Source organism: Aeromonas sp. S12(2024) (assembly GCF_041402305.1).
GTDB lineage: Bacteria > Pseudomonadota > Gammaproteobacteria > Enterobacterales > Aeromonadaceae > Aeromonas > Aeromonas veronii.
Genome location: NZ_JBGLRB010000003.1, coordinates 229,602 through 286,273, shown reverse-complemented (window position 1 = coordinate 286,273; position 56,672 = coordinate 229,602). Strand labels below are relative to the sequence as shown.

Sequence of the window (56,672 nt, the reverse complement as noted above, 5' to 3'; positions counted from 1 at the left end):
GGCCAGGGTTACTTCGTTGCCAACACAGTAGACACCGGCAGTGGTCATCAACAGCTGTTCGAGGGCGGTGAAGGTCTCGTCAATCCAGTGGCGATACCAGCGGGTCTCCTGCTCGTTGTTAGCCCTGAAGTGCTCTTCCAGATAGTTGAGTACCCGCAGATTGTTGAGCGGGTGAATATCACAGGCGATCATGTTGACGATCTGGCGCACCCGGGCCCGCGCGTCGGGGGAAGAGGGCATCAGAGAATAGGCGGGATAGGTCTCGTCAAGGTACTCCATGATGGCGACCGACTGACCAATCTGCACATCGCCATCCACCAGAAACGGCACCAGCCCTTGCGGGTTGATCCGGCGATAGGCCTTCTCGCTCTGCTCGCCTTGCCGCAAATTGATGGGATGCTGCTCGTAGGCGAGCCCCTTGAGCTGCAACACGATCCGCACCCGAAAACTTGCCGACGAACGCCAATAGCCAAACAACTGCAACATAATCTGTCCCTGCATCTTATCTGGGCCCAAAGCCCGGCAGGTGCTCACCACCTGCCTCCTTGTGTATCCGGCACCGGTTGAGGGCTCGTCGTGATCCGGACATATCCCGAATATCCTTGCCGCCAACCGGCGCTGGCCATCAACCTCCCTGACCGCTCGCTGGCACCACCAGTTGAGAGATGGTGCCAAACAGGTTTTGGCCAGAGCGATCTTCCATCGCGATCGACACTCTATCACCAAACTGCAAATAGGGGGTTATAGCTTGATCACAATCAAGAATTTCCAGCATGCGGCGCTCGGCGATGCAGGATGAGCCGGCGCTGCGATCGTAGTTGGAGACGGTGCCCGAGCCAATGATGCATCCCGCACCAAGGGGACGGGTCTTGGCGGCATGGGCAATCAGCTCGAAGAAGCTGAAGGTCATGTCCACCCCTGCTTCGGGCGCACCGAACAGTGCACCATTGAGGTGAGTCAGAAGCGGCAGATGCACTTTGCCATCACGCCAGTCATCCCCCAGCTCATCCGGGGTGATGGCCACCGGCGAGAAGGCGCTGGACGGTTTGGACTGGAAGAAGCCAAAGCCCTTGGCCAGCTCCCCCGGGATCAGGTTTCGCAGGCTCACATCGTTAACCAGCATCAGCAGCTTGACGTGACTGACAGCCCCCTGCGCACTCACCCCCATCGGCACATCGTCGGTGATGATGGCTACCTCCGACTCGAAATCGATCCCCCACTCTTCCGAACCCATCACAATCGGCCCACGGGGAGCCAAAAAGCTGTCGGAGCCCCCCTGATACATCAGCGGATCGTGCCAGAAGCTCTCCGGCATCTCGGCGCCGCGCGCCTTGCGCACCAGCTCCACATGGTTGACGTAGGCGCTGCCATCGGCCCACTGATAGGCGCGCGGCAGCGGAGAGAGGCAAGACGCTTCGTCAAAGGGGAACGCCTCACCAACGTGGCCCTCGTTAAGCTGCTGATAAACAGCCTCCAGCCTGGGGGAAACCTCGGCCCACTCGTCGAGGGCGGCCTGCAGGGTGGGAGCAATCTCGCTCACCCGTACAGCTCGGGTCAGATCCCGGCTCACTACCACCAAAGCGCCATCGCGCTTGCCATTGTTCAATGTTGCCAATTTCATAAGCGATTCCTTATTTGCCGGCAGCCGCGTCCGGGCGCTGCCAGCTGGAGACATACCGGGTGTTCTCGATCCCTTCGCACAGGCTACCGACGTTCAGCGCATCGCGGGTATCGAGCATGACCGCCACCTCGTCGGTGAACTTCTTGGCATAGGCCTGCCCTGCCGCAAACGCCTTGGGATGGGGGCCGTGGGTAAAACCGGCAGGGTGGAAGGTGACCATGCCCCGCTCGATATTGTCCCGGCTGAAGAAGTCCCCCGCGTGGTAAAAGAGCACTTCGTCGTAGTCGTCATTGCTGTGGTAGAAGGGCACCTTGAGGGCGCCGGGATCGCTCTCGATGGGGCGCGGCACGAAGGTACAAATCACGAAGCGGCTCGCCACAAAGGTCGAATGAGCCGACGGCGGCAGATGGTAGCGGTGGCTCATCAGCGGGCGGATATCCCGCCAGTTGAGGCGCACCACGCACAAGTCGCCGTGCCACCCTTGTGCATCCAGCGGGTTGAACGGCCAGGTGATGACCGACACCTGATCGTGGCGCTTCACCTGCAGCGACCAGGGATTCTCATCCTGCTGGGCCAAGAAGCGCTCGTTAATGGCGGGCACATCGAGCGCCGCCGAGTCGAAGATGGCGTGGTTGCCCACCAGCCCCTTGTCCGGCAGCTGATAGCTGTCGTTGGTCGCCTCAATCATCAGGATGAACATCGGCGCACTGGGTTCGATGCGCCACATGGTGCCACGGGGGATCACCACATAGTCGCCGTCCCGCAGAGTCAGGTGGCCATAGTCGCAGAAGAACTCGCCGCTCCCTTCGTGGATAAAGAGCAGCTCGTCGCCGTCGGCATTGCGCACCAGAAACGGCATCGCCTCGGAGAGCCGCCAGACTCGGTAGCGGCAGTGGGGGTTGCTGAGAATGTCGGGGGCCACCCAGGGGGAGAGGGAACTCACCTCCTCTTGCAGGGCATTGAGGTCAAACAGCCGTGGCCGCAGCGGCCCCTCCCAACTGCTCCAGTCGGTGGGGGCATGCTTGTGGTGCATGTGGGTAGCTGGGCCGAAAAAGCCGCTGCGCCCCAGTTCGCGCTCATAGATGGCCTGTTCCGGCAGGTCGGCATGGGCCTGCCGGGAGTGAGTCCCCTCCCGATGGGGGAAGTTAATCCAGTTACGCATCGCTCGCTCCCTCTTTGCGGGCACCCTTCTCATCCTCGGCGCCACCCAGCACGCCGCGGCGGATCTGGTCCAGCTCGATCGATTCAAACAGTGCCTTGAAATTGCCCTCACCAAACCCTTCGTTGCCCTTGCGCTGGATGATCTCGAAGAAAACCGGGCCAATCACGGTATCGGTAAAGATCTGCAACAGGATGCCATCCTTGGTGGGGGAGCCGTCGATGAGGATGCGCAGCTCTTTGAGGGCCGCCAGATCCTCCTGATGTCCCTCGACCCGGCTATTCACCTTCTCGTAGTAGGTATCCGGGGTCGGCATAAAGCCGGTACCGCGGCTGCGCAGGGTGCGGATGGTGTGGTAGATATCGCTGGAGGCCATGGCGATGTGCTGGATCCCCTCCCCCTTGTACTGGCGCAGGTACTCCTCAATCTGGGACTTGTCATCCGCCGACTCGTTGATGGGGATACGGATCTTGCCGCAGGGGGCGGTCATGGCGCGTGAATGCAGCCCGGTCAGCTTGCCCTCGATATCGAAGTAGCGAATTTCGCGGAAGTTGCCGATCCGCTCATAGAAATTGGACCAGACATCCATATTGCCGCGATGCACGTTATGGGTCAGGTGATCGATCTCCATAAGACCGGCATCTACCTCTGCCATCCGGGACTGCCAGTCGGGGTAGAAGACAAAATCCACGTCATAGATGGAGCCCTTGTCGCCGTAGCGGTCGACAAAGGAGAGCGTGCTCTCGCCGATACCGTAGATGGCGGGAATATTGAGCTCCATCGGGCCAATCTTGCCGATAAAGGGCTTGGCCCCCTTGGCGATGGCGAACTGCTGGGCCTTGCCCGCATCACTCACCCGAAACGCCATGCCGCAAACGCTCGGCCCGTGCAGGCTGGCAAACTGCTCCGCCTGGGAGTGAGGCTCGGCATTGACCACAAAGTTGATATCCCCCTGCCGGTAGAGCCAGCACTGCTTGTGTTTGTGCTTGGCGACCTCGGCAAACCCGAGCGAAACAAACAGGCTCTTGAGGGCGGCAATCCCCTTGGCATCGGGGGCCGTGTACTCGACAAACTCGAAACCGTCTGTGCCTAACGGATTGATGGTATGGGTGGCGGAAGAGGTGGCATTCATCGGGCGCTCCTTGCTCTTGATTCGGTTAAAACGGATTGCGGCACCCAGCGGCGCGGCAAGTGTTAACAACTTGTTTCATTAGAAGCAGGGCGTAGCAGGAAGAGAAGAGGCGGGTTGCAGATAGTTTTTCGCAGCTGGCAGCAAAAGATGTAAATGAATTGTGACATTCAAGCTGCAGCCCTGCGGATCAAACGGTGACGCCCCGCAGGACTGTCAGCTTTGCCTTACAGTTGCCAGTTTTTGACCAGCAGATGGGGCAAGCAGGCCCGGGCCTTTTGCAGTCGCACAGGCGTCGGATTGATCAACCACGCCTCTTTCCCCAACCCCAGCAGCGGCAGATCGTGCAGGCTGTCGCTCAAGGCCAGCTCGGCATCGAGGGCGCAAATCTCCGGCAGCAGCTTGTGATGGCCGTGGCAATAGAAGCGCGGCATCAGGCCGCCAAAACGGTAGTGCATCTGCGAGCCAATGATCCGGTGGGGCAACTGGCCGGGCAGTTGCTGATAGAGCTGGGCTCGCACCAGCGCGCAGGGACTGGCGGAGATCACCCAGCAGCGCGCCCCCTCGCTTTGCAGCAATTCGCGAGCCTGACGATACAGCCCCGGCCTGGTGCGGCAATAGGCACGCACCAGCTTGCGCCAGTCCAAAGGGGAAAGCCCCAACGTGATGGCCCACCAGATAAGGGAGATACCGCGCTGCCGCTGGCTGGGTAGCAGCTGACTTGGCAACAAATAGACCAAACCACCGAGCGCAATCACCGGCAACAGCAACAGCGGCCAGATCCGGCGGCGCAGGATATAGCGCAGCAGACCGGCGTGGCTGTCGCCGGGGGCCAGGGTGTCGTCAAAGTCGGCCAGGATCCAGCGCGGCGCGCGCCCTTCTGGCTCACGGTCTATCGATGAATGGATCATTGAGTCAGGCGCTGGGCGCATATCCATCAGGGCGCAAGGGTCGCGATGGCGGCCATGAGCTCGGGGGTGACAAATTCACTCCCCACATCGGGCGGACAGACAAAGTCGAACGGCTCGCCCGCCAGGGTAACGCTGAGCCGCCAGGCGTGCAGGTAACAGCGCTCGGCTGGCGTGCCGCCATAGCGCTCATCCCCGAGAATGGGGGCGCCGATACTTTTGAGGGCAACCCGGATCTGGTGGGTTTTGCCGGTCTGGGGCTTGATGCGATAGAGCCGCAGCCCCTCGCGCACCGACACCGAATCAAACCAGCTGATGGCAGGATTATCCAGCGTGCGCACCAGCATCCAGCTGCCACCGCGCCCCTTTTGCATATCCCCTTTCACCCAGCCCTGCTTCTTCTTGGGTTTGCGATCGGAGAGCGCCAGATACTGCTTGCTCACCTCACGGGCCGCAAAAGCCATGCTCAGCTCACGGTTCGCCTCTGTGGTGCGGGCCAGCAGCACCAAGCCGGAGGTCATCTTGTCGAGCCGGTGTACCGGATAGAGAGTGAGCCCGGTATCGGCCTTCACACGATTGACCAGTCCCGGATTGACCGACTCACCGTCGTCCTTCTCGTCATGCATGCCGATGCCGGGCTGCTTGTCGATAACCAGAAAAGCGGGATGCTCAAACAATATCCGGTACATAAAACCTCGGGAACTGGGGGATAAGGCACGCAGCCAACGACTGGCGGCGCTCGGGAGTGCTGCATTCTCCCTGCTCGTCCGCCATTTGGCAAACCGGACGGGCGGAGCATAAAGATAAAAAATGGCCCCGCCTGCAACAGGCGGGGCCATTTTCGTTCATCTTGGCAGATCACACCTTACACATTGCGCGGGCGCAGGTGGGCGTGCCAGCGCGCTTCCCACTTCTTGAACAGCCAGACGATGACAAAGGTGAGCAGCATATAGAGCAGCCCTGCGGTCAAAAACGCCTCGAACGGACTGTAGTAGCGAGAGTTGATGATCCGCGCCGCGCCGGTCAGATCGACGATGGTGATGATGCCCGCCACCGCCGAGCCTTGCAGCATGAAGATCACCTCGTTGCTGTAAGCCGGCAGCGCCCGACGAAACGAGTTGGGCAAAATGATCCGGGTCAGGGTCTGCCAGCGGGTCATGCCAAAGGCGTTGGCTGCCTCAATCTGGCCGCGCGGCATATTGTGTACCGCCCCGCGCACGATCTCGGCGGTATAGGCGGCGGTATTGAGAGTGAAGGCCAGCAGGGCACAGAACCAGGCTTCGGAGAAGAGCGACCAGGCGGCACTGTTCTTCAGCCACTCCCACTGGGCGGCGCCGTAGTAGATGATAAAGAGCTGCACCAGCAGCGGGGTGCCGCGAAAGAAGTAGATATAGGCCCAGATTGGCCCCTTGATCAGCCAGTTGCGGCTATTGCGAAGGATGCCCATGGGCACAGCCAGCATCAACCCAAGGATCAGAGAGAGGGCCACCAGCCAGACGGTGGTATAGAGCCCCTCCCAATAGGTGGGCCACTCTTTGAGAATGATTGAGAAATCCATGGCTTACCTCGTCTTCATCGTGATGTAGTGACGCTCGGCACTGCCACCGCGACGCTCACAGTAAACGGATGACTGCATTGAGTACGACATGGCTTACCTCGTCTTGATGGCGTAATGACGCTCGGCCCACTTGAGCGCCGAGGTGGAGACTGCGGTGAAGATCAGGAAAATTAACGCCACCGCCATGTAGAAGGTGAAGGGTTGCTGGGTCGAGCCCGCCGCCAACGAGGCTTTGCGCACCATGTCATCGAGGCCGATGATGGAGACCAGCGCGGTGGTTTTCAGCAGCACCAGCCAGTTGTTGCCAAACCCCGGCAGAGCGTGGCGCATCATCTGGGGGAAGAGGATCCGCACAAACACCTGGGTTGCCCGCATGCCAAAGGCCCGTGCAGCCTCCAGCTCGCCTTTGTCCACCGCCAGAATGGCGCCGCGAAAGGTCTCGGTCATGTAGGCGCCGAAGATAAAGCCTATGGTCGCGACACCGGCCACAAAGGGGCTGATGTCGATATAGTCCGGCAGCAGGGAGACCCACTCCTGATTGGGATTGCTCTCCAGCAACCAGTTGTTGTAAGCCTCGTTGACCCAGGTGCAGATGCCGTTGATCAGCACCTGGCCGCCAAAGAAGAGCAGCATCATCAGCACCAGATCGGGGATGCCGCGAATGATGGTGGTGTAGCCGGTGGCGATGGCCCTGGCCCACTTGTAGGGAGAGAGTTTGGCCAGCGCCCCCAGCATCCCCAGCAGCAACGCCAGCAGCAGGGAGGCCAGCGCCACTTCCAGGGTGACCCAGGCGCCCTCCAGCAGCGAGGCTTCGTATCCTTTCAAATCAAACATATGCAGCTCCATCGCCACTGAATCTTCACGCACCTGCTAACCAGAAGGCTCCATAGCAGTCCGAATGAAATATGTGCAGCTCCATTGCAATCAATGCGGGCCCGTAAACTCCCTCAGGGAGGTGACGGGCCCGATGACTACTGACGGGATCAACCTGTCGTTACTTGCCGTAGACGTCTTTGGACTTACTCGCCGTAAACGACTCTTTGTTTTACTCTCCGTAAACGTCGAACTCGAAGTACTTGTCGTTGATTTCCTTGTACTTGCCGTTGGCACGCAGCGCCAGAATGGCGGCGTTGAATTTCTCTTTCAGATCCTTGTCAGCCTTGCGCACCGCAATACCGGCGCCTTCGCCAAACCACTTGGGATCGGTCAGTTTCGGGCCGACGAATTCGAAGGCATCACCGCCCTCTTTCTTCAGCAGACCGTCGGTGATGGCGGCAGAGTCGGCCAGCACATAGTCCACACGACCGGATTTCAGATCGAGATAGGCTTCATCGGCCGTGCCGTAACGCTTGATGGTGGCGTTGGGGAAGTTGTCGGTAATAAAGGTATCCATGGAGGTCGCACGCTGCACCGCGACGGACTTGCCTTCCATAAAGGCTTTGTCGAGCTGCACATCAGTGCCCTTCTTGGCGGCAAAGCGGGCCGGAATGTGCTGGTACTTCTGGGTGAAGTCCACCTTCTTCTTGCGCTCTTCTGTGATGTCCATAGTGGCGATGATGGCGTCAAACTTGCGCGACAGCAGCGCCGGAATGATGCCGTCCCAGTCCTGCTTGACCAGGGTGCACTTCACTTTCATCTCTTCGCACAGGGCGTTGGCGATGTCGATATCAAAACCTTTCACCTCGCCACTGGGCTCGGTCCAGGAGAAGGGGGGATAGGCACCCTCAACCCCGATCCGGACCTCTTTCCACTCCTTGGCCATCAGGCTACCGGACGCGAGGGCAGTAACTACGGCTGTCGCCAGCATCAGCTTGTTCATGTATCTCTCCTTGATAAAACAGTTGATTGGGTAACCAGGCATCCCACCATCAGTAGATGGAGGAGATGAATTGCTTGAACCGCTCGGATTTGGGATGGGCGAAAATCTCCTTGGGGTTGCCCTCCTCTTCCACCCGCCCCTGATGCAGAAACATCACCTTGTTAGATACATCCCGGGCAAACGACATCTCGTGGGTCACCACCAGCATGGTGCGCCCCTCTTCAGCCAGCTCGCGCATCAGGCCGAGCACCTCCCCCACCAGCTCGGGATCCAGCGCCGAGGTGGGTTCGTCAAACAGCATCACCTCGGGCTCTACCGCCAGCGCACGGGCAATGGCGGCCCGCTGCTGCTGACCACCGGAGAGGTGGCCGGGATAGTAGTCACGCCGCTCCCAGAGTCCAACCCGGTTGAGCAGTTGCTCTGCCTTGGCCAGTGCTTCGGCGCGAGGCACCTTGAGCACCTGGATCGGCACTTCGATGATGTTCTGCATGATGGTCATGTGTGACCAGAGATTGAAACTTTGAAACACCATGGCCAGCCGGCTGCGGATCCGCTCAACCTGACGCATATCCTCGGGCAATCGCTCGCCGGCGCGGCTGGTTTTCATCCGGATCAACTCGCCATGGAGCGAGACGGTGCCGGATGAGGGGGTTTCGAGCAGATTGATACAGCGAAGAAAGGTCGACTTCCCCGAGCCGGAGGAGCCGATAAGGGAGATCACATCCCCCTTGTGGGCGGTCATGTCGATGCCCTTGAGCACTTCGTGGGTGCCAAAATATTTGTGCAGATCACGTACTTCCAGTGCGGCAACGTCGCTCATCCATTACAACCTTGTCTGTCCCTAGACGCCGCAGGGGGCGTGACTCAACCATCGTCCATTTAACAAAAAGTTAACCGATGGCAACCTTCAGCGAAAATATCACCCGGATAGTGAAAAAACAATACAGAACGAGGGTCTTCAGGGGATTCGCTCTATTTTTATTCGCTCTTTGCGTATTTTTCAGCACTTTGTTTGCATAAACAGCCGTTTCAATGGCTATTCCGATAACGCCTTTTTATACCCCAATCATATCAGTGGCAAGAGAAAAGCGTGATGTGTGCCAAACCGGCACCAAAATGGCTTTATGCACCCCCTTGCCGAGCGAAATATCGGCCCCCCGATTGGATCAACTTGATTTCATTGATGCACTCGGGCTCGCACAGAACCTTATCAAACAGAGAGGTTGTGGCAAAAAAGTAACAATCTGCCCCCAAAAGGGCTGTTTTCGGCCATGAAAGCGATAGATATGTGACACAGAGCCAATAAGTAATGATAAGGTGGTGTTTTTATCAGTTTTTGTGATCGAGGCCTCGATGCTGCTCAATGTGTTGCTGATCCTGTTGCCACTGGCAATCGGCTATCTGATTCCCCTCTCCTCTGCCCGGCTGATCAAGCTGGTCAACCAGAGTCTGGGCAAGATGGTCTACCTCATTCTGTTTCTGATGGGGCTCGGGCTTGCCTATGTGGAGAACCTGGGCAGCAATCTGGCGGTGATCTTCAAGGTCGCCGGGGTGATGCTGACCGCGATCACGCTCTGCAACCTGCTGGCCCTCTGGTGGCTCGACAAGCGCACACCGCCGACCCATGAGGCGAGCGATAGCAAAATGCCGAGCAAGCTACACCTGCTGTGGGAATCCCTGCAGCTCTGCTTTGTGGTGCTCGGCGGTGTGCTGCTGGGTCTACTGGTAGACCTGCGCGCCCTGCCCATCGACAAGTGGAGCGAGTGGGCCCTGATGCTGCTACTGTTTCTCATCGGGGTGCAGATGCGCAACTCCGGCATGCGGCTGCGCCAGATCCTGCTCAACCCCTGGGGAATGAAAATCGCCGCCACCGTCATCCTCAGCAGCTGGCTGGGCAGCCTGCTGGCGGCCCAATTGCTGGGGATGCCCTTTGCCCATGGTCTGGCGATGAGCTCGAGCTTCGGCTGGTATTCGCTCTCCGGCATTCTGGTGGCCGACAAACTGGGGCCGGTGCTCGGTTCTGCTGCCTTTATCAACGATCTTGGGCGTGAGCTTATCGCCATTCTGATCATCCCGGTCCTGATGCGACGCCACCCCTCGGCGGCCATCGGTTACGGCGGCGCCACGGCGCTGGACTTCACCCTGCCGGTTATCCAGAAATCAGGGGGCATTCAGGTGGTGCCGGTGGCCATTGTCTCCGGCTTTATCCTGAGCCTGCTCGGCCCCATCCTGATCCTCGGGTTTCTGGCTATCTAAGCCTTATTCCCACATTGCAGATAAAAAAGCCCGACCTTGTTGTCGGGCTTTTGCTGGTTGGAGCAACCACGCTCTCGCACTGGCTGCGATATTGCCCGCAGCCTTATTCGCGCCACTGGCCGCCACTCATCACTCGCTCGATAGCAAACGTCCGGTCGTGCACCAGCAGCAGATCCGCATCCTGCCCGACCCCGATACGCCCCTTGCTGCCAAGCCCCAGCGCCTGCGCCGGATTGCTCGTCACCACGGCCAACGCCCTCTCCAGCGAGACACAGAGCCGGGTCGCGCGCACGCACTGCTGCCACAGGCTGGCAATCTGGCCGCAGCGCATCTCGATTAGCCGCCCTTCGCCATCAAAGCGCGGCAGGCTGGCGTTCGCATCCGAGCTGAAGGTGATGCGCTCGGCAGGCACATTGGCGGCCAGCAGCTCGAGAAGCGCATCGGCAGCAAGCCGCTCGCCATCCTCCAGCAGATCGGGAAAGCTCGAGGTGGTGAGGTCGACCCAGCCTCCCGCCTTGCCCCACTCGATGGCCTCGGCAAAGAGCCAGGGGTTGCGGTTACAGTGAGTAGGATAGAGCTGGCGCAGCGGAATGTCGGTCTCATCGCGCAGGGCCCGCAGGGGCGCCAATGCCCCCTTGCCATCCCCGATATGGAAGAAGCTGACCCCGCTCTTGCCAGCAAGCAGCCCGGCCACTCGCGCCTCGCTGGCAAGCCTGGCCAGCTCATCGTGGGTCGGCGCACTGGATCTGTGGTCACTGATGGCCACCTCCCCCACCCCCAATACCTCGGGGATCAGGATGATGTCCGACTCCACCGTGCCGGTCAGGGTCTTGACCGGCAGATGGTAGGAGCCGGTATACATAAAGGCGCTCACCCCGGCGGCGCGAAACTCGCGCACCTTGCCGAGCACCTGCGCGGGAGTGCGGGTCAGGCTGTCGGTGCCAAGCGCCGCCACCAGGGTAGTGACACCTGCCTTGAGCGCCTCGCTCGCCGCCAGCTCCGGGGTGCGAAAAGCAAAGCCCCCCTCACCGCCGCCGCCGGTGATATGGGCCAGCGGATCCACCAGCCCGGGCACCAGATAGCGGCCACGACCATCGACCCGATGCAGCGGCCAGTTTGTGGGCACCGTCAACCCCTTGCCCATCCAGGCAATGCGGCCATCAGCCACCAGCAGATCCTGCTGGCCAAGGTGGGTGGGGCTGAAGATCTCAGCTCCCTCGATCAGGGTCAACATGGCGATCCTCCTTGCACGATTGTCGCTTACCCAATGAAAAGAGAGGGAGCAAGCTCCCTCCCCCCGTCAACCACCATATATATCGTACTTGAAGTACTTCTGGTTGATCTGCTGATAGGTGCCGTTGGCACGCAAGGCCTTGATCGCCTCGTCCAGCTTGCCCTTGAGCTCCTTATCGCTCTTGCGCACGGCGATCCCCATACCATCACCAAACCACTGGCGATCGGTCAGGGCGGGCCCCACATAGTCGAACTTGTCGCCCCCCTCTTTGCCAAGCAGTCCCTGCTCGATGGCAGAGGCATCGGCCAACAGGGCCAGCACCCGACCCGCCTTCAGATCGAGATAAGCCTCATCGGCATTGCCGTAGCGGACTATGGTGACATTCGAGCCAAAATTGTCGGTCAGGTACTTGTCGTGGGTGGTAGCACGCTGCACCCCGATGCGCTTGCCCGCCATGCCTTCCGGGGTCAACGTCAGCTCGGTCCCCTTGGCCGCCACAAAGCGATTGGGAATATGGGCATATTTTTCGGTGAAATCGACCTTCTGGCGCCGCTCGTCGGTGATCGACATGGCGGCGATGATGGCATCGTATTTGCGCGACAGCAGGGCCGGGATCATGCCGTCCCAATCCTGCGCCACCAGCTCGCACTTGACCGCCATCTGCTGACACAGGGCATTGGCGAGATCGATATCAAACCCCTTGATCTCGCCCGATGCATCGGTCCAGGAGAAGGGCGGGTAGGCCCCCTCCACCCCGAAACGCACGGTTTTCCACTCCTTGGCCATGGCGGGGGTGGCCAGCAGGCTGGCAACAAACAGGGCTGAGAGGGTCAGTCTGATCTTCATCATGAGTACTCCATTACATAAAAAGCGCACAGGCGCGGACAAGGCACCGCAGGCGAATACATGCGATGACCAAAAGCGGCAAAATCTGGATGAGCGAGATCACGCCCGAGCGGGCGTCAGTGAACTGCTCCAGGGGTTCGATCTATTCGTCGAACCACTCGGAGAGATAGAAAGGCTTGAAGTAGAAGGCCAGAAAAAAGCCTCTGGCTTTGCGCATCATGGTGGTTTGTCGCGTCCTGTGACAAAGATGGCAATCACCTTAGCACGCCTGAATTTTGCCCGGCAAGAGGCAGCCGCCGGGCAGTAGCAAAATCCCGATCATGGTCAAGGCGGGCGGGATCCGTTAGGCTCGAAGCATCTTGCCATCCCATAACAGACCCACAGCGACCGATGAATTTTCTGGCCCATCTCCATCTGGCTGCCCACACCCGAAGCTCCCTCACCGGCAATCTGCTCGGCGATTTCGTCAAAGGCACGCTGCCCACGGGGCTTGCCGCCCACTTCGATGAGGGGATCTGGCTGCACCGCAAAATTGATGCCTTCACCGACAGCCACCCCGAGCACAAGGCAGCCGTCGCCTGTTTCGAGGCCCCCTGGCGCCGCTTTGGCGGCATAGTGGTGGATATGATCTACGACCACTGGCTGAGCCAGCACTGGGAGCTGTTCAGTACCGAACCCCTGCCCCGCTTCCTGCAACGCAGTTATGAGCAGCTATTGGCGGATCACCCACGCCTGCCGGACGGACTGCCGCTTCCCCTCAAGCGGATGGCCGAGCAGAACTGGATCGCCTCCTACCGCCACAGGGAGGGGCTGGGGCAAGCGCTGAATGGCATCGGCCGCCGACTGCGCCGCCCGGTACAACTGGGAGAGGCGCTGCTGACCCTCGATGAATCTCAGTGGCAAACATGCGAGGCGGGATTTCTGCGCTTCTATCCCGCGCTGATGGACTTTAGCCAGCAGCAACTTGCCCAATATCGGGCAGCCCAAGGGGCACAGTGATCCCTCTGGATAGAGCCGCTTCCCCATAAAAAACGCCCCTTGCGGGGCGTTTGTCATCAGTTGGCTTCATCTTTCTTTTTGCGAATGCTTAAGCCAAGTTCCCGACCACGCAGTCGGGCGTAATAGATGGTGCCGACAAAGGCGATAGTGGTGAAGACCAGCTCCACCACCGCCAGCCACCGCTCCCCCTCATCCGTGGTGATCAGGGTGAGGGCGTGGAGGAAATAGGGCATCAACACGAAGTTGCCCCAGGCGTGGGTGTAGGGGTTGCCCTGCACTATCCCCTTGAGAGGGAAGAGCAGCGGCATCGTCCAGATCACCGGCAGCAGCCAGGGGTTGAGGTCCGGATGGGGCGACAGCCACAGATGCCAGAGGATGACCCAGCCCAGCAGACCAAAGAAGCCGACCAGAGTCAGCCAACGTGCGAAGCGGGTGCTCACTTGAGGATCTCCAGCACCTGCTCCGGCGGGCGACCAATACGGGCCTGACCATTCTTGATGACGATGGGGCGCTCGATCAGCTTGGGATGCTGGTGCATGGCGCGGATGAGGGCATCACCGCTGACATCGGCCAATCCCAGCTCCTTGTAGAGATCCTCCTTGGTGCGCATCAGCTGGCGGGGATCGTTAAAACCAAGCAGAGAGAGCAGGTTGCGGATCTCATCTTCGCTCGGGGCCTGCTCCAGATAGAGCACCACATCAGGGGCGATCCCGTGCTGTTCCAGCAGGGCCAGGGTTTCGCGACTCTTGGAGCAGCGCGGATTGTGGTAGATTTGGGTCTCGCTCATGGTAACTCCCTGATTAATCGCAAGATGGGATTAGAAACGGCGCTATTGTAGGGGAAAGTGATGGTCAGGGTAAGCAGCAGTGGAAAGGAATTGAAACGAATTTGTTGGCTGATTGTGGTGGGCCTGCTGGGCGCCTGCACACCCGCCCCCGAATTTACCGATGCAACAGGGCAGCCGGTTAGCCTGCGCCACTTTGCCGGCAAGCCGCTGCTGATCAACTACTTCGCCCCCTGGTGCGCCCCCTGCCTGCGGGAGATGCCGCACCTCAACGCGCTGGCGGCAGAAGGCCAGATCACAGTGGTGGCCATCAACTACGACCCGACCACGCCAGCAGAGCTGGACAAGCTGGCTGCGCAGTACCACATCAAGGTGCCGCTCCTTATTGCCAATGAAGATGCCAGGCTCCCCTTCCCTCGCCCAAGCGGCCTGCCCACCAGCTACCTGCTCGATAGCGAGGGCAAGCTCAAGCAGACGCTGGTCGGCGAGCTCGACCAGCAGCAGATCGAGATGCTCAAGGCGACCGCCAGCGGCATGAGTCACTAGCCCATCGCTGCTATCACCGTCCCCCACATCAACGCCACCGCCATAAACAACAAGGGCGCATCATAGTGCGCCCTTGTTTGATAGGTTTCGTTAGCCCTTGAGGCTGTCGAGATCCTTCTTGGCCCGCTCCAGCTCGGTGATGCGCGCCTCCAGACGAGCCAGGGTCATCCGGTCGCTGGTGGTACCGCGCGCCACGATCAGCTCGTCGATGGCCGCCTGATAATCCCCGCGCAGCGCGAGCATTTCGGCCCGCGCCATATGCAGCTCGGTCATTCTACCCGCCTTGCGATAGGCATCGGCCAGCAGGTTCCAGGCCAGATTGTTCTCCTCATGGGCACGGGCATAGGGGTCGAGGATGGCGATGGACTTCTTGTAGTTGCCGCTCTCGAGGTAGGCGTTGCCGAGGTTGACCACCACCACTTCGTTATCCGGCATCCGGCTGCGGAACTTCTCGAGACGCGCGATGGCCTGGGCACTGCGCCCCTTGGCCAGATCGATGTCGGTCTGGGCATCGACGATAAAGAGATCTTCCGGATGACGGGCCGCCAGCTCCTGCATCAGAGTATCAGCCTCGTCGGTGCGCTTGAGCTGGATCAGCGCCAGCGCCTTGCCATAGATGGCGGCATCCTTGAGCGGGTAATCCCCCTTCTGGATCCGGCTATCGAAGTAGCTCAGCAGCCCCTGCGGGGTATCGGTACCAAAACGCACCTGAATCCGCACCTTGGCCAGCCAGAAGTCGAGACTGGGCGGCAAGTCGCGGCGGCCATAGCTGCCCGCCCGAGCGCGAGCCTCGCTGATCCGGGTCTCCGGCAGCGGGTGAGTGAGCAGCATTTCCGGCGGCTTGCTGGCGTAACGGTATTCGGCAGCCAGTTTCTGGAAGAAGTTGGCCATCCCCATGGGGTCGAAACCGGCATCATAAAGCGTCTTCATGCCGATGCGATCCGCTTCATATTCGTTGTCGCGGGTGTAGTTGATGGCCGACTGCATGGAGAGGCCCAGCGTAGTCTGCAACGCAGCGATACCGGCAGTCGGGTTGATCACCGCCAGCGCGATGGAGCCCACCAGACCGGCCAGGGTCACCGCCGAGCTGCTCGCCTGCGCTTCCATATAACGGGCGATATGGCGTTGGGTCACGTGGGTGATTTCGTGGGCCAGTACCGAGGCCAGCTCGCTCTCGCTGTCGGCGTAGAGGAATAGACCAGTGTGCACCTTGACTCGCCCGCCGAGGAAGGCGGCCGCGTTGATGCTGGGATCATTGATGAGGAAGAAGGTAAACGGGAAACGCACCCCATCGGCGTTGGTCAGCAATCGCTGACCCAGATCATCAATGTACTGGCTCAGCACCGGATCATCGATGATCGGCAGACCCGCACGGGCAAAGCGCATAAAAGCGTTGCCGTAACGCACTTCCTGCTCGATGGGCAGGGCAGCAACCCCGGCCGTGCCGATGTCGGGAAGCTGATTGTTGGCCTCGGCATGAAACGTGGCGCCCATCAGGGAAGCCAGCAGGGGAAGCGATGCCATCAGGGGGGAAAAACGTGCCACGTTATCTCTATCTCCATCAGAAAGGGCCTCGGCAGAATACCCTTGCCCATCAAGGGCTACAAGCGTTGTTTCATGCTCTTATCACGGCCATAATAGCGGCCACCTGCCTGATGGAGCCCCCATGGAAATTCTCGACCTGACCCCCTGGCGCTGCCCCGAGCCGCTGATCCGGCTCAAGCTCTGGTTAAGGGAGGCCAAAAGCGGTCAAACCGTCACCATACGACTGGCCGATACGGGCTCCCGGCAGGATATTCCGGCCTATCTGCACCGTCAGGGCCACCATGTCGAGGTGCAGCAAGAAGCGGACAAAACCCTCTCTTTGCAGTTGGTTGTCGGGGCGAAACAACCATCTTGAGCCCCAGTGATGTAAGGATGCCGTCATGTTAGAAGTATTGAAGCGCTGGTATCAGACCCGTTTTTCCGATCCCGATGCCGTTACCCTTTTCTTGTTGCTGGTGTTCTGCTTCACCATCATCTGGCTGTTTGGCGATCTGCTGGCCCCCCTGCTGGTAGCGCTGGTAATGGCCTATCTGCTGGAGTGGCCGGTCGCCCGGCTGCAAAAAGCGGGGCTGTCGCGCACCCTGGCCACCAGCGTCATTCTGATCCTCTTTATTGCGGTAGCAGTCGCCTCCTTGCTGGGTCTTATCCCGACGCTGGTCAGTCAGGGGATCAATCTGGCCAAAGAGGCGCCGGCCATGCTGACCCACGCTCAGGATTATGTCCGCACCCTGCCTGACAAATACCCCGAGCTCATCGACGTCAGTCTGGTGGAGACCGTCATCGACAATATTCGCCAGCGCATCCTCAGTGGCGGCGAGCATCTGGTAAGCGCCTCCCTCAGTTCGCTGGTCAATGTGGTCGCCATCATGATCTACCTTATTCTGGTGCCGCTGATGGTCTTCTTTATGCTCAAAGACAAGCGGGTACTGATGGGCAGCCTGCGCCGCTTCCTGCCGCGCAACCGCACCCTGGTCAACCGGGTGTGGGTCGAGATGAACAACCAGATCATCAACTACATCCGCGGCAAGGTGATCGAGATCCTCATCGTCGGCATCGCCACCTATGTTCCCTTCGCCCTGATGGGGCTGCGCTATTCGGTGCTGCTGGCGGTCGCGGTCGGCTTCTCGGTGCTGATCCCTTATATCGGCGCCGCCGTGGTGACGGTTCCGGTAGCCATGGTCGCCCTGTTCCAGTGGGGGCTCACCCCCGAATTCGCCTGGCTGATGGTGGCCTATCTGGTCATTCAGGCCCTCGATGGCAACCTGCTGGTGCCGGTGCTCTTCTCGGAAGCGGTCAACCTCCATCCGGTGGCCATCATCATCGCCGTGCTGGTCTTCGGCGGCTTGTGGGGATTCTGGGGAGTCTTCTTCGCCATTCCCCTCGCCACCCTGGTCAAGGCGGTGATCAATGCCTGGCCAAAACGCGAAGAGATGCCCAGTGCCGCAAAATAACCTGCTTCCCCTGCAATCGTGACAACGGAGTGTCCATGACCTTTTTTCGTCAAATCAGAGCGGCAGGGCTGACGGCCCTGCTCCTCGCTGCCGCCATGCCAGCGCGTGCCGATATCGATCTTGGCGCCATGGATCTGCTCACCAGCGACAGCCCTACCAGCCCGGTGCCACAGGGCTTTGTCGCCGGTGCGGCGCTCATCGGGGGACAGGCCCGTTATGAAGCACAAGATAACAGCCTCTACGCCATCCCGGGCTTTATCTACTTCGGCGACGACTTTATGTTTCTGGGGGATCGGGCCCGCTACTACTTCCACAAGGATGAGAACGTGGCCCTCTACGGCTATGGCCGGGTCCGTTTTGGCAATCTGGATCCCGAGGACTCTCCGGCCTTTACTGGCATGGAGCAGCGAAAATGGCAGCTGGAAGGCGGGATCGGTGGCAACATCATCACCCCCTACGCCCTGCTGACCGTGCGTGCCAACAGCGATGTCACCGGCCGCAGCAAGGGACAGGAGCTGCTGCTGTGGGCCGATTTCCCCATCCTGCGCGACAACCTGCTGTTCATGCCGGGGATGGGGCTGATGCTGCGACTTCGGCGGCATCTCCGAGAGCGAGGCGACTGCCCAGCGGCCCGCTTGGAATACCGGCACCACCCTATCCCCGATGGCGGCCCTCATCACCAGTTACCGCTTCAGCCCCAACTGGATTGGCATGTTTGCCATGAACTACGAATGGTATGATCGGGACATCAAAAACAGCCCCATCGTCCAGCACGATGGTGAACTTTATGCGGGTTTTGCGCTGGGCTATATCTGGTAACAGTTATGAGTCTTGAACCGTGAGACACGACCAAACAAAAGGGAGCCCTCGGCTCCCTTTTTCACGACCATCAGGCTGGTAGTACAGCCTACTCAGGCCACCAATTCAGGCTTACAGCGCCGCCAGAAACTCGGTCAGCTGCTGATTGACGAAGGCCGGATTTTCCAGCGACGAGATGTGGCCAGCCATCGGGATCTCCCTGAACGGGCAACCCAGCACCTCGGCCATCAGATAGCCCTCCAGCACCGGACGGGCCTTGTCCTCGCAGCCGGTCATCACCAGCGCGGGAGTAGTGATCTCCTCCAGCCACTCGATACGATCTTCGCGGGTCACAAAGCTGCGGCCCACCGCCACCATGGCGGCAATCTTGTCGTTTGGCCAAGCGGCCAGACGCGCCTTGAAACCACTCATCAGCGCCTCATCAGGCTGGCTGGCAAAGAAGATCGGCGCCACCTGTTCGATGATGGGCGCCGGCACGGTGCCGAGCTGCTCGATCATCGCCAACATGCCGAGGTAGCGCTCGCAGGTGATCTGCGGTTCCAGGCCGACAAAACTGTCCATCAGCACCAGACCCTTAAGGCGGTTTGGCACCATGCGCGCCAGCTCCACACCCCACATGCCGCCGATGGAGAGGCCCACCAGTACGAACTCGTCAACCCCGAGGGCATCGAGCAGCGCCAGGTGATCCCGCGCCAGAGTCGCCAGGGTGCAGCCACCTTCGGGGAGCAGGTCGGAATCACCGTGGCCCCACAGCTCGGGGACGATGCAGCGATAGCTGCCCTTGAGCGCCTCGATTTGCGGCGCCCACATGGCGCTGTCCCACAGATAGCTGTGGCCAAACAGCAGTACCGGCCCTTGCCCTTCGTCCAGATAGGCCATCCGGCGGCCCGCTATCTCCATAAAATGCTTCATGTTATCTCCTGTTGCCAGCGATGGGCGGGCAGTGTATCACGTCCCCCTTGGCAGGTGACGCCTCCCAGGTGCAAGCTGACAGTGACTCAAAGAAGTCACCCATGAAAGGATGCCAAAAGGAGAAACCCATGGCGAAGGAGAAGAGCAAGAAGCGGCCGCGTCTGGACAAGAAGTGCTACGAGCACCACCTTGCCCATCTGCAGGAGGAGCTGGTCAAGCTGCAGGAGTGGGTCAAGCAGGAGGGGTTAAAGGTAGTGGTACTGTTCGAGGGACGGGACGCCGCGGGTAAAGGGGGCGTCATCAAGGCGATCACCGAGCCGCTCAACCCCCGGGTCTGCCGGGTCACGGCGCTGCCCGCCCCCTCCGATCGGGAGCGCTCCCAGTGGTACTTTCAGCGTTATGTGGCCCACCTGCCCGCCGCTGGCGAGATGGTGCTGTTTGACCGATCCTGGTACAACCGGGCTGGGGTTGAGCGGGTGATGGGATTTTGCAGCGATGCCGAGTATCGCGAGTTTCTGCGCGCCTGCCCCGAGTTTGAGCGGATGCTGATCCGCTCCGGCATCACCTTGATCAAATACTGGTTCTCGGTCAGCGATGAGGAGCAGGAGAAGCGCTTCAAGGAGCGGATCAACACCCCCATCAAGCGCTGGAAGTTCAGCCCGATGGATTTGCAATCCCGCTCGCGCTGGGTGGAGTACTCCCGCGCCAAGGATGATATGTTCACCTACACCGACACCGAGGATTGCCCCTGGTTCGTGGTGGAGGCGGACGACAAACGCCGTGCCCGCCTCAACTGCATCGCCCATCTGCTGAGCAAGGTGCCCTACGAGGCGATCCACTACGAGCCTATCAAGCTCCCCCCCATCAAGACCGAAGGGTATGAGCGCCCGCCGCTGGCCAGCCAGACCTTTGTGCCCGATATTACCGCCGAACTCGAGGCTTGAACCGGGTTACCTTGCCTATCTGCATGTTCAAATCGCAGGCAATAAAAAGCCGGTCTGACGACCGGCAAAAAGGCATTGATTATTAAGAAAGGAAAACCAGCACAACAAAAAATCAGGTACGGATATATTTGGCGGTACGGGGGAACGCCTGCTCCTTGGCATCGAACAGGTAGCAGGCTTCGGCCGGGATACCCACGCTGTAGGTCTGACCGGTCGCCACATCCACATCCGAGGTGGCCTTGACGGTAAAGTCGTGACCATCCACATCCATATAAACGAAGGACTCGGCACCCAGATGCTCGGCCACCTGCACGATCCCGCTCACCTTGCTGTGCGCATGGGGGTGATCCAGCGGCATCAGATGCTCGGGGCGAATACCCAGCTCCACCTTGTCACCCACAGCGCCACTGCGGGCATCGACCCGGGCCCGCACGGTATCGCCAGAGGTCAACTTGACCAGGCACTCCTGCTCGCCAATCTCCAGCAGCTCGCCCGCCAGGAAGTTCATCTTGGGAGAGCCGATAAAGCCCGCCACGAACTTGTTGTCCGGGTTGTGGTAGAGATCCAGCGGTGAACCGAACTGTTCCAGGTTGGTGGCAGCCTCGGCCTTGAGCGGGCTCAGCACAACAATCTTGTCGGCCAGAGTCATCGCTTCCACCTGATCGTGGGTCACGTAGATGATGGTGGAGTTAAGCTCCTTGTGCAGCTTGGCGATCTCGATCCGCATCTTGACCCGCAGCGCGGCATCCAGGTTGGAGAGCGGCTCGTCAAACAGGAACACCTGCGGCTGCTGCACGATGGAGCGACCGATGGCGACCCGCTGACGCTGACCACCGGAGAGCGCCTTGGGCTTTCTGTCCAGCAGCGGCTCAAGACCCAGGATCTCGGCGGCGCGCATCACCCGCTTGTGGATGTTCTCCTTGTCCATTTTCTTGAGCTTCAGACCAAAGGCCATGTTCTCGTAGATGTTCATGTGCGGATAAAGGGCGTAGGACTGGAACACCATGCCGACGTTGCGCTCTACCGGCGGCACATCGTTCATGTAGCGACCGCCGATGGTCAGCTCACCGCTGGTGATGTCTTCCAGACCCGCGATCATCCGCAGCAGGGTGGATTTGCCACAGCCGGACGGGCCGACGAAGACGATGAATTCGCCCTCCTTGATGGAGAGGTTGATGTTGCGCAGGGTGTCCTTGTGAACAGCCGGATCGTAATTTTTGCGAACGTTGTTGAGTACTACTTCAGCCATGACGAGCTCCGCTCTTGAATCTTTGCAAATCGTGATAGCGGGGGGAGTCAGCTCCCCCGGCCATAAACTTAACCTTTCACACCACCAGCAGTCAGACCGCCAACCAACCAGCGCTGTGCCAACAGGAAGACCACTGTGATGGGGAAACCGGAGAGCACTGCAGCCGCCGCGAAATCACCCCACAGATAGTTCTGCGGATAGAGGTACTGCTGGGCCCCGACCGCCAGGGTCAGATTGTTCACATCCTGCAGCAGGATGGAGGCCATGGGCACCTCGGTAATGGAGCCGATAAAGGCCAGAATAAACACTACCGCCAGGATGGGCACCGACAGGGGCAACAGGATCAGACGGAATGCCTGCCACGGGGTCGCACCGTCGATGGCCGCCGCCTCCTCCAGGGAGGAGTCGATGGTCTCGAAGTAGCCCTTGATGGTCCAGACGTGGAGGGCAATCCCCCCCATGTACGCCAGGATCAGGCCACCGTGGGTGTTGAGACCCAGCCAGGGGATGTAGTCACCAATCTTGTTAAAGAGCGCGTAGATGGCTACCAGTGCCAGCACCGCCGGGAACATCTGGAAAATCAGCATGCCCTGCAGGATGGTGGACTTGCCACGAAAACGCAGGCGGGCAAAGGCGTAAGCACAGGTGGTGGAGAGCGTCACGATCATCAGGGCAGTGATGCCGGCGATCTTGATGGAGTTCCACAACCAGGTCAGCACCGGGAACGGCGGCGGCGTGATGCTGCCGTCGGCGTTGGTGATGGACATGCCCAGCGCCAGCTTCCAGTGATCCAGCGTCGGATTGGAGGGGATGATCTCCCCTACCGCGAAGTTACCGTTACGGAACGAGATGGCGATAACCATGATCAACGGGAAGATGATCAGCGCCAGGAAGCCCCACATGACCAGGTGGGTTGCCCACACCCGGTATTTGACTGATTTGGGTTGTACGATTGCCATGTTGAAGCCTCCTTACAGCTGCTTGTCGGCTTTGGACAATTTCAGGTTGAGCAGCGCCAGCGCACCTACGATGAGGAAGATAGCTGTGGCGATGGCACTGGCCAGACCGTAGTCCTGACCACCCGATCCCTGGAACGCAATCCGGTAGGTATAACTCACCAGCAAGTCGGTGGTACCGGCCGGGGTGCTGGCGCCGATGATGTCGGGCGCACCGTTGGTCAACAACTGGATAAGCACGAAGTTGTTGAAGTTGAAGGCGAACGAGGCAATCAACAGGGGTGTCAGCGGCTTCATCAGCAGCGGCACGGTGATCTTGAAGAAGTTCTGTACCGGGCCGGCACCGTCCATGGCGGACGCTTCATAGAGATCTTCCGGAATGGCTTTGAGCAGGCCCATGCAGAGGATCATCATGTAGGGGTAGCCGAGCCAGGTGTTGACGATCAGGATCATCACCTTGGCCAGGAAGGGGTTGGTATACCAGTCCGGCTTGATGCCAAACGCCGCTTCCAGGAACATGTTGATCTCACCGAAGTTCTGGTTGAACAACCCCTTGAACACCAGGATGGAGATAAACGCTGGGATCGCATAGGGCAGGATCAACATGACCCGATAGAAACCGCGCCCCTTGAGCTCTTCCCACTGCACCAGACAGGCCAGCACCATGCCGATAGCCAGGGTGAAAGCGACGGAGCAGGTTGAGAAGATCACGGTCCAGATGAAGATCTGCAGGAAGGGTGACTGGATGCCCGGATCGGTGACGATGCGCGCGAAGTTCTTCCAACCGACGCTCACCACAAAGCCCGGAGCAATACCCTTGCCGACAAACTGACCCTGTTCGTCGATGTACTGATAGAAGCCGGTCTCGCCATTGGGCAGCATCAGCTCGCCATTCTGGGTATCACGCAGCAGGTTGCTGTCTTTGATCACCACGCCGGACTTGAGCACGGCACCATCTATCAGACGGGTGTAGTGCTGCTTCTGGGCGGCAAACTTGCGCAGGCTGCTCAGGGTCAGGTGGGTACCGCCATCCGGCAGCACCAGATCAAGGTCACTCAGGTGAGTACGATGCTCAACAATGGCGCGGATCGGTGCGGCCTTGCTGGCCGCTTCGCCAGTGAAGGGCTGCAGCTCGACCACTTGCTGGGTGTTCTGCACACGGCCCTCGCGGGACGCCAGCTCACGGGCCTTGTTGGTCATCAGGGAAACAGGTTGGCTGATAAAGGATTGATCATCCTGTGTCAGCAGCAACTGGAACTGGCCGTTGTCGCCACCCAGCAGGGTAAAATCGAATTCACCGCCCGCCACCTTGTAGGTTTTCTTCAGGTGGTAGTCCCGCGCCTGCTCCACGGAGAGCAAGTTGGACCCCGAATAGTTGGTGAAGGCAATGCCAATGGTGTAGGCAAGAGGGAAGATGATAAACACAACCATGCCCGCAACACCCGGAAAGATGTAGCGATGGGCATAGGTCTTCTTGTTCATGAAGACATACAGACCGACGGAAACCACCACCAGATCCAGCAGCGCGAATACCCACTCGCCACTGGCGTACATCATCACGGCTGCGTAGCCGTTGAGGATGGCAACCAGGGCCGCTATGGTCCACTTAAGCCAGGTGTGCTTATCCTTCGGACCGGCATAGGACTCAACAGAAGGTACTACTTCCATGCCAATTAACCTTTATAACGCCAAGAGAGATTTGAGAGAGTGGGAGGCCATGACGGCCTCCCGGGTAGTGCGTGCTTACTGAACGATACGCTTGGCAGCAGTATCCAGAGCTTCGTCAACACCCTGACGACCGGAGGTCACGTTCTTGAGGGCAGTTTCGAAGGAAGACCAGAAACGGCTCATCTCGGGAACGGATGGCATCGGCTCGCCAGCCTGGGCGTTCAGCATGGTGGCCTTGATGTGCGGATCGGATTCCAGGGTCTTCTGGAAGGATTTCAGCGCAACGGCACCCAGCGGCTTGTCGGCGTTAACCGGCGCCAGACCGGCATCGGTCAGCAGGTAGTTTTCCAGGAACTCGATGGCCAGATCCTTGTTCGGGCTGGCAGCGTTGATGGTGGCACCCAGTACGCCAACGAAGGCTTTGGCCGGCTTGCCGTTCAGGGTCGGCAGCGGCGCTACGCCGTACTTGATGCCGCTCTTGTCCAGGTTGCTCCAGGCCCAGGGACCGTTGATCATCATGGCCACTTCGCCCTTGTTGAACTTGGCGTCCATCACACCGTAGTCGATGCCTTTTTCCAGGTGACCGGACTTGATCATCTCGGAGATGTAGCCCACGCCCATCTTGGCACCTGCATTATTCACGCCGGTATCTTTGACGTCATAACCGGTAGCGGTTTTCTTGAAGGCATAACCACCGTTGGCAGCCACCAGCGGATAGCTGAAGTACGGGGTGTCATAAGCCCACATGATGGCGCGCTTGCCGTTTTTCTTCAGAGTCTCGTCAATCTTGGCGATCTCTTCGAAGGTTTTCGGCGGCTCGGGCAGCAGGTCCTTGTTATAAATCAGGCTGACTGCTTCCATGGCAACCGGGTAGCCATAGGTTTTGCCATCAACAGTCATGGCATCCCATGCCAGCTGTTCAAATTTGCCTTTGGTGGCAGCGTTCGGCGTTACCGGAACCAGCAAACCGGCTTTGACCCACTCACCGTAACGGTCGTGAGCCCAGAAGAAGATGTCCGGGCCGTTGCCAGTGGCGGCGGCTTGCTGGAATTTCACTTCAACCTGATCCGGGTGAGCCACAGTAACCTTGATGCCGGTTTCTGCTTCAAACTTCTTACCCACTTCAGCCAGACCGTTGTATCCCTTGTCACCGTTGATCCAGATGGTCAGCTGGCCTTCATCGATGGCAGCAGTAGCAGAGCAAGCGACGCCAAGAGTGGCCAGACCGATCAGGGATGACAGCAATTTCTTTTTCATGAGCCTTTCCTTGTATTAGTTCCGCGCTGTAAGAGCATTGTGTGCGAGATGAATATTATCCCAAGCGGCAAACGGCTCACATGACGCAACTCGCATTTTTGAAATGCAATTACGTATTTCCTTCCAGAAAGTTTTGAAAACATTTTCTTATTTCAGGGAATTACGGCCATTTATCGGCTTAATTCCAGACAACCACAGAATAATAATTACCAAAATGAAATAAAATTTCATGAGTGAAAGGGTTTTCACCTCAATGAAAACCCTTTCAGATGGTTTATTTTGTTTGATTTGTTAACAAAGTACCGCGCCAGTTTCGAGGTCTGCCCGGGTGCAATAAAAAAAGAGACCCCGCCGGGGCGGAGTCTCTTTTTGCGAGAAATGACGAGTTGATCACACTCGGGAGCATGACTACGACTGGCGCAGCAGCTGATCCTTGAGATTGGGCGGCACACCCTTGATGGTCAGGGTGTCGGTCTGAGGGTCGTAAAAGATCCGGCTGTTCAACAGCTTCTGCTCAAAGCTCAGAGTCAGACCGCCGCCGGAGCCGACAAACTTGGTCAAACCACGCAGGGTAGAGCGATCCGCCGGGAAACGCTCTTCCAGCTCATACTCCTGACCGATAAAGCTGTAAAAATCGAGGTCACCGTCGCCGGGCAATTCTGCAGACAGCTCCTTGATTTCGATCTCTTCACCGGCACTCGCCTGTTCGGTGCAATATTTGAAGACCTGCTTTTTATAGTCATTGCGCTCGGTCGGCTCGAGCTGACGACTGTCGCAATAATCTTCGACCGCCTGCAGCAAGCCTTTATTTTGTACCTTGGCATCCATGCCCTCGCGGGCACCCAGCAGATCCATAAAGAAATCGCCCAGTTTGCGACCAATGCGCCCCTTGCTGAAGGTGATATAGCGGCGCGAATCCGGTTGGGTTTTCCATTCGGTCAAATCAATGCGGGCCACCAGATTGAGTTTGCCGATATCCAGATACTGGATATGGCGTAATTCCAGCGCTTCGCTGACGGTGACGCTCTCCTTGCCCTCCAGCAGAGCAATCAGCAGATAATCGACCCCGACGTAGTTATATTTGGCAAACAGCAGCACCCCCTGCTCATCGAGGGCGTGCTCCACCAGCTGCTTGACCAGCATCTGGGTCACGGTGACCGAGAAGGGAACGAATTCGGTCTGCTCGGCGAGCAGTTGTTCGAGGGCGATACGAAACGCGGGTGAAGGCTGCTTGGGAGCATCGATGCCGTCGGCCAGCTCGGCGACGGCGGCCTCGGGGTCGGCAAAGAAGCCAAAGCCCTTGCCGCCCTTGCCGTTGTAGATCCGATGCAGTTCCGCCATCAGTCCCTGTACCGCCTCATCAGGGGGCAGGGTCTGGCTGCGGGTATCGGCGTGGGGTTGACCATCGCCGCCCTGGCGCAAGGAGTGAAGAATGATCTTGTCGATATCGAGACTCATGTCACAAAGCCATAGTGTTAGCCGAAAGGGTGAAGTATTATAAGGCGCTTTGAACCGAGATGAACTGAAGATTATGCCTATCGTATCAAAGTACAATAACGAACAATTTGACGCCCTGATGAACGACCTGATCACCGCGCTGGAAAAGCATAAAGCGCCGGTGGATCTCAGCCTTATGGTGCTTGGCAATCTGACCACCAATATCATCAACGGTATGGCACCGGCCCAGCGCCAGGCCATCACTGAAAAGTTTGTCCAGGCCCTGACCGCATCGGTCGATAATCGCCACGACGCACACTGAGTCCCCGACTCTGTTGATTTGACGTTTCTCAACGCAGATGGATCACTATGGTCGAAACCGGTAACCCCTATCGTGATAATGTCTCTCGCCTGATCACCTGGGGGCATTGGTTCTCCTTCTTCAACATTATTCTGGCCATGCTCATCGCCACCCGTTATCTGGGTGCCATCAGCTGGCCATCGACCACGCTTGGCGTGATCTATCTCGTTGTAAGCTGGATTGGCCACTTCTCGTTTCTGAGTTTTGTCACCTACCTGTTGACGATCTTCCCGCTCAGCTTCGTGCTGCCCAAGGAGAAGTCGTTGCGGTTCATCTCGGCCATCATCGCCACCCTGGCGCTGGTGCTGCTGCTGATCGACACCCAGGTATTCCGGCTGTTCAAGTTCCACCTCAACAGTCAGGTATGGCAGTTGCTGCTGGATCAGGCGCAGACCGAAGAGGGCTCAATCTGGAGCATCATCTTCGTTGCCGTGCCCACCATCTTCCTGCTGCAACTGCTGCTGTCGGCCTATGTCTGGCGCAAGATCAACAAGCGCAAGCGCCGCCAGTACGGCAATCAGGTGGGGCTGGCCCTGCTGATCTGCTTTATTCTGACCCACGTGGTCAACAGCTGGGCCGATGCGACCCTCTATCAGCCGATCACCATGCAGAGAGCCAACTTCCCCCTCTCCTACCCCATGACGGCCCGCTCCTTCCTGGCCAAACATGGCTGGCTGGATCTGGATCAGTACGAGAAGCAGGCGGCCTCCCAGGGGGATAACAGCGACAGCCGGATGCATTACCCGCTGCGCCCGCTCAACGTCAACGCCCCCCTGACCCACAACAATCTGCTGATTGTGGTGGTCGACTCATTGCGTTTTGACATGCTCAACAACATCAACATGCCCAATCTGCAGCGCTATGCGGATCAGCATCTGACGTTCCGCAATCACCTGAGTGGTGGCAACGACGATCTGATGGGGATGTTCAGCCTCTTCTACGGGTTGCCCGGCCACTACTACAAGGACATCAGCAGCGACAAGCGTCCGCCGGTGCTGTTCGACGAGATGCTGCGCCAGGATTACCAGTTCGGGCTATTCGGCGCGATGGAAGATGCCCAGAAGTATCGCAAGAGCATCCTCGCCGGTCTGCGCAAACAGGTGTTTGTCTCCGAGCAGAGTGACGATGGCAAGCTGCTGACCGACTGGCAGCAGTGGCTGGAGAAGCGCTCTCCCGAGCGCCCCTGGTTCTCGCTGGTCTATCTCTCGAGCCCCGGCGACTACCAGTTGCCCGCCACCATGAAGGGGCCGTTCCAACCGGAGCTAGCCAACTTCAATCCGGCGACCGCCTATCGGGCGGAGAACCTGCAAAAACTGGAGAACCGCTACAAGAACTCGGTCTTCTATACCGACCAGTTGCTTGAGCAGATGCTGACCAAATTGCAGTCCCAGGGGATGGACAGCAACACCATCGTCGTCATCACCTCCAACCACGGTCAGGAGTTCAACGACACCCGCAGCAACAGCTGGGGCGCAGGCAGCAACTACTCACCCTATCAGGTGCAGGTACCGCTGGTACTGGCCTGGCCTGGGCGCGGCAGTGACGTTCGGGAGCAACCAAGCAGCCATTTCGATCTGGCTCCGACCCTGATGCAGGGGATGCTGGGCGTGCGCAATCCGGCGCGCGATTACAGCGTTGGTCGCTCGCTGTTTGATACCAGCCCGCGCAACTGGCTGCTGGCCGGGGATCAGAATGACTTCGCCATCTATGAAGGGGACACCATCACCCACTTCAACAAGCAGGGTGACTTCGAACTGCTGGAACGCAACAGCTATCGCCCGATCAAGCACGGCACCCCGGATATGGGCGCCATGATCCAGGTGATGAACGAGCTGAACCGCTTCTATCGCAACCAGTGAAACGCCCGTTGATGGCTTGATACCATAAAAAACGCCCCGAATTCGGGGCGTTTTTCGTTGTATAGCCGGGCCACGTTCACGACAGTTAGCCACCCCACCCTTGCGGGTACTTGTAGCCGACGAAACGCTTGGCTGCATAGGATTTGAAAGCCGCCGAGTTGTAGGCTGCCGCCACATCTTTGGCAAAAGGCTGATCCGCATCTGCGCTTTTCACCACCACCCAGTTGATGAAATCGTAGCTGCGCTCCAGAAACAGTCCTTCACTGAACAGGATACCGCTGGAGGCGGCAAAATTACCGTTGATCACCGAGAAATCCACATCCTCGCGCGAGCGGGGCAACTGCGCGGCTTCCAGCAGTACCAGCTTGAGATTGTGCGGATTGTTCACCACATCAAACTCGCTCACCTTGAGCGGGTTTATCCCCTCCTTGAGAGTGAGCCAACCAAGATCCTGCAGCATCAACAGCGCCCGCGCCTGATTGGTGGGATCGTTGGGGATGGCCACCGTGCTCCCCTCTTGCACCTTGTCGAGTGCCGCCAGCTTGCCGGAATAGAGTCCCATCGGACCGGTTGGCACCTGGGTAATGGGCGCCAGCGACAAGCCTCGATCTTTGGCAAAACTCTCCAGATAAGGTTTGTGCTGGAAGCAGTTCACATCCAGTGATCCGTCAGCCAGAGCAATATTGGGGGTCACATAGTCGGTGAACTCCACCAGCTTGACCTTGTACCCCTTGGCCTCCAGCTGCGGCTTGATGGAATCGGTCACCATGTCGGCAAAATCCCCCACCGTGGTACCAATCACAATCTCCTGTTTGGTCGGCAAGGACGCATCGGCGGCAACCGTGGAAAAAGAGAGGCTCCCGACCGCTATCGCGGCAATAAAGGTGCTGGCGCCAGCAGTGGCGCGCAAGGAAGCAGTCAAAGGAGAAGATAAGAAGGAACGAAACGGCATAGGGACTCCCTGTCAGGTACGCATCAAGCTATGGGACTGCGGCGGGGTGGCTCTCAGAGATTAAGCCCCTCAAACTGCAGCAATCTAGCCATCCAAACGGCTATTTCAATTACCATAACAGAGCCATCCACCGCCGCCAAGCAATAAACTGCTGGTTCCACCTCATCACCCTTGCTGTCATCCCCGAATGCATAGCGGCTCTCACGTTGGCACACACAACCATGCCGCTCACGTTCAAGAGCGCACGAGCTCCCCTCGGGATTGCCCCGAATCGAGATGGCTGCGGCGAAGGAGAGTCGCGAGAGGAGTAAATTACAGATAAAAAGATCAGTAGCGAGCAGTGAGAACCATTCTCAATAGAACACATAACCAGTGTCATTGGAATACCTACCACAAACTGAATCGGATTTCTTTGAACCTCATTACGTTTTTTGAAAATGGCTCTTTTTGAACCCCTGTCACCCGTGTATAGATTTCCGTCGCACTCAGGATGAGTGCGATCCAAGATGGAGTTAAAAAATAATGAAGCAAACATCGTTAGCACTGGCGATCACAGCACTGCTGTCGACCCTGCCCAGTGCGCTCGTTCAGGCAAATGAAGGTTGTGCGCCGCTCACCGGCAAGGAGAGCGGCATGGATATCGGACGCAGCAGCACCGAGCGCTGCCTGCCAGGTGCCAATCCTCTGCAGGATCAGCAGTGGTATCTGCTCAACAGCGGTCAGGATGGATTCAGCGCCCGTGGCGGTATAGCGGGCAATGATCTCAACCTCTGGTGGGCTCATCGCACCGGTGTGCTGGGCCAGGGAGTCAATGTGGCCGTGGTGGATGATGGTCTGGCCATCGCCCACCCGGATCTGGCGGACAACGTGCGTCCGGGTTCGAAAAACGTGGTGACCGGCAGCGATGACCCGACCCCGACCGCTCCGGATACGGCCCACGGCACCTCGGTCTCCGGCATTATTGCGGCGGTAGACAACGCCATCGGTACCAAGGGGATAGCCCCGCGAGCCCAGTTGCAGGGGTTCAACCTGCTGGATGACAACAGCCAGCAGTTGCAGAAAGATTGGCTCTACGCCCTTGGCGACAGCGATGCCAGCCGCGACAACCGGGTGTTCAACCAGAGCTACGGCATGAGTGTGGTGGATCCCCGCTCAGCCAACTCTCTGGATCAATCCCAGCTTGATCGTCTGTTTGAACAGCAGACCCTCAAGGCGCAGGGCGCAGCCTATATCAAGGCCGCCGGCAACGGCTTCAACAAGATAGCGGCGGGCGGCTATGTGCTTAACCGCACCGGCAATGGCCCCAAATTGCCGTTTGAAAACAGCAACCTCGATCCCTCCAACAGCAACTTCTGGAACCTGGTGGTGAGCGCTCTCAACGCCGATGGCGTCAGATCCTCCTACTCCAGCGTCGGCAGCAACATCTTCCTGAGCGCGACCGGCGGCGAGTACGGTACCGACGCTCCGGCGATGGTGACCACGGATCTGCCCGGCTGCGACATGGGTTACAACCGCACCGACGATCCCAGCACCAACCGGCTGCACGGCAACCCGCAACTGGATGCCAGCTGCGACTACAACGGCGTGATGAACGGCACCTCCTCCGCCACCCCCAGCACCTCCGGCGCCATGGCGCTGCTAATGTCCGCCTACCCGGATCTGTCGGTACGTGACCTGCGGGATCTGCTGGCGCGCAGCGCAACCCGGGTCGATGCCACACAGAAACCTGTGATGGTCAGCTACACCAGCAGCACCGGCAAGGTGCGTGATGTGAAAGGGCTGGAAGGGTGGGAGCGCAATGCCGCCGGTATGTGGTTCAGCCCGACTTACGGTTTTGGTCTGATCGACGTCAACAAGGCCCTTGAGCTGGCAGCCAATCACCAGCCCCTACCCCCGCTGGTACAGCTGCCATGGCAGAAGATCAATGTCACCGGCAGTGCCACCGCCATCCCGGATGTGGGCAACAGCCCGACCAGCTCAACAACCCGCATCGCGACACCATTGACGGTAGAAGCGGTTCAGGTGATGGTGAGTCTGGATCACCAGCGTCTGCCCGATCTGCTGATCGAACTGGTCTCCCCCGCCGGCACCCGCAGCATCCTGCTGAGCCCCTTCAACAGCCTGGTCGGCCAATCTCTCGACCAGCAGCAGCTGGGCTTTGTACGAACCAAGGGATTGCGCGACATGCGGATGCTGTCCAACAAGTTCTACGGCGAATCGGCGCAAGGCACATGGCGACTGGAGGTAACCGACGTTGCCAACGGTACCCGTCAGGTCTCTCTGCTCAATCGCGAAACCCGTGAGCGTACCACCCTGACCGAGCGCAACAATCTCCAACCGGGCAAGCTGATCTCATGGTCCCTGCGGGTCCTGGGTCACGATGCCAACCGCAGCTAACACGCTAGGAGTATTACCATGAACAAACCTGTTACCTTGCTTCTGGCAACCCTGCTGGCCCCCCTCTCGGGACAGCTCTGCGCCCAGGAGTCCGTCACCATGGATGGCAAGCAGTACAGCACCATAGAGGTGAACGGCCAGACCTACCTCATTCCTGACAACGGCAGCAAGAAGCGGGTCGCCCGCAGCCTTGACAGCAAGGTCCCGCAACAGACCCTGCGCCGCGGTGACGTGTTGATGCAAGGGGCCGCTAGCCCGGAGCTGACTGTAAGCGGCACCCTGCTGGTGGAAGCTGACGATGCCAGCGCCAAGGCGCTGGCGACTCGCCACGGCCTGAACTTCAAACAGAGCAGCGGTGGTATCGCCCTGCTGGAGGCCAAACCGGGCACCGATCTCAATGCCATCGCCACCAAGCTCAAGAGCGAAGGGGTGAATGTGCAGATCGAGCTGTCGGGGGCCGAACAGCAGCCGAAATAGGTCGTGACACACAGATAACAAAGGGGGCCATCATGGCCCCCTTTCTGTGCTGCTTATTTTGATAGTGGCTTACTTGGCACCATGCTGCTCCGCCAGATAGAGCCAGGTATCGACCACCGTATCGGGGTTGAGCGACACCGAATCGATCCCCTGCTCCACCAGCCATGCGGCAAAATCCGGGTGATCGGATGGCCCCTGGCCGCAGATCCCCACGTACTTGCCCGCCTTGCGCGCGGCCTGAATCGCCATCGACAGCAGTGCCTTGACCGCCTCGTTGCGCTCGTCGAACAGGTGGGCAATCAGCCCCGAGTCCCGATCCAGCCCAAGGGTGAGCTGGGTCATGTCATTGGAGCCGATGGAGAAGCCGTCCACGTGCTCGAGGAACTTGTCTGCCAAGAGGGCATTGCTCGGGATCTCGCACATCATGATCACCTTGAGCCCCCGCTCGCCGCGGCGCAGACCGTTCTCGGCCAGGATGTCGATCACCTGCTCCGCCTCGCCCACGGTGCGCACGAAGGGGATCATCACCTCGACGTTGGTCAACCCCATCACATCGCGCACCCGCTTGATCGCCTCGCACTCGAGGGCAAAGCAGGGGCGGAAGCTGTCGGCGATGTAGCGGGATGCGCCACGAAAACCGATCATCGGGTTCTCCTCGTGGGGCTCGTAGCCACGACCGCCCACCAGATTGGCGTACTCGTTGGACTTGAAGTCCGACATCCGCACGATCACCCGCTCCGGCCAGAACGCGGCCCCCAGAGTGGCGATCCCCTCGGTCAACTTGGCCACGTAGAACTCACGCGGGCTGTCGTAACCGGCGATCATCTTGCCGATGGTGGCCTTGAGCTCTGGGGTTTGCTGGTCAAACTCCAGCAGTGCCTTGGGGTGCACCCCGATCATCCGGTTGATGATGAATTCAAGGCGTGCCAGCCCCACCCCGGCGTTGGGCAACTGGGCAAAGTCGAAAGCGCGGTCCGGGTTGCCGACGTTCATCATGATCTTGATGGGCAGGCGCGGCATATTGCCCACCTCGGTCACCGCCACATCGAAGTCCAGCTCGCCGTCATAGATAAAACCGGTATCCCCTTCCGCGCAGGAGACGGTGATAAGCTGGCCAGCCTCGATGCTATCGGTGGCATTGCCACAGCCCACTACCGCCGGAATGCCCAGCTCGCGGGCGATGATGGCGGCGTGACAGGTACGGCCGCCCCGGTTGGTGACGATGGCGGAGGCCCGCTTCATGATGGGCTCCCAGTCCGGGTCGGTCATGTCGGTGACCAGCACATCGCCGGGCTGTACTTCGTCCATCTGACTGATGGAGGAGATGACCCGCGCCGGGCCCGCGCCAATCTTGTGACCGATGGCCCGCCCCTCGATCAGCACCTTGCCCGCTTGCTTGAGGGCAAAACGCTCGAGGGTGTTGGCCTCCTGGCGGCTGCGCACGGTTTCCGGGCGTGCCTGCACGATGTAGAGCTGGCCATCCTGCCCATCCTTGGCCCACTCGATGTCCATTGGGCGGCCATAGTGCTGCTCAATGATGAGGGCCTGTTTCGCCAGCGCCATCACCTCCTCATCGGTGATGCAGAAGCGGCTACGCTCGGCTTCGTTGGTGTCGACAATCTTCACCTGACGGCCGTGACCAGCATCGCCCGAGTAGGTCATCTTGATAAGCTTGGAGCCGAGGGTCTTGCGCACCACCGCCGGGCGCCCCCCCTTGAGGGTAGGCTTGTGCACATAGAACTCGTCCGGGTTGACCGCGCCCTGCACCACCATCTCGCCAAGACCATGGGCGCCGGTGATAAAGACCACGTCGTTGAAACCGGACTCGGTATCCAGGGTAAACATGACGCCGGAGGCGGCGAGATCCGAGCGCACCATCCGCTGCACCCCGGCCGAGAGGGCAACCCCCTTGTGGTCGTAGCCCTGATGCACCCGATAGGAGATGGCGCGATCGTTGAACAGAGAAGCAAACACATGCTTAACCGCCGTCATGACGGCATCGATGCCACGTACGTTGAGGAAGGTCTCCTGCTGACCGGCAAAGGAGGCGTCCGGCATATCCTCGGCGGTGGCGGAGGAGCGCACCGCAAACGAGGCCTCGACACCGGCACTCAACTTTTCATAGGCAACCCGGATAGCCTGCTCCAGCTCGGGCTGGAACGGGGCTTCGATCACCCAGTCGCGGATCTGCTGACCGGCCCGGTTGAGGGCGGCGATATCGTCCACGTCCAGATTGTCGAGCAGATGGTGGATCTTGCCGTTGAGGCCGCTTGACTCCAGAAACTCGTTAAACGCAAAGGCGGTGGTAGCAAAGCCCCCCGGCACGGATACGCCGACGCCAGAGAGGTTGCTGATCATCTCGCCAAGGGATGCGTTCTTGCCGCCAACTCGTTCTACGTCCTGCATTCCGAGTTGTTCGTACCAGAGCACGTACTGTTGCACTTGGATGTCTCCAGGTTGGTGGGCACCGATGCCATAGCACCTCGTGCGCCCGATTTAATCGATGAGGTTATGGGTAAGTCAGGTGCGTTATTGTCTGTTTCTTCTGTTGCCAACGACCATGAAAACGTTTTCTATTGGTTTTCAAAAAAATCCCCGAGCAAGCGTTGGGGATGGTCGAATGACCGGAACATTCTACAATGGCGACACAAAAAGATAACGATTCAGGTTTGCAAGCCACTTCACAACTTGGGCACAGCAGACCGGTTGACAAAACTGGTATGGTTTCGGGAGATACTTCTCACCCCTTACCCTATGCGACCCCACCCGCGGTATCACAGGAGCCCTACGTGCACACCGTATTTTATGTTTCAGACGGCACCGCCATCACCGCCGAAGTGTTCGGCCACGCGGTACTGAGCCAGTTTCCGCTGGCCTTCGAGCAGATCACTATCCCCTTTGTGGAGACACTGGAGAAGGCGCGTCAGGTGCGGATGCGGATCGACGAGCAGTTCCGCCAGACCGGGGTACGCCCCATTCTGTTTCACACCATCGTCGACCCGCTGGTACGGGAAGAGGTACTCAAATCGGAAGCGTGCGGCCACGACTTTCTCAATACCTTCGTCAGCCCGCTGGAGCAGGAGCTGGGGGTAAAAGCCGAGCCCCGCCTCCACCGCACCCACGGCATGGAGAACCGCAAGCTCTATGACGATCGCATCGAGGCGGTCAACTTTGCGCTGGCCAACGACGATGGCATCACCACCAAAGAGTACGATGAGGCGGACATCATCCTGATCGGGGTCTCCCGCTGCGGCAAGACCCCCACCAGCCTCTATCTGGCGCTGCAGTTTGGCATTCGCGCCGCCAACTACCCCTTTATCGAGCAGGACATGGGGATGCTGGAGCTGCCCGCCCCCCTCAAGGCCAACCGTCACAAGCTGTTTGGCCTCACCATAGCGCCGCAGCGGCTACACGAGATCCGTAACCAGCGCCGTGCCAACAGCCGCTACTCCTCCATCGAACAGTGCGAGCAGGAGCTGGCCTGCGTGGAGCGACTGTTTCGCCAGGAGGCGATACGCTTCCTGGATACCAGCTCCCACTCGGTGGAGGAGATCAGCGCCAAGGTTCTCGAGGCAACCGGTCTGCGCCGTCAGCTCTGTTAAGCCAGCTTGACAGCTATCGGCATCAACAAAAGATAAAAATTACAGTGTCGCGGCGAAAGTCAGCTGTGGCGAACTGCAATTCACATAGATGACAGTGAAAAGCGTGGGTAAAAAAGGGATAAGCACCACAAATGCTTATCCCTCTTCTTGTCGACCTTGCCGTTGTGCCCTTGTCACCCGCTGCCAGTTAGCCGCTATTCGATTCCGTTCTGCTGCGCTCGGCAAACAGCCAGCGTTCACTAACGATTGAGCTCAGGGTTGTTCATCAACCGAGCATAGAAGGCCAGCAAACCGTGGCGCAGGCGAACCCGCTCCGCCAGCCAGCCGCCAACGAGCGCCCCCGTTACCCCACCCACCAGCAACAGCGGCTGCCAGTAGTGCAGCAACTCCTGATCACCGAGTAACAGCCAACCCAGCAACATAATCGCGGCCACCAGCAACAACAGCGGACTGGCGGCAATCCCTAACCAGAGCGCCACCAGCACACTCCGGGCAACCCCTTGTTGCAGCACGCTTTCGCGCTTTCTGTACTCCAACTCCCTGCACTCTTCCCTGTACTCTCGCTTGTTTGGCATCATTTGCATCCATTTGTGGCTTGGCACCACAAAAGCACACCAACAAGACAAAATGTCAATAAAACAGAATTCGATTGCACAAACATCAACCAAAAACTACTAAGAAGCCTCTGCAGATCATGAAAAAGCTGCCTTTGGTACAAAAGACGGCCATTAGAGATGGAAAACAGGTGCATTCATGGCGGATTATCACTATTCTGCTTCGGTTGCCAGCCAACAGTAAAAATTGAAAATGGCATGTCGTAACGAAATAAATACAGCTTTCGTCAGGTTTTGGCTACGCACTGCGGCCTGCTCAGGATGAGCCCAACACCGACCAGAGACAACAGAGACGTAAGGACAGACCCATGGATTTGAAACAAGACGGTGAGGAGCTGAAGCGCGGCCTTAAAAACCGCCACATTCAGTTGATTGCTTTGGGCGGCGCCATCGGCACCGGCCTCTTTCTGGGCATTGCCCAAACCATCAAGATGGCAGGCCCCTCAGTCCTGCTGGGGTATGCCATCGGCGGCTTTATCGCCTTCCTGATCATGCGCCAGCTCGGTGAAATGGTGGTGGAAGAGCCGGTAGCCGGCTCCTTCAGCCACTTTGCCTACAAATACTGGGGTGAGTTTGCCGGTTTTGCGTCCGGCTGGAACTACTGGGTGCTCTACGTGCTGGTGAGCATGGCCGAGCTGACCGCGGTGGGCATCTATGTCCAGTACTGGTGGCCCGAGATCCCGACCTGGATGTCGGCCGCCTTCTTCTTCGTGCTGATCAACGCCATCAACCTCTCCAACGTCAAAGCGTTTGGCGAAATGGAGTTCTGGTTCGCCATCATCAAGGTGGTCGCCATCATCGGCATGATTGGCTTTGGCGGCTATCTGCTCATCTCCGGTGCCGGCGGACCCGAGGCGAGCGTCACCAACCTGTGGGCTCAGGGCGGTTTCTTCCCCAACGGCATCAGCGGTCTGGTGATGGCGATGGCGGTGATCATGTTCTCCTTCGGCGGTCTGGAGCTGGTGGGCATTACCGCCGCCGAAGCGGACAACCCCGAGAAGAGCATTCCCAAGGCCACCAATCAGGTGATCTACCGCATCCTAATCTTCTACATCGGTGCTCTGGCTATCCTGATGTCCCTCTACCCTTGGGGTAAAGTGGTGGAAGGCGGCAGCCCGTTCGTGATGATTTTCCACGCTCTGGACAGCAATCTGGTCGCCACCGTACTCAACATCGTGGTGCTGACGGCGGCACTGTCGGTCTACAACAGCTGCGTCTACTGCAACAGCCGGATGCTGTTCGGTCTGGCCAAACAGGGCAACGGCCCGAAAGCCCTGCTCAAGACCAACAAGAGCGGCGTGCCACTGGTTGCCCTCTCGGTCTCGGCCATCGCCACCCTGCTCTGCGTGCTGATCAACTACCTGATGCCGGGCAAGGCGTTCGGCCTGCTGATGGCGCTGGTGGTCTCCGCACTGGTGATCAACTGGGCGATGATCAGCCTCGCGCACCTCAAGTTCCGCAAGGCCAAGGTCGCAGAAGGCGTCCAGCCCAAGTTCAAGGCGTTCTGGTATCCCTTCGGCAACTACCTCTGCCTCGCGTTCATGGCTGGTATCCTGGTGATCATGTACATGACCCCCGATTTCCGCATCTCGGTCGAACTGATCCCCGCCTGGCTGGTGGTACTGGGCATTGGCTTTGTCATCAAGCGCAAGGGACAGGCCCAAAGCAAGGTTGCAGCCAATCTGGGTTAATACCCGCAACTGAGAAAAACAATGCAAAACGCCGATCGCATGATCGGCGTTTTTTTATTGCGAGCAGCACTACTAGCAGCCATAGCCCTCAGGAAGGCAGCTCTTGCCTTTGATCTTGCCGATGCTCCGGGCTGTTGATGCAACACTCATCGCGGAAAAAGGCGATGATCTCCTCCAGCACCGCGTATTGAGAGACGCAAAGCAGGGTGCGACTCTCCCGGTTTTGCTTCACCAGCCCCACCGAGACCAGCGCCGCGATATGGTGGCTGAGGGTGGAAGCGGGGATCGCCAGCTGCTTTTGCAGCTCACCCACCGGCAGCCCCTGCTCTCCCGCCTTGACCAGATGCTTGAAGATAAACAGCCGGGTCGGATGACCCAGCTCTTTCAATGCCTTGGCGACCTCTTCTAGTTGCATCTCTGCGCCCTCCACGAATTTGATATTTCGATAATACCAGAAATATCTTGACCGACCATTCATTTCGATTATTTTGGAAATATAGAAACCAAGTGAGGATACGACAATGAATGAGTGGTTAACCATGCTGACCGATGCAGCCCAGATGTTCCTGTTTCTGGCTGTCGAGCTGTCGGTGCTGTTTCTGGTCATTAGCGCCGGGGTCAGCCTGATCCGTCAGAAGATCCCCGACGAGAAGATCCAGCGGATGCTGGGGGCGAGACATGGCAAGGGCTATCTGCTCTCGGCCCTGCTCGGTGCCGTCACCCCCTTTTGCAGCTGCTCCACCATCCCCATGCTGAGAGGGCTGCTCTCGGCCAAGGCTGGCTTTGGCCCCACTCTCACCTTCCTGTTTATCTCCCCACTGCTGAACCCCATCATCGTCGGCTTGATGTGGGCCACCTTTGGCTGGAAAGTGACCCTGCTCTACGCCGTGATCGCCGCCAGCGTCTCCGTCATGGCGAGCATGCTGCTCGACAGATTGGGGTTCGAGCGCCATGTCATCGACCCCAAAGAGGCCACCCCCTCTTGCGGTAGTGGTTGTGGCCCGGCGACCCGCACCACCACTCAAGCACATTGCAGTGACAACCAACGCGGCGCCATTCGCGCAATCAAACCCCTCAACGGGGCAGCGTGCTGCCCGGCACCGCAACCAGAGATGGCAGAGCAGTCCACCCTTTCCTGCTGCGGCGATGGCACGGCAACCCTGACCCGTGCGCCACAACTCCCCACCGCCTGGGTCAAAGCTCGCATTGATGCCTGGCAGCAGTTCAAAGCGGTATTGCCCTTCCTGCTGCTTGGGGTGCTTATCGGCTCATTTATTTACGGTTTTATTCCGGCCGAGTGGATCGCAGCCCATGCTGGTGCCGACAACCCGCTGGCCATTCCCTTCAGCGCCATCGTCGGGATCCCGCTCTACATCCGTGCCGAGGCCGTGATCCCGCTGGCGTCGGTACTACTGGGCAAAGGGATGGGAATGGGCGCCGTCATGGCGCTGATCATCGGCAGTGCCGGCGCCAGCCTGACCGAGGTGATCCTGCTCAAATCCATGTTCAGAACCCCGATGATTGCGGCCTTCCTTACCGTGATCCTCGGCATGGCGATACTGATGGGCTACCTGATACAACTGCTGTTTTAAGTCGCCCATCATTAAACAGACAGGGTGTTAAGCCAGCAGAGTGTGAAACCATCAGGCTTCCCATAGACAAACGCCGATCAACTGATCGGCGTTTGTCTATTCCGTACGGCAATCTGCAACCGGCGTTACAGATATTGCCCGACGATGGGGAGCAGATCCTCGACGTCACGGGCGATATGGTCGGGTTGGTGTTCCCAGCGCTCCGGAGTCGCGCGGCTATAGGCGACAGCCACCGATATCACACGGCTCTGCTCGCCAAGCGCCGCTTGCAAATGACGGGCAAACTGCACATCCGCTTCATGGTCACCGATATAGATCAGCGACTGGCACCTAGCTGGGCCGAAGATAGACTCCAGACATTTGAGGCCACCGTAAGGATGGGGTTTTTGCTGCTGTCCGGGCACGTCATCATAGCCGACCACAGCCTTGAACAGGCTGTTCACGCCATGCTGCTCCAGTACCCGGCGAATGTTCTTTTGGGAGTTCTGCGAACAAATTCCGTGGGGAATGGCAGAGAAATGGTCAATCACCGCCTCCAGCCCCGCAAAAAAACGCACCTCGGTCCGGTTCATCTCCTGATGCTTGGCCCACAGACTGCCAGCCAGCACCATCTCGTCCCGCGACAAACCGTAGTAATCCATATAGAGCGCCTGCCAGTTCTTGGCGGCGTGATTGGCATGGTGATACTCCGCTTCGCTGCGCAGATAGCGCGGCAGATGTTCTCCGGTCAGATGGGGGGCGACCTCAGCCAGGATCTGCTTGGTGATATCGATATTCTTCGGCACCGAATTGACCAGAGTACCGTCATAATCCCATAAAATCGCATCCAACTTCATTGCGTTACCTGTCTCGCTTCACAGCCATAAGTCACGCCATGTTACTTGGCTTGCCTCCCCTCGCCAAACCGCGCTGTAAAAATGTGAGACCCATCCCGTCCCCACGCAGTAGCACAAGAGTTAATGTGCAACAACACAATAAATGAACATCCTCTGCCATACTCAGACGAAGTATTCCGTTACGCCGAAACCGGAGTCTGATCATGGTAACCAGCTCGCTTCACACCACAGATACCGAGGTTGAATTTGCCGACGATATCCAGTTGGTATCGACGACCGATCTCAAAGGGGACATCACCTACGCCAATCCGGCGTTTTGTCAGGTGGCAGGCTATCGCCTGGAAGAGATGTTGGGGCAACATCACAATCTGGTGCGCCACCCCGACATGCCCAAGGCAGCGTTTGCCGATCTCTGGGCCCACCTGCAGGCGGGCAAACCATGGCGAGGCATGGTAAAAAACCGCTGCAAGGATGGTCGCTATTATTGGGTTGATGCCTATGTCACCCCGATTTATGAAGATGGCAAGATGGTGGGTTACCAATCCGTCCGCTGCCGCCCCGCCGCAGAGCACAAAGCGCGTGCCAGCCAGATGTACAAAACCCTTAAAGCCCGTGAAACCGGCTCTGCCATTCACATGGGCCTGCGTCAACTCACGCCAGCCATGATGACCATCCCCCTGCTGCTCGTCAGCGTGATCAGCGCGCTCTGGCTGATCTCACCGCTGCAGGCGCTCTGGGTCATCATACCCCTCTTGGCAATAATCTGGTTCAATCGCCACCCTCTCTTCCTCACGCCGCGATTCTTGCAGCAGCTCGAGCAGGATTACGACAGCATCAGCCGCCTTATCTTCTCGGGGGATGCCCCCCACAGCATCGCCGATTTCCATATCAAACTCGGGCAAGCGAGGATCCGTACCGTACTCGGCCGGGTGGATGACACCACCGCGTCGCTCAATGCCATGGCCAATGACCTGCGCGGCTCCGCCTCGCTGGCCAGCCAGGATATCTCTTCGCAAGACACGCAGATCCAGCAGATTGCCACCGCCGTCACCCAGATGGCTTCGGCCGCCGAGGAGATCAACCGCAATATTCAAGACAGCAACAGCCAGATTGAAGAGGCCCGCCGCCACTGCATCACCACCAGCACCCAGCTTTCGGAAGCGGGAGAAGAGATGTCGGCGCTGGCCACCCAGGCGGAGCAAGCCTTTCAGTCAGCTGTCGAGCTGGCGAGCGAATCCGTGCGGATCGGCACCATCATGAGCGAAATTCGCGGCATTGCGGATCAAACCAACCTGCTGGCGCTCAATGCCTCCATCGAAGCCGCACGGGCAGGCGATCAGGGGCGCGGCTTTGCAGTGGTGGCGGACGAGGTTCGCAGCCTGTCGACCAGAACTCACAAGGCGACAGAGCAGATCCAGAACAGCATTGGCCATATCCAGCAAACCTTGGGGGGATGGAAAGAGATGATGCATCTCAATGTGACCAGAACCAACGCCTGCCTCGCCACCACCCGGGCAAGTACCGGCAACCTGAATCAGGTTGTGGTCGAGATAGACAAGGTCTCTGATTTTTCCAACCAGATCACCGCCGCGGCCACCGAGCAACAAGCGGTCATCGAGGAGATCAGTCGCAATATCAACCAGATATCCTCGCTCTCTCACGATAACAGTCTCAAAATCGATCAGGTCAGTGAAACCAGTGCCAACTTGCAGAGCAAAGCGAGCCAGCTCAAGGACTTAAGCCGGACGTTTGGATAGCAGCAATCAGATGACATATAAAAAGGGCCACCCGTCTGGGTGGCCCTGTTGTTTATACGGCTTAACTGTTGCTCTTGGATGCCACTTACTTGGCGTAATCCTCAGTCGGGATACAGGCACAGAACAGGTTGCGATCGCCGTAGACGTCGTCGATACGGTTCACAGAGGGCCACAGTTTGGCGGCGCGCACGGCGTCGGACGGGAAGACCGCCTCGGCGCGGCTGTAGCCACGGGACCACTCAGCATCCATCACGTCATCCTGGGTGTGCGGCGCATGGACCAGCGGGTTGTCGGCGAGGCTCCACTGCCCCTCCTGCACCTTGGCAATCTCGGCGCGGATGGAAGTCATCGCCTCGACGAAGCGATCCAGCTCGCGCTTGGATTCCGACTCGGTCGGCTCGACCATCAGGGTACCCGCTACCGGGAAGCTCATGGTCGGCGCGTGGAAGCCGTAGTCCATCAACCGCTTGGCTACGTCCATCTCGCTGATGCCGGAAGCCTCCTTGAGCGGACGGATATCCAGGATGCACTCGTGGGCTACCCGACCGTTACGGCCGGAGTAGAGCACCGGGAAGGATTCCCCCAGCTTCTTGGCCAGATAGTTGGCGTTGAGGATGGCCACCTGAGTGGATCTCTTCAATCCTTCGTCACCCAGCATGGCGATATACATCCAGCTGATGGGCAGGATGCTGGCCGAACCGAACGGTGCAGCCGACACGGCGCCGTTATCACGGCTCTCCTTGTCGGTCTTGACTACGGCGTGACCGGCCACGAACGGTGCCAGATGCTTCTTCACGCCGATGGGGCCCATGCCCGGGCCGCCACCGCCATGAGGAATGGCGAAGGTCTTGTGCAGGTTGAGGTGAGAGACGTCCGCGCCGATAAAGCCCGGTGCCGTCAACCCGACTTGCGCGTTCATATTGGCGCCGTCCAGATAGACCTGACCACCGTGCTGGTGAACGATGTCGCACACCTCCTTGATGGTCTCCTCATACACCCCGTGGGTGGAGGGGTAGGTCACCATCAGACAGGAGAGCTGATCCCCCGCCTCGGCGGCCTTGGCCCGCAAGTCGTCGAGATCCACGTTGCCGGACTTGTCACAGGCGGTGACGATCACCTTGAGCCCCGCCATCTGGGCAGAGGCCGGGTTGGTGCCGTGGGCGGACGCAGGGATCAGGCAGATATCGCGATGCCCCTCGCCGCGGGACTCGTGGTACTTCTTGATGGCGAGCAGACCTGCGTATTCGCCCTGAGCACCTGAGTTTGGCTGCATGCAGACCGCATCGTAACCGGTCACCTTCACCAGCCAGTTTTCGAGGTCGGCCAGCAGCAACTGGTAGCCCTTGGCCTGCGCCAGCGGGGCGAACGGGTGCAGCTTGCCAAACTCGGGCCAGGTCACCGGGATCATCTCGGCGGTGGCGTTGAGCTTCATGGTGCAGGAGCCGAGCGAAATCATGGCGTAGTTGAGGGCCAGATCCTTGGCTTCAAGACGGTGGATATAACGCAGCATCTCGGTTTCGGAGTGGTACTTGTTGAACACCTCGTGGGTCAGCACGGCGTCGGTGCGCAGCAGATCCTGCGGGATGGCGTGATGAGTCTGGGCCGCCTTGTCGAGGGCCTCGATGTCGAGGCCATGGCCTGCCCCTAGGAACAGTTCGAACAACTCGGCCACATCGCCGCGAGTGGTGGTTTCAGAGAGGGAGATCCCTACCGCACCGTCGAGATCGGCACGGAGGTTGATGCCATTGGCTTCAGCCTTGGCAATAAGTGCTGCTTTATCTGCCGTCAGCACGGTCAGGGTATCGAACCAGCTGGCATGCTTGAGGGCCACCCCCTTGGCCTTGAGGCCAAGCGCCAGAATGGTGGTGAGACGGTGCACGCGGGAGGCGATGGTTTTCAGTCCCACCGGGCCGTGGTAGACGGCGTAGAAGCTCGCCATGTTGGCCAGCAGCACCTGAGCGGTACAGATGTTGGAGTTGGCCTTCTCGCGGCGGATATGCTGCTCGCGGGTCTGCATCGCCATGCGCAGCGCGGCCTTGCCACGGGAATCCTTGGAGACACCGATGATGCGGCCCGGCATGGAGCGCTTGTAGGCATCGCGGGTAGCGAAGAAGGCTGCGTGGGGGCCACCGTAACCCATGGGCACGCCAAAGCGCTGGGCGGAGCCCAACACCACATCGGCGCCCAGCTCGCCCGGGGATTTGAGCAGCAGCAGGGAGAGCAGATCGGCGCTGACGCAGGCCAGCCCTTTCTGGGCCTGTACCGCGGCAATCAGGGCGCGCAGATCTTTCACCTCACCTGTGGTGGTGGGGTACTGGAACAGGGCCCCGAACACCTCTTCGCTCACCGCGTCGTTCGCGGCACCGACCGCTACGTCAAAACCAAAGTGAACCGCACGCTCCTTGACCACGTCGATCACCTGCGGGTGCACGTCATCGGCCACGAAGAAGAGGTTGGATTTGGACTTGGCCATCCGCTTGGCCAGCGCCATCGCCTCGGCGGCGGCGGTCGCTTCATCCAGCAGGGAGGCACTCGCCAAATCCATGCCGGTCAGATCCAGCGTCAGCTGCTGGAAGTTGAGCAGGGCTTCGAGACGGCCCTGTGCCAGCTCGGGCTGGTAGGGGGTGTAGGCGGTATACCAACCCGGATTTTCCAGCACGTTGCGCAAAATGACGTGGGGCACATGGGTATCGTGATAACCCATGCCGATATAGCTCTTGGCAATCTTGTTCTGAGCGGCATAGCCCCTGAGCTTGGCCAGCGCCTCCACTTCGGTCATACCGGCACCGATCCCCAGCGGGCCCGGCAGGCGAATGGCGGCGGGCACGGTCTGTTCAATCAAATCGTCCAGGCTTTCGGCCCCAACGGTCGCCAGCAGCTGGCGCAGCTCTTCCTCGCCCGGGCCGATATGGCGGCGGACAAAATCGGTTTTTTGCTCGAGTTCAAACAGTGACTGGGTCATTTCCCTATTTCCTGATAAATAAGTCCTGGCATGACATCCTGATAACCAAGACCTGATGTTCCTGATCGTCGGCTGATACCGACTCCACTCATGTTCTGGATCCCGCAGACAGGGTGCGGCACCGGATGCTGCGGCAGCATCAAGAGGGGATCGCCTTGTTTCGAACCGGCCCGTTTGCTCCCTAGGCTCCTAGACTGGCAAACGGCAGGCGCGGGCGACTTCACCCTTCCACCGGCCGGTACTTGCCCGGCTGGCGGTCATACAAAGGGGCCCTGCTGTGTTGGCAGGGCCTGGGGGCATTACTCTTCGTCCACCACGTTCTGGTAGCCTTCGGCATCCAGCAGGTTGGCCAGCTCGCTCTCGTCATCGAGCTTGATGCGGAACAACCAGCCAGCGCTGTAGGGGTCGGAGTTGACCAGCTCGGGGCTCCCTTCCAGCTCTTCGTTGACGGCAATGATCTCGCCGCTCACCGGGCTGTAGATGTCGGAGGCCGCCTTGACCGACTCGGCCACGGCGCAGTCGTCACCGGCACTGACCTGCTTGCCCACTTCCGGCAGCTCGACAAACACCATGTCACCCAGCAGCTCCTGGGCGTGCTCGGTGATACCGACCACGGCCTCGCCGTTGGCTTCAACACGGATCCACTCGTGGGAAGTGGCATATTTCAGTTCGCTCGGGATATGGCTCATTTGTGCTTCCTTTGATCTTTGAGTCGCGTTTAAAAACGAATATGAAAAGGGATGGGGGAGGCACTGCCCTCCCCCAAGACGATGTTAAACCAGCTTCTGGCCGTTACGGACGAAAGCGGGCTTGGTGACCTTCACGGTGACCAGTTTCTTGCGGATCTCCACCTCGGCCAGTTCACCGATATCACGGGGCACCCGTGCCAGGGCAATACTGTAGCCCAGGGTGGGGGAGAAAGAGCCGGAGGTGATCACACCTTCCCGCTTCTCACCGTTTGCCGCAGTGAAGGTAACGGGCATACCGGCACGCAGCACTCCTTTCTCTTCCATCACCAGACCCACCAGCTTGGGCTGATTGCCCGCCGCTTTCTGTGCTTCCAGCACGTCGCGGCCGATAAAGTTGCGATCGCTCGGCTCCCAGGCGATGGTCCAGGCCATGTTGGCGGCCAGCGGAGAGACTGACTCGTCCATATCCTGACCATAGAGGTTCATCCCCGCTTCGAGGCGCAGGGTATCGCGAGCACCGAGACCACACGGGGCCACGCCGTTATCCAGCAGCGCTTGCCACAGCTCGCAGGCTTTCTCTTGCGGCACTACGATTTCATAACCATCTTCGCCGGTGTAGCCGGTAGTGGCGATAAAGAGATCGCCAGCCTGCACGCCGAAGAAGGGTTTCATCCCCACCACGGCGGTACGCTGAGCGGCGCTCAGCACGGCCGCAGCCTTGACCTTGGCGTTGGGGCCCTGCACCGCAATCATCGCAAGCTCCGGACGCTCGGTCACTGTGATATCGAAATCGATGGCGTGATGGCGGATCCAGGCCAGATCCTTCTCGCGGGTAGCGGAGTTGACCACCAGCCGGTAGAAGGTATCGGTCAGGTAATAGGTGATGAGGTCATCGATGACGCCGCCTTCCGGATTGAGCATGCCGCTGTAGAGGGCCTTGCCGGGGGCAGTGAGTTTGGCCACGTCGTTGGCCAGCAGGTGTTGCAGAAAGGCTTTGACCCGTTCGCCGGTCAAATCGACGATGGTCATGTGGGAGACATCGAACATACCGGCATCGCTGCGCACCGCGTGGTGCTCTTCCAGCTGGGAGCCGTAGTTGATGGGCATTTCCCAACCGTGGAAGTCCACCATCTTGGCGCCGGCTTCCAGGTGTTTGGGATGCAGTACAGTAGTCTGGATCATCGCATTCTTTCCTTAGCAAAAAGCCTTTTCGCTTTGGCGACCACCCTTGCGACCCGCGCCACCGCTCTGACTGCACTGCGTGCAACAAAAAGCGACCGGATCCAAAAGTGTGTGCTCGCTCCTGCCCTTGCCAGGCAAGAGGGATTCCTTGAACGGAGCGGATTATATGACAAGCAGGCGAGCGTGCCGCTCAAAAAAAACTAATCCTCTCCCGTAAAACTGACTCCAGACACTAAGATAAATGCAGTGATAAAAACAGCCATAAGCCGACTCAGGCGAGATTAAATTTTGATTTTTACCGTTTCGTCACAATTTGCAGAAAAACGTTTCGCTCCAGAGCAAAATTAAAGGCTGACACCCAAAACGGGTCGTCAGCCTTGTCGGATTACTTTTGTTGTCAAAAACGGCGAGTAATATTAGTTTTTTTCACCCTTGGCCTGCATGGCACAGCCCTTGGGCGCAGCAACAGCCCAGTCAGGACGGGCCAATGCGGGCAACTCGCCCTCCAGCCCCATGGCGGCGCGGATCACCCCCTCCTTGAAGGGCGTCAGCAGATTGGCAGCGCGCAATCCCACGCCCCGCACCAGCTTCTTGAGCGGGTTGGCCCCGCTGAACAGCCGTTTGAGCCCTTCCATCGCCGCCAGCATGCGAGCCGCCTCGCTCTTGCGCCAGCGCTCGTAACTGCGCAGGTTGCCGAGCAGGCCGATATCCTCGCCCGCGGCATGATTTTGCAAGATCTGCTCCGCCAGCGCGGCAGCATCCAGCAGGCCAAGGTTGACCCCCTGCCCCGCCAGAGGGTGGATGGTGTGGGCGGCATCTCCCACCAGCACCAGCCGCTCGCGGGCAAAGTCGCGGGCATAGCGGGCGGTAAGAGGAATCGCGCTGCGCGGCCCCTCCACCTTGCACAGACCGAGCCGGGCATCGAAGGCGGCGGTAAGCTGGCGATTGAACTGCTCGTCATCACAGGTGCAGAGCGCCTCGGCGCGGGCCGCAGGCAGCGACCAGACGATGGAACAGAGGTTCTCCTTCCACAGCGGCAAAAAGGCGAGCGGGCCATCCGGGGTGAAGATCTGGCGAGCAACAGCTTCATGGGGTTCGGCGCAGCGCACCGTCGCCACCAGCGCGTGGTGACCGTAATCCCAGCTGGTAAGCGGGATATCGGCCTGACGGCGCACCCAGGAGTGGGCGCCATCGGCGGCTACCACCAGTTTGGCCGAGATGGCCTGACCATCTTCAAGGAGCAGCAGGGCGCCCGCCGGGCCGCTCTGCAGGCTCTTGGCTCTGGCGGGGGTCAGCAACTGGATATTGCTGGCACCTTCAATTGCCTCAAGCAGCGCCAGCTGGATCACCCGATTCTCGACGATGTGGCCGAGGTTGGCCTGACGCAGGCTGGCGGCATCGAAGTCGATATGGCCAAAACTGTCCTGCTCCCACACCGCCATCTTGTCGTAGGCCTGCAGGCGGCGCGCTTCAATGCCGTCCCAGGCGCCGACATGGCGCAGGATCTGCTGGCTGGCCAGACTCAGGGCGCTGACCCGGTTATCGGCCACCTCCCCCAGCTGCGGGTCGGGCAGTTGTCCCTCCACCACCAGCACCTTGAGGGCGCTATGTTTCAAGGCCGCAGCGAGCCCCAGCCCCACCATGCCGCCACCGACAATCACCACATCCACATTTTGCATCTGCATCATCTCATCCTTTCAGGGCTGACCGGCTGGCCAGCGAGGGGACGCCCGCAAGCATCACCTCTTTATTCAATAGGTTTTGATCAACGAATGGCGGTCAACAGGTTCCACTCAACAAGTGCTGGCTAGTTGCCGCACACATCAGCGACAAAGCCCAAGGTGCGCGAGGCAAGCGGCGCCTTGAGGCACTGGAATCGCCCCATCAGGGTGAGCGCCAGATTCCGCCCCGCCACCAGCGGATCGTGACCATTGGAGAAGAGCTGGGCCAGCGAAGAGGTGAGCCAGACGGTCTGCGCCTGATCGCGCTGACGCTGCTGCCAGTAGCCACTCAGTACCTTGAAGCTGCCGATATCCTCCCCCTCTGCCAACGCCTTGGCTACGGCGCCGGTAAGCAGGTCGAGGTCCCGCATCCCGAGGTTGAAGCCCTGTCCGGCGATAGGGTGCAGGGCGTGGGCGGCATTACCGACCAGCACGGTGCGCTGGGCCAGCGGGTAGTCGCAGGCGGTCAGAATGAGCGGATAGACGTGACGCACGCCGCATCGCTCGAAGCGACCAAGCCGCCAGCCAAAGGCCTGCTGCAGACGGGCAAGAAACGCCGCCTCATCGAGGGCCGTCAGCTCATCCACCTCATGCTGCCCGACGCTCCATACCAGCGAGGAGAGCCCCTCCTGCATCGGCAGCAGGGCCAGCGGCCCCCCTTCGGTAAAACGCTCGAAGGCGCGTCCCTCAGGGTCTTGCGCCGTTTTGACCGTGGCGATGATGGCGTGCTGCTCAAAGTCGTGGCGGGTCACCGGCAACTTGAAGTGCTGACGCACAAAGGAGTTGCCGCCGTCTGCCGCCACCAGCAGGCGGGTCTCAATCTGTTCACCGCTCTCGAGGGTGAGGGTCACCTTATCCTCATCGGGCGCAATCTCGCTCACCCGTGCCGGACAGCAGACCCGGATATTGGGAGAGGCCGCCATCGCCCGTTGCAGCTCATGACCGGCAGCGGCAAGCTCGATCACCTGGCCCAGCGCGGGCAGACCGTATTCGGCCGCCGACAGGCGAGCCTGACCGAAGTGGCCCCGATCCGAGACATGGATCTGGGTAATGGGGGCGCAATGGGGGGCAAACAGCGGCCAGAGTCCGCGTCGCAACAGCGCATCACAGGTACCGGCCGAAAGCGCAATGGCGCGGGCGTCGAACCCTGAATGGGTGTGCTGTTCGGGGACGCTTGCCTCCAGCAGAAGGATCTCGAGGGGGGAGCCATCGGATCGAAGCAGAGCCGCCAGCGAGAGCGCCAGCACGGCACCGCTCATTCCACCGCCGACCAGGGTGACATCGACCTGTCGCACATCAGATTGAGACATAAGCAGAGAGGAAGAAGTGAAAAAGGTGGCCTCATGCTATCACAAAGCCGCTGGCCGAATGCGAGGTCACCGGCAAAAAACCGGTTGCGCCTCACAGGGTTAGCCACCACAAGGAAATAAAAAAGAGCGCCATCAGGCGCTCTTGCAGATTCAGTAAGGGTCGCGTTGACCCGCACCTCAATGAAGGGTCGGCGGCGCGCTCGGGGTATCGGGGCGCTTGCCAAACTCTTCGAAGGCCATCATGACACCCAGTTTGACGTGTTCGTAGAGCACCAGGAAAGAGGCTTCGTTCTCGTCATCTTCCTGATCGAACTCGGCGGAGACCTGAGTGATGCTGGCGATATCCTGGATCATCTCCTGCAGCTCTTCCGATGCGCGGGAGAGCTCCTGCTGCACCACGCCGAAACCGGCCAGAAATGCCTGTGACCAGTCCACCAGCGAATCGATGCGCTCATCGAGGGGAGCATCATCACTTGGCAGCAGCAGCTCGACGCCCTTCTGGGCCATCAGGCTCTCGACCACATTGTGATAAAGATCGGTCATCACCTGGCGCACCGGGGCCGGCAAGCCGAAACCGTCGTTAACCAGATCGTTGAAATGGGGCAGCCAACTCTTGTCGTCCAGTGCCACACCGCCGCACACCAGACCGCAGATCACACCATGGGCCTCTACTGCGCTGGCCATCAGCTCATGTTGTTCCATGATGTCGGCCACTGCCGCATATTTAAGGGGGTTCGTTTTGCTCATCGAGGATCCGCTCAAAGTTCAGTCAAATTTGCAGAATTAATGGTCAGGATCCTAGCATTCTCCCTCTTGCAGAGCCAGCAAGGCCTTGAAACTTATGCATCTGCGCTATATAGTCCCGCCCAGTTGTCCACGTGGATAAAGGCGGAAATCAGCTCCGCCGTATTGAGGAAGGCATGAGCACAGAGGCCGTAGAAATCGTCATTTTGGGACGTCCCTACAAGGTATCCTGTCCCTTGGGACAGCAGGATGCCCTGCGCCAGGCCGCCGAGCAGCTGACCGACAAGTTGATCGACCTGCGTCAACGCTCCAAAGTCTCCAGCAACGAGCAATTGGCTATCATGGCGGCGCTCAATTTCTGTCATGAGCTCTGCCTTGAAAAAGAGAAGAACCACCAATACTCTGAGACCATGGACAAGCGGATCAAGATGCTGCAGCGCACCATCGAAGCGGCCCTGATCGAGCACGGACAATATGGTGATTCCAGCGAAGAGGGGCAACAACCCTAATCGCAAACCGTTTTAAAATTCCCTGGGATGTTTGTCAGCCGGTTCAAGTCCCCGAGCCGATATTCATACCAAACAGGGGATCTGCCTTCTGGCTATTGCGCATGCTCGGCACGACCGAGAAGCCTGCGGTCAGATCCGATCCCCGCCTTGAACCGACGGTTCAAGGGCCCAAACCGGCAACGGCATCTCGGGGTACCAACAGCAAAAGCCCGTCACCAGCATGACGGGCTTTTTCTTTGCCTGATGATCAACGAACTATCCCGTCCTGAATATGGTTTACACCTTTCCCCCCAATAAATGGAGAACCCGATGGGACAAGGTGTGAAGCGGACACAGCCATAACGACAAAGCCCGCCAAAAAGGCGGGCTTTGTTTTGCAGCAGGCAAGCAAATTTAGATGGCCATCTGCTCGTGAGGCGAGCCGTGGTGGCGTAACCAGACAAAACTCAGCGCCACGATCAGCACCATCAGGGTCATGATGGCCCCCAGGGTCACCTGTCCAGTCATCGGGAAACCGGCCGCTAGCAGGGTCACCACACCGGCCCCCAGATTCTGCATCCCGCCGAGAATGGCCCCCGCGGTGCCGGCCTGACCCGGGAAGGGCTCGATGGCACAGGAGGTGGCGGTCGGGTAGAGAATACCGCTACCGATGAAGTAGACAGCCGCACCACCAACCAGCGAGGCGGCACTCACCACCCCGAACAGCCCCGGCACCAGAATGATGAGGGAGCCGAGCGCCAGAAAGGCGATCCCCAGACGCATCAGCTTGCCCTGAGTCAAACGGAAGCTCAGCTTGGCAGAGAGCCAGGCCCCGAACAGATAGCCGGGCAGCGGCAGCACGAACAGCACGCTCACGGTACGGGCGCTCAGTTTCAGCACATCGCCCAGCAGCACACCGGCCGCAGCCTCGAACACTGCCAAACCGGCAAAGGTCGCCATCAGGCAAAGCAGGTTGCCCTGAAACTTGGGGTTGCCCAGCACATGACGATAGGCAGCACCGACGCGCAGCGGCTGACGAGCAGCAGCAGGCAGCGTCTCACCAAACCAGGCCATGATCGCCAGAGTGGCTACGGCACCAAAACCGAACAGGAACCAGTAACCGGCGCGCCAGTTGAACAGCTCGGTCAGCCAGCCACCCAGCACCGGGGCCAGCAGCGGGGAGAAGATCACCCCCATGCTCACCAGACTGTTGGCGCGGTTGAGCTCGGCGCCGTTGTAGCGATCGCGCATCACGGTACGGCTCATGGCGCCACCGGCACCGGTACCCAGCCCCTGAATAAAGCTACCCACTAGCAGGGCGGCAAAATGGGGGATGATCTGAATGATCAGGGTGCCCACCAGAAACACCATCATGCCGACGATCAGCACCGGGCGACGGCCGATACGATCCGACAACGGCCCATAGACAAACTGGGAGAGGCCATAGGGGATCAGGTAACAGGCCATCACCGCCTGCAACTGGCCCGAGGCCACATTGAAGTCCCCCGCCATCATGGGAATGGAGGGAACATAAAGGGTCTGGGTCATCTGGCCCACAGCGACCATCAGAATGGTCAGTAAAAACAACGGATAAAAACTGTGCCGATCCATATCAGTCCCAAAAAATCGAAAAAATGCTGCCGCCCCTCTGGCACAAAATGGCCCAGAGGAATCTGATCACAGAGGCTGTGATGCAATCAAAAACAGTGTTGGAAACAGTAGGCGGGGAGCCCGCCAAGCCACCGCACAGGACGCTTGGTGGTATGGGGGCATCATAGTGATTCAGCTCACAAAAAACGAACGAATCTTTATAATCGGGTTGCCTTAGTTTTTCTAATATTACGGGGCAGCACGCCCCGTCAGCAGTTAAAAATCAACGTGTTACCATCTGCTGCGCCTGCTTGATCAGCTCATCGGGCTGCTCCTTGCGTGGCGGTATGGTGATCCCCTTCTGGCAGGCAGGTTTCTCTGCCATGCGATCCATCCAGGCTTGCAGATGGGGCAATCCCTCGATGGAGATACCGCTCCAGTCATAAATACGCACCCAGGGCCAGGTGGCAATGTCGGCGATGCTGTACTCGTCCGCCAGATATTCATGATGGGCCAGATGGCTGTCGAGCACCTCGAACAGGCGGCGCCCCTCCTTCTGGTAGCGTTCGATAGCGGCGGGGATCTTCTCGGGGAAATAGCGGTAGAAGACATTGGCCTGCCCCATCATGGGTCCTACCCCGCCCATCTGGAACATCAGCCACTGGATGGCTTGAGAGCGGCGTTTGGGATCAGCGGGCAGCAACTTGCCTGCTTTCTCCGCCAGATAGATGAGGATGGCCCCCGACTCGAATACGGCGAAATCGTCGTTATCCCGATCGACGATAGCCGGAATACGGCCATTTGGGTTGATGGCGAGAAACTCGGGCTTCTTCTGATCCAGCGCCGAAAGATCGAGAGGAATAACCCGATAGGGCAAACCCAACTCTTCGAGGGCGATCGCCACTTTGAAACCATTGGGGGTCGCGGCGGTGTAAAAGTCGATCATGATTCACTCCTTGTTGGTCATAGCCAGATTGCACGGTTGGAACAGGGTGCAACACCATAGCCGCCTCATCTTGCAACAAGTGACCGGCTCCAGACCATTAAAAAGCAGCGCACCGTAGGCCAAACAAGGCCACGGTGCGCCGCTGGTGCTCTCTGGCAATAGTAGATATTAGTTAATCACGGCGACCGGCTTGCGCTGGCGCAGCATGATCAGGCGGGAAAGCAGCGGGAAGTAGGACTCCAGCTTGCGCAACAGCACCCGGCTGCAGGCAGGCTCGGCCAGCTCCGACTCATCCAGCACGATGCCGTTTGAGACAAAATAGAAACGGGGGTCACGCACATCCGGCCCGCAGACCGTCAGCTCCTTGTCTCCCTTGCGGATCAGCAGCGGCAAGACCGGCAAACCGATCGTCTCATCCTCTCCCCGGGCAAATCCGGCATCCTGCCAGGGCGCATCGCCGTCGATCAGCAGGATCGCCGCCTCCGTCTTGGCCGGTTGCCACTGGGCCAGGGGGGTCACGGTGATGTGGGCAAAGTGATCACCATACTCGGGTGATGACCGCAAGATGGCCAACAGTCCCTCGCTGGCCGCTGACACGTTCTGACTCACTAATGACAAATTCATGGTTCACATCCCTATGCTCATGACAGCCTGTATCCGGCTGCTGGGATAAGACTAGCGCAGATCTGGTCTATATTGGAGCCGTCAAATCTGGCAGTGGTAATCAATTGGTCGTAGGGGGATAACAGTTGCCATCGCACAAAATACTGGTATCATACCCCGTCCTTTTATCCCCCGTTCTTTAACATCCAGTGGTGAACCTATGCATCCGATGCTGAATATCGCCGTGCGCGCTGCGCGCAACGCCGGTCAAGTTGTAGTAAAAGCCTTCTCCCAGCCTGAGAACATTGAGGCTATCCAAAAAGGCAGCAATGACTTCGTGACCAACGTTGACCGTGAAGCCGAAGCGGCCATCATTCACACCATCAAAAAATCTTACCCGGAGCACAGCATTGTTGCTGAAGAGTCTGGTGAGATTGCCGGTACCAATCCGGACTACCAATGGATCATTGACCCACTGGATGGCACGACCAACCTTGTCAAAGGCATTCCGCACTTTGCCGTTTCCATCGCCCTTCGCGTGAAAGGCAAAACCGAACAAGCCGTTGTTTACGATCCCATCCGTGACGAACTGTTTACTGCTACTCGTGGTAGCGGCGCCCAGCTGAACGGCTACCGTATCCGTGTCGGCAAAGCCAAAGAGCTGGCTGGCACCGTACTGGCCACAGGTTTCCCCTACAAGCAAAAGCACCACATCGAGTCCTACCTGAAGATGTTCCAGAGCATGTTCATCGAATGTGCCGACATCCGTCGCTCCGGCTCTGCCGCACTGGATCTGGCCTACGTGGCTGCCGGTCGCATCGACGGTTTCTGGGAAATCGGCCTGAAACCCTGGGACACCGCTGCCGGTGAACTGCTGGCCAAAGAAGCTGGCGCCATCGTCACCGACTTCGTAGGTGGTCACAACTACGAAAACTCCGGCAACATCGTGGTTGCCAACCCGCGTGTCCTGAAAGAGATGCTGGGCAAGATCCGCGAAGAGCTGCCGGAGTCTCTGGCCAAATAAGCCAGCTCCCCAGCCTTCACCAATATAAAAAAACCGGCGCAAGCCGGTTTTTTTGTTTCTGTTAACCGAACACCAAGGCAGACATCTGCAGCTGATTTAAAAGAGTTCGCGATGCATCCCCCACTTGCCACCCAACATCCAGCTCCGTCATTTGCAGACCACCACTCTTGCCCCCCGC

The 56,672-nt window shown here is 59.0% G+C and carries 53 protein-coding genes, 1 other RNA gene and 1 pseudogene (1 of these 55 only partly in view); 20 read left to right on the top strand and 35 right to left on the bottom strand.

What is annotated here, in order from left to right; genetic code table 11:
* From maiA to ACB035_RS04850, 10 genes are all read right to left on the bottom strand, one after another.
* Positions 1-486: the 5' portion of a maleylacetoacetate isomerase gene (gene maiA, locus ACB035_RS04895; RefSeq protein ID WP_371166802.1), read on the bottom strand. 150 nt of this gene lie to the left of the window's left edge; the window shows 486 of its 636 coding nt (coding positions 1-486); its start codon is at positions 484-486; its stop codon lies off the left edge, out of view.
* 139 nt (positions 487-625) lie between these two features.
* Entirely contained in the window at positions 626-1,621 is a 996-nt protein-coding gene (locus ACB035_RS04890) for a fumarylacetoacetate hydrolase family protein (protein WP_371166801.1), read from the bottom strand.
* 10 nt (positions 1,622-1,631) lie between these two features.
* Positions 1,632-2,783: a homogentisate 1,2-dioxygenase gene (locus ACB035_RS04885; protein ID WP_371166800.1), complete on the bottom strand. Its 1,152-nt coding sequence runs from the start codon at positions 2,781-2,783 to the stop codon at positions 1,632-1,634.
* Positions 2,776-3,912 (bottom strand): 4-hydroxyphenylpyruvate dioxygenase, encoded by a 1,137-nt coding sequence (hppD, locus tag ACB035_RS04880; RefSeq protein WP_371166799.1) that lies wholly within the window; start codon positions 3,910-3,912, stop codon positions 2,776-2,778. Before hppD ends, ACB035_RS04885 begins: the two co-directional genes overlap by 8 nt.
* Positions 3,913-4,136: 224 nt before the next feature.
* Entirely contained in the window at positions 4,137-4,820 is a 684-nt protein-coding gene (locus ACB035_RS04875) for an HAD family hydrolase (protein WP_371166798.1), read from the bottom strand.
* 26 nt (positions 4,821-4,846) lie between these two features.
* Positions 4,847-5,506 carry a TIGR01621 family pseudouridine synthase gene (locus tag ACB035_RS04870; RefSeq protein ID WP_371166797.1) on the bottom strand — a complete coding sequence of 220 codons (660 nt, stop codon included), beginning with the start codon at positions 5,504-5,506 and terminating at the stop codon, positions 4,847-4,849.
* 176 nt (positions 5,507-5,682) lie between these two features.
* Positions 5,683-6,375 (bottom strand): ABC transporter permease, encoded by a 693-nt coding sequence (locus ACB035_RS04865; RefSeq protein WP_005337302.1) that lies wholly within the window; start codon positions 6,373-6,375, stop codon positions 5,683-5,685.
* A 93-nt stretch (positions 6,376-6,468) separates the two neighbouring features.
* The gene (locus tag ACB035_RS04860; RefSeq protein ID WP_042053114.1) at positions 6,469-7,209 is read right to left on the bottom strand and encodes an ABC transporter permease; all 741 of its coding nucleotides are present in this window, start codon (positions 7,207-7,209) and stop codon (positions 6,469-6,471) included.
* 211 nt (positions 7,210-7,420) lie between these two features.
* Entirely contained in the window at positions 7,421-8,194 is a 774-nt protein-coding gene (locus tag ACB035_RS04855) for an ABC transporter substrate-binding protein (protein WP_005337307.1), read from the bottom strand.
* A gap of 49 nt (positions 8,195-8,243) precedes the next feature.
* A complete protein-coding gene (locus ACB035_RS04850; protein ID WP_005337310.1) occupies positions 8,244-9,014 on the bottom strand; it encodes an ABC transporter ATP-binding protein in 771 nt (256 codons plus the stop codon).
* A gap of 533 nt (positions 9,015-9,547) precedes the next feature.
* Between ACB035_RS04850 and ACB035_RS04845 the strand changes: the two genes are divergently transcribed.
* A complete protein-coding gene (locus ACB035_RS04845) occupies positions 9,548-10,450 on the top strand; it encodes a lysine exporter LysO family protein (RefSeq protein WP_279487268.1) in 903 nt (300 codons plus the stop codon).
* Positions 10,451-10,553: 103 nt separating this feature from the next.
* Here the strand turns inward: ACB035_RS04845 and iadA are convergent, their stop codons facing one another.
* Positions 10,554-11,684 carry a beta-aspartyl-peptidase gene (gene iadA, locus ACB035_RS04840; protein ID WP_279486935.1) on the bottom strand — a complete coding sequence of 377 codons (1,131 nt, stop codon included), beginning with the start codon at positions 11,682-11,684 and terminating at the stop codon, positions 10,554-10,556.
* 66 nt (positions 11,685-11,750) lie between these two features.
* Complete coding sequence (locus ACB035_RS04835; protein ID WP_019445361.1) at positions 11,751-12,533, bottom strand: ABC transporter substrate-binding protein; 783 nt, start codon at positions 12,531-12,533, stop codon at positions 11,751-11,753.
* Here ACB035_RS04835 and ACB035_RS04830 point away from each other — a divergent pair.
* Both ACB035_RS04830 and ACB035_RS04825 read left to right on the top strand, forming a co-directional pair.
* Complete coding sequence (locus ACB035_RS04830; RefSeq protein ID WP_371166796.1) at positions 12,532-12,837, top strand: hypothetical protein; 306 nt, start codon at positions 12,532-12,534, stop codon at positions 12,835-12,837. The two genes, ACB035_RS04835 and ACB035_RS04830, sit on opposite strands and share 2 nt — an antisense overlap.
* 83 nt (positions 12,838-12,920) lie before the next feature.
* Positions 12,921-13,529: an ACP phosphodiesterase gene (locus ACB035_RS04825; RefSeq protein ID WP_042082360.1), complete on the top strand. Its 609-nt coding sequence runs from the start codon at positions 12,921-12,923 to the stop codon at positions 13,527-13,529.
* Positions 13,530-13,585: 56 nt separating this feature from the next.
* Here ACB035_RS04825 and ACB035_RS04820 read toward each other — a convergent pair whose 3' ends face one another.
* Complete coding sequence (locus ACB035_RS04820) at positions 13,586-13,969, bottom strand: DUF2069 domain-containing protein (RefSeq protein WP_371166795.1); 384 nt, start codon at positions 13,967-13,969, stop codon at positions 13,586-13,588.
* Positions 13,966-14,316 carry an arsenate reductase (glutaredoxin) gene (gene arsC / locus ACB035_RS04815; RefSeq protein WP_005333838.1) on the bottom strand — a complete coding sequence of 117 codons (351 nt, stop codon included), beginning with the start codon at positions 14,314-14,316 and terminating at the stop codon, positions 13,966-13,968. Before arsC ends, ACB035_RS04820 begins: the two co-directional genes overlap by 4 nt.
* 60 nt (positions 14,317-14,376) lie before the next feature.
* On the opposite strand from arsC, the gene ACB035_RS04810 reads away from it, so the two are divergent.
* Positions 14,377-14,859, top strand: a complete 483-nt coding sequence (locus ACB035_RS04810; protein ID WP_279486932.1) for a TlpA disulfide reductase family protein — start codon at positions 14,377-14,379, stop codon at positions 14,857-14,859.
* Between the two features lie 90 nt (positions 14,860-14,949).
* On the opposite strand, the gene ACB035_RS04805 is transcribed toward ACB035_RS04810, so the two are convergent.
* Positions 14,950-16,404, bottom strand: a complete 1,455-nt coding sequence (locus ACB035_RS04805; protein ID WP_005333848.1) for a M48 family metalloprotease — start codon at positions 16,402-16,404, stop codon at positions 14,950-14,952.
* 121 nt (positions 16,405-16,525) lie between these two features.
* Here ACB035_RS04805 and ACB035_RS04800 point away from each other — a divergent pair, with 121 nt between their 5' ends.
* The 3 genes and pseudogenes from ACB035_RS04800 to ACB035_RS04790 all read left to right on the top strand — a co-directional run bounded on the left by ACB035_RS04800 (position 16,526) and on the right by ACB035_RS04790 (position 18,674).
* Complete coding sequence (locus ACB035_RS04800) at positions 16,526-16,759, top strand: sulfurtransferase TusA family protein (protein WP_042082352.1); 234 nt, start codon at positions 16,526-16,528, stop codon at positions 16,757-16,759.
* 25 nt (positions 16,760-16,784) lie between these two features.
* Positions 16,785-17,855, top strand: a complete 1,071-nt coding sequence (locus tag ACB035_RS04795) for an AI-2E family transporter (RefSeq protein WP_005352935.1) — start codon at positions 16,785-16,787, stop codon at positions 17,853-17,855.
* A gap of 35 nt (positions 17,856-17,890) precedes the next feature.
* Positions 17,891-18,674 (top strand): annotated as a pseudogene (locus ACB035_RS04790) (MipA/OmpV family protein).
* Positions 18,675-18,785: 111 nt separating this feature from the next.
* Here ACB035_RS04790 and ACB035_RS04785 read toward each other — a convergent pair.
* Positions 18,786-19,586 carry an alpha/beta fold hydrolase gene (locus ACB035_RS04785; protein WP_371166794.1) on the bottom strand — a complete coding sequence of 267 codons (801 nt, stop codon included), beginning with the start codon at positions 19,584-19,586 and terminating at the stop codon, positions 18,786-18,788.
* A gap of 128 nt (positions 19,587-19,714) precedes the next feature.
* On the opposite strand from ACB035_RS04785, the gene ppk2 reads away from it, so the two are divergent.
* Entirely contained in the window at positions 19,715-20,530 is an 816-nt protein-coding gene (gene ppk2 / locus ACB035_RS04780; protein ID WP_005361444.1) for a polyphosphate kinase 2, read from the top strand.
* Positions 20,531-20,642: 112 nt separating this feature from the next.
* On the opposite strand, the gene ACB035_RS04775 is transcribed toward ppk2, so the two are convergent.
* From ACB035_RS04775 to yejK, 5 genes are all read right to left on the bottom strand, one after another.
* Positions 20,643-21,779 carry an ABC transporter ATP-binding protein gene (locus ACB035_RS04775; RefSeq protein ID WP_005333867.1) on the bottom strand — a complete coding sequence of 379 codons (1,137 nt, stop codon included), beginning with the start codon at positions 21,777-21,779 and terminating at the stop codon, positions 20,643-20,645.
* Between the two features lie 68 nt (positions 21,780-21,847).
* Positions 21,848-22,738, bottom strand: a complete 891-nt coding sequence (gene malG, locus ACB035_RS04770) for a maltose ABC transporter permease MalG (RefSeq protein ID WP_005333868.1) — start codon at positions 22,736-22,738, stop codon at positions 21,848-21,850.
* 12 nt (positions 22,739-22,750) lie between these two features.
* Positions 22,751-24,403, bottom strand: a complete 1,653-nt coding sequence (gene malF, locus ACB035_RS04765) for a maltose ABC transporter permease MalF (protein WP_163129835.1) — start codon at positions 24,401-24,403, stop codon at positions 22,751-22,753.
* A 75-nt stretch (positions 24,404-24,478) separates the two neighbouring features.
* Positions 24,479-25,660 (bottom strand): maltose/maltodextrin ABC transporter substrate-binding protein MalE, encoded by a 1,182-nt coding sequence (gene malE / locus ACB035_RS04760; protein ID WP_005333871.1) that lies wholly within the window; start codon positions 25,658-25,660, stop codon positions 24,479-24,481.
* A 408-nt stretch (positions 25,661-26,068) separates the two neighbouring features.
* On the bottom strand, positions 26,069-27,118 hold the full coding sequence (gene yejK, locus ACB035_RS04755) for a nucleoid-associated protein YejK (RefSeq protein ID WP_224969837.1): 1,050 nt from the start codon (positions 27,116-27,118) through the stop codon (positions 26,069-26,071).
* A gap of 73 nt (positions 27,119-27,191) precedes the next feature.
* Between yejK and ACB035_RS04750 the strand changes: the two genes are divergently transcribed.
* A complete protein-coding gene (locus tag ACB035_RS04750) occupies positions 27,192-27,419 on the top strand; it encodes a YejL family protein (RefSeq protein WP_005333874.1) in 228 nt (75 codons plus the stop codon).
* 47 nt (positions 27,420-27,466) lie between these two features.
* Positions 27,467-29,317 carry a DUF3413 domain-containing protein gene (locus tag ACB035_RS04745; protein ID WP_005352950.1) on the top strand — a complete coding sequence of 617 codons (1,851 nt, stop codon included), beginning with the start codon at positions 27,467-27,469 and terminating at the stop codon, positions 29,315-29,317.
* Between the two features lie 85 nt (positions 29,318-29,402).
* Here the strand turns inward: ACB035_RS04745 and ACB035_RS04740 are convergent, their stop codons facing one another.
* The gene (locus ACB035_RS04740; RefSeq protein WP_371166793.1) at positions 29,403-30,269 is read right to left on the bottom strand and encodes a MetQ/NlpA family ABC transporter substrate-binding protein; all 867 of its coding nucleotides are present in this window, start codon (positions 30,267-30,269) and stop codon (positions 29,403-29,405) included.
* Positions 30,270-30,791: 522 nt separating this feature from the next.
* Between ACB035_RS04740 and ACB035_RS04735 the strand changes: the two genes are divergently transcribed.
* Both ACB035_RS04735 and ACB035_RS04730 read left to right on the top strand, forming a co-directional pair.
* Positions 30,792-32,666, top strand: a complete 1,875-nt coding sequence (locus ACB035_RS04735) for a S8 family serine peptidase (RefSeq protein WP_371166792.1) — start codon at positions 30,792-30,794, stop codon at positions 32,664-32,666.
* Positions 32,667-32,684: 18 nt separating this feature from the next.
* The gene (locus tag ACB035_RS04730) at positions 32,685-33,143 is read left to right on the top strand and encodes a hypothetical protein (RefSeq protein WP_058056145.1); all 459 of its coding nucleotides are present in this window, start codon (positions 32,685-32,687) and stop codon (positions 33,141-33,143) included.
* A gap of 69 nt (positions 33,144-33,212) precedes the next feature.
* Here ACB035_RS04730 and ppsA read toward each other — a convergent pair whose 3' ends face one another.
* Complete coding sequence (gene ppsA, locus ACB035_RS04725; RefSeq protein ID WP_371166791.1) at positions 33,213-35,585, bottom strand: phosphoenolpyruvate synthase; 2,373 nt, start codon at positions 35,583-35,585, stop codon at positions 33,213-33,215.
* A 347-nt stretch (positions 35,586-35,932) separates the two neighbouring features.
* Here ppsA and ACB035_RS04720 point away from each other — a divergent pair, with 347 nt between their 5' ends.
* Positions 35,933-36,745 carry a pyruvate, water dikinase regulatory protein gene (locus ACB035_RS04720; protein WP_005344832.1) on the top strand — a complete coding sequence of 271 codons (813 nt, stop codon included), beginning with the start codon at positions 35,933-35,935 and terminating at the stop codon, positions 36,743-36,745.
* A gap of 239 nt (positions 36,746-36,984) precedes the next feature.
* Here ACB035_RS04720 and ACB035_RS04715 read toward each other — a convergent pair whose 3' ends face one another.
* Entirely contained in the window at positions 36,985-37,281 is a 297-nt protein-coding gene (locus ACB035_RS04715) for a hypothetical protein (RefSeq protein WP_254204819.1), read from the bottom strand.
* A 386-nt stretch (positions 37,282-37,667) separates the two neighbouring features.
* Between ACB035_RS04715 and ACB035_RS04710 the strand changes: the two genes are divergently transcribed.
* Positions 37,668-39,050 (top strand): amino acid permease, encoded by a 1,383-nt coding sequence (locus ACB035_RS04710; protein WP_005333893.1) that lies wholly within the window; start codon positions 37,668-37,670, stop codon positions 39,048-39,050.
* 88 nt (positions 39,051-39,138) lie between these two features.
* Here the strand turns inward: ACB035_RS04710 and ACB035_RS04705 are convergent, their stop codons facing one another.
* Positions 39,139-39,465, bottom strand: coding sequence for a helix-turn-helix transcriptional regulator (locus ACB035_RS04705; protein WP_108542054.1), 327 nt, complete (start codon positions 39,463-39,465; stop codon positions 39,139-39,141).
* Between the two features lie 106 nt (positions 39,466-39,571).
* On the opposite strand from ACB035_RS04705, the gene ACB035_RS04700 reads away from it, so the two are divergent.
* Positions 39,572-40,642 (top strand): permease, encoded by a 1,071-nt coding sequence (locus ACB035_RS04700; RefSeq protein ID WP_157161002.1) that lies wholly within the window; start codon positions 39,572-39,574, stop codon positions 40,640-40,642.
* Between the two features lie 125 nt (positions 40,643-40,767).
* Here ACB035_RS04700 and ACB035_RS04695 read toward each other — a convergent pair whose 3' ends face one another.
* Positions 40,768-41,478 (bottom strand): HAD family hydrolase, encoded by a 711-nt coding sequence (locus ACB035_RS04695; protein WP_139747419.1) that lies wholly within the window; start codon positions 41,476-41,478, stop codon positions 40,768-40,770.
* Positions 41,479-41,681: 203 nt separating this feature from the next.
* Here ACB035_RS04695 and ACB035_RS04690 point away from each other — a divergent pair, with 203 nt between their 5' ends.
* A complete protein-coding gene (locus ACB035_RS04690; protein WP_371166790.1) occupies positions 41,682-43,235 on the top strand; it encodes a methyl-accepting chemotaxis protein in 1,554 nt (517 codons plus the stop codon).
* 85 nt (positions 43,236-43,320) lie between these two features.
* Here the strand turns inward: ACB035_RS04690 and gcvP are convergent, their stop codons facing one another.
* From gcvP to gcvT, 3 genes are all read right to left on the bottom strand, one after another.
* Entirely contained in the window at positions 43,321-46,197 is a 2,877-nt protein-coding gene (gene gcvP / locus ACB035_RS04685) for an aminomethyl-transferring glycine dehydrogenase (RefSeq protein ID WP_371166789.1), read from the bottom strand.
* A 299-nt stretch (positions 46,198-46,496) separates the two neighbouring features.
* Positions 46,497-46,886: a glycine cleavage system protein GcvH gene (gene gcvH, locus ACB035_RS04680; RefSeq protein ID WP_005333898.1), complete on the bottom strand. Its 390-nt coding sequence runs from the start codon at positions 46,884-46,886 to the stop codon at positions 46,497-46,499.
* Between the two features lie 84 nt (positions 46,887-46,970).
* Positions 46,971-48,068: a glycine cleavage system aminomethyltransferase GcvT gene (gene gcvT, locus ACB035_RS04675; protein ID WP_005346577.1), complete on the bottom strand. Its 1,098-nt coding sequence runs from the start codon at positions 48,066-48,068 to the stop codon at positions 46,971-46,973.
* Here gcvT and ACB035_RS04670 point away from each other — a divergent pair.
* Complete coding sequence (locus tag ACB035_RS04670) at positions 48,045-48,272, top strand: hypothetical protein (protein ID WP_041915404.1); 228 nt, start codon at positions 48,045-48,047, stop codon at positions 48,270-48,272. The two genes, gcvT and ACB035_RS04670, sit on opposite strands and share 24 nt — an antisense overlap.
* A gap of 212 nt (positions 48,273-48,484) precedes the next feature.
* Here ACB035_RS04670 and ACB035_RS04665 read toward each other — a convergent pair whose 3' ends face one another.
* From ACB035_RS04665 to ACB035_RS04655, 3 genes are all read right to left on the bottom strand, one after another.
* On the bottom strand, positions 48,485-49,753 hold the full coding sequence (locus tag ACB035_RS04665) for an FAD-dependent 2-octaprenylphenol hydroxylase (protein ID WP_371166825.1): 1,269 nt from the start codon (positions 49,751-49,753) through the stop codon (positions 48,485-48,487).
* A gap of 122 nt (positions 49,754-49,875) precedes the next feature.
* On the bottom strand, positions 49,876-51,099 hold the full coding sequence (ubiH, locus tag ACB035_RS04660) for a 2-octaprenyl-6-methoxyphenyl hydroxylase (RefSeq protein WP_371166788.1): 1,224 nt from the start codon (positions 51,097-51,099) through the stop codon (positions 49,876-49,878).
* A 177-nt stretch (positions 51,100-51,276) separates the two neighbouring features.
* Entirely contained in the window at positions 51,277-51,846 is a 570-nt protein-coding gene (locus ACB035_RS04655) for a UPF0149 family protein (protein WP_005333908.1), read from the bottom strand.
* Positions 51,847-52,019: 173 nt separating this feature from the next.
* Between ACB035_RS04655 and zapA the strand changes: the two genes are divergently transcribed.
* Both zapA and ssrS read left to right on the top strand, forming a co-directional pair.
* Entirely contained in the window at positions 52,020-52,352 is a 333-nt protein-coding gene (gene zapA, locus ACB035_RS04650; RefSeq protein ID WP_005333910.1) for a cell division protein ZapA, read from the top strand.
* A gap of 16 nt (positions 52,353-52,368) precedes the next feature.
* Positions 52,369-52,550, top strand: a non-coding RNA gene (gene ssrS, locus ACB035_RS04645) — 6S RNA.
* Positions 52,551-52,745: 195 nt separating this feature from the next.
* Here ssrS and emrD read toward each other — a convergent pair.
* The 3 genes from emrD to ACB035_RS04630 form a co-directional block, all read right to left on the bottom strand.
* Complete coding sequence (emrD, locus tag ACB035_RS04640; protein ID WP_371166787.1) at positions 52,746-53,942, bottom strand: multidrug efflux MFS transporter EmrD; 1,197 nt, start codon at positions 53,940-53,942, stop codon at positions 52,746-52,748.
* Between the two features lie 262 nt (positions 53,943-54,204).
* Positions 54,205-54,867, bottom strand: coding sequence for a glutathione S-transferase family protein (locus ACB035_RS04635; protein WP_005333923.1), 663 nt, complete (start codon positions 54,865-54,867; stop codon positions 54,205-54,207).
* 168 nt (positions 54,868-55,035) lie between these two features.
* The gene (locus ACB035_RS04630) at positions 55,036-55,491 is read right to left on the bottom strand and encodes a hypothetical protein (RefSeq protein ID WP_005352991.1); all 456 of its coding nucleotides are present in this window, start codon (positions 55,489-55,491) and stop codon (positions 55,036-55,038) included.
* Between the two features lie 199 nt (positions 55,492-55,690).
* Here ACB035_RS04630 and suhB point away from each other — a divergent pair, with 199 nt between their 5' ends.
* Positions 55,691-56,494: an inositol-1-monophosphatase gene (suhB, locus tag ACB035_RS04625; RefSeq protein ID WP_164537091.1), complete on the top strand. Its 804-nt coding sequence runs from the start codon at positions 55,691-55,693 to the stop codon at positions 56,492-56,494.
* Positions 56,495-56,672 lie beyond the last annotated feature (178 nt).

Excerpts from the sequence above, each read along its gene's own strand:
- ACB035_RS04855 (WP_005337307.1), bottom strand. The coding sequence starts at position 8,194 with ATGAACAAGCTGATGCTGGCGACAGCCGTAGTTACTGCCCTCGCGTCC.
- ACB035_RS04670 (WP_041915404.1), top strand. The coding sequence starts at position 48,045 with ATGCAGTACAGTAGTCTGGATCATCGCATTCTTTCCTTAGCAAAAAGC.
- ACB035_RS04740 (WP_371166793.1), bottom strand. The coding sequence starts at position 30,269 with ATGCCGTTTCGTTCCTTCTTATCTTCTCCTTTGACTGCTTCCTTGCGC.
- ACB035_RS04690 (WP_371166790.1), top strand. The coding sequence starts at position 41,682 with ATGGTAACCAGCTCGCTTCACACCACAGATACCGAGGTTGAATTTGCC.
- ACB035_RS04705 (WP_108542054.1), bottom strand. The coding sequence starts at position 39,465 with ATGCAACTAGAAGAGGTCGCCAAGGCATTGAAAGAGCTGGGTCATCCG.
- ACB035_RS04890 (WP_371166801.1), bottom strand. The coding sequence starts at position 1,621 with ATGAAATTGGCAACATTGAACAATGGCAAGCGCGATGGCGCTTTGGTG.
- ACB035_RS04695 (WP_139747419.1), bottom strand. The coding sequence starts at position 41,478 with ATGAAGTTGGATGCGATTTTATGGGATTATGACGGTACTCTGGTCAAT.
- ACB035_RS04830 (WP_371166796.1), top strand. The coding sequence starts at position 12,532 with ATGAGTACTCCATTACATAAAAAGCGCACAGGCGCGGACAAGGCACCG.
- ACB035_RS04870 (WP_371166797.1), bottom strand. The coding sequence starts at position 5,506 with ATGTACCGGATATTGTTTGAGCATCCCGCTTTTCTGGTTATCGACAAG.
- iadA (WP_279486935.1), bottom strand. The coding sequence starts at position 11,684 with ATGTTGACCCTGATCGAGGGAGCTGAGATCTTCAGCCCCACCCACCTT.
- ACB035_RS04865 (WP_005337302.1), bottom strand. The coding sequence starts at position 6,375 with ATGGATTTCTCAATCATTCTCAAAGAGTGGCCCACCTATTGGGAGGGG.
- ACB035_RS04800 (WP_042082352.1), top strand. The coding sequence starts at position 16,526 with ATGGAAATTCTCGACCTGACCCCCTGGCGCTGCCCCGAGCCGCTGATC.
- ACB035_RS04785 (WP_371166794.1), bottom strand. The coding sequence starts at position 19,586 with ATGAAGCATTTTATGGAGATAGCGGGCCGCCGGATGGCCTATCTGGAC.
- ACB035_RS04835 (WP_019445361.1), bottom strand. The coding sequence starts at position 12,533 with ATGATGAAGATCAGACTGACCCTCTCAGCCCTGTTTGTTGCCAGCCTG.
- ACB035_RS04850 (WP_005337310.1), bottom strand. The coding sequence starts at position 9,014 with ATGAGCGACGTTGCCGCACTGGAAGTACGTGATCTGCACAAATATTTT.
- ACB035_RS04665 (WP_371166825.1), bottom strand. The coding sequence starts at position 49,753 with ATGCAGATGCAAAATGTGGATGTGGTGATTGTCGGTGGCGGCATGGTG.
- ACB035_RS04775 (WP_005333867.1), bottom strand. The coding sequence starts at position 21,779 with ATGGCTGAAGTAGTACTCAACAACGTTCGCAAAAATTACGATCCGGCT.
- yejK (WP_224969837.1), bottom strand. The coding sequence starts at position 27,118 with ATGAGTCTCGATATCGACAAGATCATTCTTCACTCCTTGCGCCAGGGC.
- ACB035_RS04825 (WP_042082360.1), top strand. The coding sequence starts at position 12,921 with ATGAATTTTCTGGCCCATCTCCATCTGGCTGCCCACACCCGAAGCTCC.
- ppk2 (WP_005361444.1), top strand. The coding sequence starts at position 19,715 with ATGGCGAAGGAGAAGAGCAAGAAGCGGCCGCGTCTGGACAAGAAGTGC.
- ACB035_RS04630 (WP_005352991.1), bottom strand. The coding sequence starts at position 55,491 with ATGAATTTGTCATTAGTGAGTCAGAACGTGTCAGCGGCCAGCGAGGGA.
- gcvH (WP_005333898.1), bottom strand. The coding sequence starts at position 46,886 with ATGAGCCATATCCCGAGCGAACTGAAATATGCCACTTCCCACGAGTGG.
- ACB035_RS04845 (WP_279487268.1), top strand. The coding sequence starts at position 9,548 with ATGCTGCTCAATGTGTTGCTGATCCTGTTGCCACTGGCAATCGGCTAT.
- ACB035_RS04750 (WP_005333874.1), top strand. The coding sequence starts at position 27,192 with ATGCCTATCGTATCAAAGTACAATAACGAACAATTTGACGCCCTGATG.
- suhB (WP_164537091.1), top strand. The coding sequence starts at position 55,691 with ATGCATCCGATGCTGAATATCGCCGTGCGCGCTGCGCGCAACGCCGGT.
- ACB035_RS04860 (WP_042053114.1), bottom strand. The coding sequence starts at position 7,209 with ATGTTTGATTTGAAAGGATACGAAGCCTCGCTGCTGGAGGGCGCCTGG.
- ACB035_RS04885 (WP_371166800.1), bottom strand. The coding sequence starts at position 2,783 with ATGCGTAACTGGATTAACTTCCCCCATCGGGAGGGGACTCACTCCCGG.
- malG (WP_005333868.1), bottom strand. The coding sequence starts at position 22,738 with ATGGCAATCGTACAACCCAAATCAGTCAAATACCGGGTGTGGGCAACC.
- malE (WP_005333871.1), bottom strand. The coding sequence starts at position 25,660 with ATGAAAAAGAAATTGCTGTCATCCCTGATCGGTCTGGCCACTCTTGGC.
- ACB035_RS04655 (WP_005333908.1), bottom strand. The coding sequence starts at position 51,846 with ATGAGCAAAACGAACCCCCTTAAATATGCGGCAGTGGCCGACATCATG.
- emrD (WP_371166787.1), bottom strand. The coding sequence starts at position 53,942 with ATGGATCGGCACAGTTTTTATCCGTTGTTTTTACTGACCATTCTGATG.
- malF (WP_163129835.1), bottom strand. The coding sequence starts at position 24,403 with ATGGAAGTAGTACCTTCTGTTGAGTCCTATGCCGGTCCGAAGGATAAG.
- ACB035_RS04745 (WP_005352950.1), top strand. The coding sequence starts at position 27,467 with ATGGTCGAAACCGGTAACCCCTATCGTGATAATGTCTCTCGCCTGATC.
- ACB035_RS04875 (WP_371166798.1), bottom strand. The coding sequence starts at position 4,820 with ATGATCCATTCATCGATAGACCGTGAGCCAGAAGGGCGCGCGCCGCGC.
- ACB035_RS04795 (WP_005352935.1), top strand. The coding sequence starts at position 16,785 with ATGTTAGAAGTATTGAAGCGCTGGTATCAGACCCGTTTTTCCGATCCC.
- ACB035_RS04735 (WP_371166792.1), top strand. The coding sequence starts at position 30,792 with ATGAAGCAAACATCGTTAGCACTGGCGATCACAGCACTGCTGTCGACC.
- ubiH (WP_371166788.1), bottom strand. The coding sequence starts at position 51,099 with ATGTCTCAATCTGATGTGCGACAGGTCGATGTCACCCTGGTCGGCGGT.
- ACB035_RS04710 (WP_005333893.1), top strand. The coding sequence starts at position 37,668 with ATGGATTTGAAACAAGACGGTGAGGAGCTGAAGCGCGGCCTTAAAAAC.
- gcvP (WP_371166789.1), bottom strand. The coding sequence starts at position 46,197 with ATGACCCAGTCACTGTTTGAACTCGAGCAAAAAACCGATTTTGTCCGC.
- gcvT (WP_005346577.1), bottom strand. The coding sequence starts at position 48,068 with ATGATCCAGACTACTGTACTGCATCCCAAACACCTGGAAGCCGGCGCC.
- ACB035_RS04635 (WP_005333923.1), bottom strand. The coding sequence starts at position 54,867 with ATGATCGACTTTTACACCGCCGCGACCCCCAATGGTTTCAAAGTGGCG.
- arsC (WP_005333838.1), bottom strand. The coding sequence starts at position 14,316 with ATGAGCGAGACCCAAATCTACCACAATCCGCGCTGCTCCAAGAGTCGC.
- ACB035_RS04700 (WP_157161002.1), top strand. The coding sequence starts at position 39,572 with ATGAATGAGTGGTTAACCATGCTGACCGATGCAGCCCAGATGTTCCTG.
- hppD (WP_371166799.1), bottom strand. The coding sequence starts at position 3,912 with ATGAATGCCACCTCTTCCGCCACCCATACCATCAATCCGTTAGGCACA.
- ACB035_RS04730 (WP_058056145.1), top strand. The coding sequence starts at position 32,685 with ATGAACAAACCTGTTACCTTGCTTCTGGCAACCCTGCTGGCCCCCCTC.
- zapA (WP_005333910.1), top strand. The coding sequence starts at position 52,020 with ATGAGCACAGAGGCCGTAGAAATCGTCATTTTGGGACGTCCCTACAAG.
- ACB035_RS04810 (WP_279486932.1), top strand. The coding sequence starts at position 14,377 with ATGGTCAGGGTAAGCAGCAGTGGAAAGGAATTGAAACGAATTTGTTGG.